Origin of the sequence: Streptococcus sp. S784/96/1, from assembly GCF_902729355.1 — a bacterium.
GTDB classification, from domain to species: domain Bacteria; phylum Bacillota; class Bacilli; order Lactobacillales; family Streptococcaceae; genus Streptococcus; species Streptococcus caledonicus.
Window position 1 is genome coordinate 1 of sequence record NZ_CACVCC010000004.1, and the last position, 57,671, is coordinate 57,671.

Sequence of the window (57,671 nt, forward strand, 5' to 3'; positions counted from 1 at the left end):
TTATCGGAATAATCTTTAATAGCTTGAAATTCTTTTAAGTAACGTCCGAGTCTTACCGTCGGTTTCTGCGTCTGATTTCTTCTAACTTTTTGGCGCTAGCCGTTCGAAGCAAAGCGAGTTACGGATACCCCTGCAAGGCTTGTCCAAGCGTTAGGCACAGGGTGACGACACGATTGGCAACAAGCAACTGCAAGCAGTCCTACCTCCATCTCTAAATAGCGGTTGCGCTCTTCTAGTTGCTTGTTTTTGAGCTGTAACTCTTCTTCTGGGGTAAGGTTTGGTTTACTGTCTAACCCTTTACTTTTGCAATCTAGGGGTCCTTGACTACCATCCTTCTCAAACTTTCTCCCCCAGGAATAAACTTATTGGTAGGAAATACCATATTTCTCAATCGCTGCCTGATAGTCCTTATCATGAATAATGGTGAAGTTAACAATCTCCACACGTTCTTCAAAAGTGGTTTTACGTCCCTGTTTCATACGACTTATTTATTCCTTTACTAGTTGCTTTGATTTCTTTACCACTAGTATACCGTTTTAGCCACTTTTCGAGAACACTTCCAGATGATATGTGATAAGTTTCAATGATTGTCTCCAAACTTCCTCGTCCAGATAGATAATCTTGTACGGCTTGTTCTTTGATTTCTTTTGAGTACCTCATCCAAGTTTTACTTTCTCTTAGTCCTGCTATACCTAGCTGTTTGTATTTACGAACCCAAGTTCTAATGGTGGTATCACTAACGCCATATTCCCTTATTAAGCTTGAAATGGATTTCCCTTTGACATACGAAAACTCCCCTTTTAGTTTCTAGTGAATTTTTGTTTTTTCACTGTCCACTATAAGGGGAGTATATCAGATATCTCAACCTCTTTTATTTATTTGGGAAAGTTATAAAGTTGTGGATATTCGTGACATTCTGGATTTTTGGGATGACAAATGGCACGCCCAAAGTAAATCATTGCTTGGTGCGCAGCCAACCATTTTTCAGGAGGTAAAATAGAGCACACATAATCTTCGACCTCACGAGGCGTCGCTGATTTTTTGACAATATCATGATGTTTGCAAATACGTTCGACGTGAGTATCAACCGCAAAAGCAGGGATACCAAAACCAACCGACATAACCACGTTGGCAGTCTTGCGTCCTACTCCTGCTAGACTTTCCAATTCTTGACGTGTTTGCGGAACCACACCACCAAAATCATTAACAAGTTGCTGAGCACATTTTTTCATAAACTTCGCCTTATTACGATAGAGTCCTAAGCGCGAAATGTACTGAGCAAGATCACTTTCAGAAGCTACTGCCATTTCCTCTGGCGTCGGAAAAGCTTCAAACAGAGCAGGCGTTACCTGATTGACAGCCTTATCTGTCGTCTGAGCTGATAAAAGTACAGCAATGACTAACTCAAAATGATTTTTAAAATCAAGGCTTGGTTCAGCATCAGGGAAAAGGGCAATAATTTCTTCGAGGACATGCCTCGCACGTTTCTTTGATAATACCATGTTTTTATTATATCAAAAAGCTCTACTATTGCTTAACATTATGATTTAATAAGACAAAAATATGATATTTGTGATAAACTCGATCTGTATTATAGCTCACTATTGCCGATTTATAAAGCTTTCTACCATTAGTTTTCTCTTATTTATGTTTAATAAAGTATCAAAACGTCTAGTGTTCTCTTTTCAAATAATGGACTTTTCCCATTACTTTTTACCTGTAAATTCAAAAAGTCGTGTTGGAATCCCCGCGAGCACTTCTGTTAATTGCTGAGAGAGTTCTGTTTCTAAAGCCTTGCGTACCTTATTATCCATCTGGTTGAGTTCTTCCTCGGTCATGCCGATCAGCGTATAGTCTGGTGCCTTTAGGGTGTCAAACACTTTCTTACCGTTCAAGGTCATCGTCACCCCAAAATCAAGGTCAACTGTTGCTACCAATCTGACCTCTTTCCACGGAATTGGCACGGTCACCTTTTTAAACAAGAATTTTTTATCAATACGATACACTTCTTTTTCAGTCAACAAAACCTTGAGGCCTACGGTTCCATTAATCATACCAAAGATATTCTTATCATAAAGGTCTTTATAGTCATCATAGCAGACCCAATACATTTGCGCTGCCTGTAGGCCGGTAAATTCTTTCGGCATCAGAAGGGAATCCTGCTCCCCCTTTTTCAACTTAAAAAGCCACTCCAGACCACTGTCCACAATCGGTTGCCACAAAACAGTTTCGGCCAACTGAGTAAGGTAATCATAACGGTCTAAATCCAAATCGGATGGCATAAAATTCAGTTTTGACATTTTTTCAACGAGTTCCTCTGAAAGCAGCTCAACATGGTCATAGCTGGAAGTATCTACCTGCTGAGCTTGCACCTCTGCACGGTCCTGATGGTAGTCCATACCCAAAAGCTCTGCTAAGAGTAGTCCTAACTTCTCCAATTGATGGTCTGGCCAAAATGTTGACTGCGCAAACACATTCATTGGGGCAATACAGTAACCATAAATCGCCATCACAAATTCTTCCTGAGTTGTCACCGTGAAAGATGGCTGAGCTACTTGGACCAATTTCCCAAGAACACATGACGCCAAATACTGCTCCCAGCTATCGTAGCTTGCCTGAATTCGTTCTGTCTGTTGGTCAAACAGCTCTTGAAATTCCGTCTCTGTAAGCAATTTTCCAGTGTAAGCCTTTGTCAACGTATCAATGATTCGGCAATCGTCAAATCCTTGAACCCCTCTGCCTTTTGTCATGTCAAACAATTTCTGATAAAGAGACTGTATGTGAGTATCTTCCACATTCGCAATAACCGCCTCAACATCAGAGAAATTCTGATACTTTCCTTCCTGCAAGTTTGTGACTTCTCTAAGTAGACTGTCTTTATCTACAATGTCAAAATTATTCCTTAGCCCTAATTTAATCATAGGACGAGTCACTACCGTAACACCTGACATAATCGCACTATAAAGCTCTTTTTCGATACGACGCTGACTAAGCTTCATCAAAAAATTATCCTCAAATCGGTAAGGAGCACACAATAAAACGTATTCCGATAACATATTTACCTCTTTCTCTAAGAAATTCGTTAACGCTTACATCATTCATTATACCAAAAATACAGAAACGGTTAATCATTTCTGTATCCTATTCGTTAATTCTCTTCTGATAATTTGGCTAAAAGCGTTTCTAAACGGGTTGCCGGACGTCCCAAGATACGCTCAATATCAGTTGAGACAACAGATAGCTCATCATTGGCAATGGCTGTATAAGTTGATACCCAGCTGTCGTACTCCCATTGCTCTGCTGGCCAGGCTTTTCGAGAGACGTAGGCTTCGTCAACCGTTTCTTCGATGTAAGTAATCGGTTTTCCCCAGACTTTTCCAATTCGTTCTGCTATGTCGCCTAAAGTCAACGCTTCTGGTCCAGTCATGTCCAAAACCTGATTGTCATAATATTCAGGATTTTGTAAAATAGCTAGCGCAACTCTTGCCACATCGTCTCGAACCACAGCCGATACCTTTCCGCTACCCGCAGGCCCCTTAATCTCCCCGTACTCACGCGCCAACTCCACAAAGAAATCCATGTAGAAATTATCCCGAATAAAGGTATAGGTAAACCCATTTTCTTTGATATAATCTTCCGTTGCGGCATGGTCACGAGCGAGCGTGAACGTGCTGTCTAAAGCAGCGTTAAAAAAGCTAGTATAGATAATATGGCGAACACCTGCTAGCTTAGCAGCATCAATGAAGGCCTTGTGTTCAGCCACGCGATGCTCTGATTCTCGCCCAGAAACCATAAAAAGAATATCGACACCAGTGAGCGCCTCCACCGTCACCTGACTCTGGTCATAATACGCTTCATAAATGCTTGTGTGTGGGAGCTTTTCCACTGCCTCTGGCCGGCGAGCTAGTAATCTAGCCTCTATCCCTGTCTCTGACAAGTCACGCGCCAATTGTCCGCCTAGTTTTCCTGTTACTCCTGTTAATGCAATCATTTGTCACTCCTAATCTGTCAACCCAAGTAAACGTCTCGCATAAAAGACTTGCCCAGAATGCATGGTAATGTCATCCAGTGTTGAAACCAGACGAACCCCACGAGTCACCGCAGGCGTCCAAGACTCATCAACAATATCAGAAAGACTATCTTCAGCCAAGCTATTAATATAAGCAACAGCTTGATCACGCGCAGCAGCAAAGTAATCAAAGAGATTATCAAAGCTATCAACTGTGATGGACTGGGCTTCTTCTAAAGTGTGAAGCCAGCTTGGGTTTTGCGTTTTGTTTTCTGGCAATTTTTCTTGCCAGCCTCGGTGATAAAGCCAGTCAGTTCCTGCTAATTCAGCAATCTGAACATCCAAAACCATAGCTGTGTGCCAAAGTAACCAAGTCATGGATTTTATTTGCGGTGCCATATTCGCTGCTGGAAAGGTGTTTGCCTGCTCGACTGTCACCCCTTCAAAAAGCACGCTCAAAACGCTTGTAAGCACGGATAAGATCATCAATGAGTAAATCTTTATAAGTTGTCATCGTCTTATCTCCTATTCTTTCACAAGTTCTTCGCCGACCAAGTAATCATGTGCGACATCTTTGGCTGACTTACCTTCGACATCAACTTGATAGTTCATGGCTGACATTTCCTCAGCTGTAATTTTTCCTGCCAGTTGATTAAGCATCTTCTCCAATTCTGGGTGTTTGTTGAGAAGTTTTTGGGACAATAGCGGAGCTCCCTGATAAGGTGGGAAAAGCTGTCTATCATCTTCTAAGACCACTAAGTCATATTGTTTGAGTTGACTGTCTGTCGAGTAAGCATCAATGAGATTGACATCTCCAGTCTGAATAGCTTGGTAACGTAGGCTCGGTTCCATCGTATTCACTGTAAAATCAAGCCCATAAAGCTTTTGTATGCCAAGATAACCATCCGCACGGTCCTTAAATTCTAAAGAGAAACCTGCCACTAGCTGATCTTGCACCTTAGTTAAATCTGAGATGGTTTTCAAACCATGTTCATCAGCAAAAGCGCGCGTTACAGCAAGGGCGTAAGTATTTTGATAAGCCATTGGTTTTAACATGACTAAGTTGTCCTGAGCTAAAATACCTTCACGCGCCGCTTCGTAAACCTGTTCAGGATCCGTTGATACCTGAGGTGGATCGGTTAAGAGCGAGCCTGTTACAGTTCCTGTAAACTCAGGGTAAATATCAATTTGACCAGCTTTTAAGGCTTCATAAAGGAAACTCGTTTTTCCAAAGGATGGCTTCAACTCAACCGTCATGTCCGTCTCCTGTTCAATCAGCTCCTGATACATATTGATGAGAATTTCAGGCTCAGCACCGAGCTTTCCTGCAATCACAAGACGTTCACTTGCCATGCCACTCGTTTTAAGAATAGCTGGCGCATAGGAGCCTAAAAGTCCAACTAACATCAGACTGACGGTTACTAAAATAGTTCTCTGCTTTGCCTTTTCCAAAACCTTCAACAACCAGTTAATGAGAACGGCTAAAACAGCAGAAGATAGCGCACCAATCAAAATGAGCGAGCTATTGTTACGGTCAATGCCTAGCATGATAAAACTACCAAGCCCCCCTGCCCCTATGAGAGCTGCTAGAGTTGCGGTCCCGATAATCATCACCGCAGAGGTACGGATACCTGCCATAATGATGGGCATACTAATCGGAATGATAAAGTTTTTCAAGCGTTCCCAGCGGTTCATACCGAAAGCCGTCCCCGCCTCAATTAGGCTAGGGTCAATGCTATCAAGCGCTGTGATGGTACTCTGCATGATGGGAAAAAGAGCGTAAATAACAAGCGCCACGACTGCTGGTAGGGTACCAATCCCCATAAATGGAATAAATAATCCTAGCAATGCCAAAGAGGGGATGGTCTGAAAAATACCCGTGACTTGAAGAGCCAGCTCCGCTAAGCGTTTATTTTTGGAGAAAAAGATGGCTAGCGGTACAGCACAGATAATGGCCAACAAAAGGGACAGAAGAGAAATCTGCAAATGCTCGACGAGTGCCGTTGTCCAATCTCCAAAGCGATTCTGAAAAGTCGTTACCAAATCAGTCATGAGCCACACCTCCAAACAAGTCAACCACAAAATCATCTGTAGGTTCTTCCAAAATCGTTTTTGGACTGGCTAACTGAACGATTTCTCCTTGATTAAGCACCGCGATACGGTCCGCCAAAAGCAGGGCCTCCCTCACATCATGGGTGACAAAAATAGTCGTCATACCAAACTCTTGATGAAGTTCCTTGGTCAAACCCTGAAGTTGCTCACGACTAATTGGATCGAGAGCAGAAAAAGGTTCATCCATTAACAAATATTTGGGTTCGTGGATAATCGCACGTAAAATGCCAATCCGCTGTTGCTCTCCTCCAGATAGAGCATTTGGATAACGATGAAGGTACTGCTCAGCAGGTAATCCCACCTTGTCCAGTAACTCAGCAGTTCGTTTAGCAATCTTCTCTTTGGACCAGCCTTTCATCTTGGGAATGACCGCAATATTCTCAGCCACGGTTAAATTGGGAAATAGGGCAATTTGTTGCAAGACATATCCCATTGAAAGCCGCAAGGCACGCAAATCTAACTGATTCTGAGCTTGCCCATCAATCATGATGCGACCTTCTGTCAGGTCAACTAAGCGATTCAGCAATTTTAATAAGGTTGTCTTTCCAGAACCCGATGGTCCTACCAAGACTAAAAATTCACCATCCGAAATCTCAAACGATTGTTTGTTGAGAACCGTCTTGGTTTCAAAGATTTTTGTCACCTCTTCAAAGGTTATCATATACCGTCTCCATTTCTCGTTTAAAAGCTGCATTATATTTGAGGGTTAAGCGCGCTAGCAGGTCCTGCTCATCAGTCGTCAAGGTCGCTGTCGCTTGTGTTTCCATCTGCGTTAACTTTTGGTAAATGGTTGTCGCAAAAACCTCACCTTCCTCCGTCAGACGAATCCATTTGTGTCGCTTATCATCTGGATTTTCCACCAATTCAACAAATCCTTTAGTCTTCCAAGATTTAATGGTAGCATTCACCACCTGCTTAGAAGAGTATGTTTTTTGTGTCAAGACTTTTTGTGTCACATACCGTCCGGTCATAGCAGGGTAGTTTTTCACCCAAAACAAAATCTGCATTGACTTCCACTGCAAGCCATACTGCCTCGCAAACCACTCATACAAGCTGTATTGTTCATCCATAGAACGCACATAAGCATTCAAAACTAGGTCATCCTTCATTTACAATCACCACTTTCCCAAAAGCCTGCGAACTCTCCAAGTAGTCGTGGGCTTTTCTAATCTCCTCAATCCTATAACATTTTTCTGGGATAACATCAACCTGATAGGTCTCAAGAAAGTCAAATAAGCTCTGCCATTGCTCCCTCGACACATTCCCAGAATAAAAGGTGGTTAAATACCCATTATTTGCCAAATCAAACGTCGGGTCAAAGGATTCTAAAAACCACTGTCCTCCTAGAAGCCCTGTGCAACAAATAATCCCTGAATTGGCTAGGTGGCTAATGGAATCCTTAATCACGCTAGGACCGACCAATTCCAGAATCTTAGTAAAGGTTTTCTCAGTCTCTAATGTCCCATCGGTCTCCAAAATAACCCCATCATAGCCTACGGCTAAAAGCTGCGCTTCTTTGACGAGATGTCGTACCGAGCCATAGACGTTAAGATTAGGGTAAGCTGCTTTAACCAACTTGGTAAAACTGATTCCTACTCCGGAAGCTGCACCACGAACCAGCACAGTGTCATTTGAGGTCAACTGTAACTGTAACATAGAACCATAGGCTGTGTAAAAGGTCTCAGGAACCGCAGCAAATGAGGTCCAATCCAAGGCCGTTTCAATCGGAAAAATCTGTTCATTCGGTAAAAGCACATATTCCGCATAACTCCCATCAAAAGCACGTCCCATCTCGCCCATCGTGGACAGCACTTTCTGTCCCAAAGGCAATCGGTCCTCATCAGTCGTCTCTACAATTACACCGACACATTCAATACCAAGCACTCTCGGAAAAGTTACCCGAGGTGAATGCCCTTGCCGCGTAAAAATCTCAGAACGATTGACCCCAAACCCTTTGACTTTAATCAAAGACCACCCTTCTCTCACCTGAGGGATCGGTCTCTCCACAACTTCTAACACCTCGGAACCTCCGGGGCAATTAACCACAACTGCTTTCATCCTTATCTCCTAAATAGTCAAATCATTTTACTATTTGATAATCAGTATAGCACTCCTAAATGATTTGGTCAAATGTTTTGACTAAAATCAGAATAAAAAAACTAGTCATTTTTAAAATAACTAGTTTTCCTTGTTCAATTAATCAAAATCGACATACTCTTTAGCAAGTTCAAGAACTTCTTCTGCTGTTGAACATTCAGTAAGGGCACGATTTGCGTACTCTTGCATCTTAGCAGTGTCAAGTTTCTTCATCAAGCTACGTGTACGAAGAACTGATGTTGCTGACATAGAGAACTCATCAAGTCCCATTCCGACAAGAAGCGGAACAGCCTGTTGGTCACCAGCCATCTCACCACACATCCCAGCCCATTTACCTTCAGCGTGTGCTGCTTTGATCACATTGTTAATCAAACGAAGTATTGATGGGTTATATGGTTGATAGAGGTATGATACTTGTTCGTTCATACGGTCAGCAGCCATTGTGTACTGGATAAGGTCGTTTGTACCAATTGAGAAGAAGTCAACCTCTTTTGCAAATTGGTCAGCAAGCATCGCTGCTGCTGGGATTTCAATCATGATACCTACTTGGATATCATCCGCAACAGCTACACCTTCCGCCAACAAGTTTGCTTTTTCTTCATCAAAGACTTTCTTCGCTGCACGGAACTCAGTGAGTAATGCAACCATTGGGAACATGATACGAAGTTGACCATGAACTGAGGCACGAAGAAGAGCACGAATCTGTGTACGGAACATCGCATCACCAGTCTCAGAGATAGAAATACGAAGCGCACGGAAACCAAGGAATGGATTCATTTCGTGTGGCATGTCAAAGTATGGAAGTTCTTTATCACCACCGATATCCATTGTACGGACAACGACAGGTTTACCATTCATACCTTCAAGAACAGCCTTATATGCTTCATACTGTTCATCTTCTGTTGGGAAGTCTTGTGAATCCATGTAAAGGAATTCTGTACGGTAAAGACCTACGGCCTCAGCACCGTTATCATTAACTCCCTCAACATCTTTTGGTGTACCAATGTTTGCTGCTAATTCAAAATGCTTACCATCAGCTGTAACTGTTTGAGCATCTTTAAGAAGCGCCCACTCAGCTTTTTGTTTAGCATACGCTTCACCAGCTGCTTTAAATTCTGCGATAATGTCATCCGATGGGTTGATAACAACTTCACCAGTAATACCGTTAACTGCTAGAACATCACCATCTTTTACAATTTCAGTAATATTGTTAGTTCCAAGTACTGCTGCAATTTCAAGCGTACGTGCCATGATTGCAGAGTGACTTGTACGTCCACCAATGTTTGTCACAAAGGCTTTTACAAATTTCTTATCCAATTGAGCAGTATCAGATGGAGTCAAGTCATGTGCAATGACAATTGATTCTTCATCGATAGTTGCTGGATTTGGAAGTTTTACACCAAGAAGGTGTGCAAGAACACGTTTTGCTACATCACGGATATCAGCTGCACGCTCTTGCATGTATGGGTTGTCTTCCATGCCTTCAAAGATCGTGATAAACATATCAGTCACTTCTTTCAAACCAGTTTCTGCATTGGTTTGTTTTGCACGAATTGTTTCTTTAATTTGGCTAATCATCTCTGGGTCAGCCAATACCATGAGGTGAGCATCAAAAACTGCTGCTGCCTCTTCACCGAGCGTACCTACTGCTTTTTCACGGATAACAGAAAGCTCGTCTTGTGACGCTGCTAGAGCAGCATCTAGACGAGCTTCTTCCGCAGTTGTGTCTTCAACTGTGATTGTCTCAAATGACAAGTCTGGTTGAACCAGTAGATATGCTTTAGCAACAGCAACACCATCAGATGCTGCGATTCCTTTAAGCATTTCTGTCATCATCTTAAGCCAATCCTTCTTTAGTCATTGTTTCTTCAATTGCTGCAAGTGCATCCGCTTCGTCCGCACCTTCAGCAGAGATAGTTACGTCTGCACCTTGACCAACACCAAGAGACATAACACCCATGATAGATTTAAGGTTTACTGATTTACCTTTGTAATCCAAAGTGATGTCTGATGCAAATTTGCTAGCTGTTTGAACAAGCAAAGTCGCTGGACGTGCGTGGATACCTGTTTCTGCAACAATGTGGAATTCTTTAGAAGCCATGTGGTTTCTCCTTTGTAGTTTTTGAATTTCTGAGTCATCCGTTGATAACCCTTACAATCGTTAATTATAGCATATTTGTAAGCTCTTTTCAAGTTTTGAGACAGTTATTTTCTATTTTTCTTGTAAATCTCGAAAGTAATAACGTCATTTTTCAAATCTATTTTTTTCGCCTTGACATAAATATTTTGAGAATTCTTGATTTTAGTCACATCAATTGTAATAAGAGAATTCTCAGTATCTACGGTCACTAATTCAGGAAATTTATAGGCTTTTTTCAAATATTTTAGCACTTCCCCTTCTGGCAACGAAAGAGTACCTGCTGAAAAAGAAGTTAATTTGAGTTGCACTGCTCCTTTTTCAGAAACATAAGGCTCGAAATAAATATATAACGGAACTTCATATCCTAAAAACGTATAGGATCCTTCAAAAAGCATAGTTGTTGAACTAGCATAAAATTCAAAGGTAAGGTTTTTAGCCTTTAAATCTGATAAATATGAAGCCAATGTTGTATTTAGTTGTTCTTTAGTTGTCGTGATTGTTCCGATACTAATACTTTTATCTTTAGACTTAGTCGAAACAGACTCCGTTATCGGTTCACGAACTTCAATCAAGCGACTTGCAATGACTGAGAATAGTGCAAACTGTGCTGATAGAAGCAAAATAAATGCCCATTTCCAACCGTTGATGCGTCTCTTATTTCCATTTTTTCTTTGTGTCACGTATTTCCTCCGTCACGGCTTCAGCCATCAGTTGATAACCGGTATTATTGGGATGAAAAAGATCATCAGCAAAAAGTGCATCATTGATAACAGTTGTTTGTTTTCCAGATGTTTGGACAATCCCTTCTTCCCCATTAATCCCCTTATAAAGTAGATCATTAATAGGTACAAAATAAACATTTCGGTATTCATTGGTAACTTTTTGAGTTGCCTTATTCCAATTCTCCACAACAGTTTGCATTTCAGTTACCTCAGGAAAATTGAGATAAAACGGATTATAAATACCTAAAATATAGATTGGAAGATTTTTATTATTTTCTCTAGCTAATTCAATAATCTCTCTCAGACGTTTTTGATAATCTTTAGATGGTTTTTTAAAAGTATCTACATCTAAATCAGCTAAATTTTTTCGAATGACAGCCATGACATCATTACCGCCAACTGTCAAGGTCATTAAGTCAGCTTTTTCCAAACTTTCTTTAATGTCTTTATCGTCTTTCATACGATTTAAAATCTGGTTACTCGTATTTCCTGCAACCCCATAATTATGACTATCAATCTCATAACCATAAGTAGCATTAAGGTTATTTCCAAGCAAGGGAATAAAACCTCCCTGACCTGTTGTATCACCTATCCCTTCAGTAAGTGAATCACCAACTGCAACATAAGAAAAGGTTTGAACTTTTTGAGATAAAAAATCTTTTTTGGTTAACCTACTATCTGATTTTGGAACGATCAGGTTAAAGAGAGCCAAGAAAAAGATATAAGCCATTAGAAATCCTATAACTCCCAACAAAAACCGTCGTTTATTCATAACGCACCATCACTGCAAATGCCCCTTCTCCAGTATGTGTCTGGATAATAGAACCTGTCTCTAATACTGAAATTTTTGACTCTTCAACCACTTCAAGAAGGCTACTTTTTAAAGTATTTGCAAGTTCCATCGTCCCGGAATATGAAATACCAATCTCTGCAATCTTACGATTTCCGATTTGTAATTTCCAACTATCTAACCATTTGCTAAAGGTTTTCGTCCCCCTCCCTTTAGAAATTGGCGTTAGTTCATGGTTTCTAAGTTCCATAACAACTTTTATATTTAATAACGAACTAAGCATGCCCGTAACACGACCAATACGGCCACCTTTAACTAGATTTTCCAACGTTGAAACACCAATAAAGAGCTCTGATTTAGTTCGAATTTCTTCAATTCGAGCTAAAATCGTTTCTAAATCAGCACCTGATTTAGCTAATCTAGCAGCTTCTACAACTTGAAACTTCATCGCTTGATCTGTGAATGTAGAGTCAATAATCGTGACAGGTGCTTCTGAAATAACGGCTCCTTGGCGAGAGGCTTCCATAGTGCCTGATAAGGCATGTGTCAAATGGATGGCAATAATATGCTCTGCTCCGCTTTTCACCAAATTATCATAGGTTTCTGAAAAAAGCCCCACTGAAGGTTGGCTTGTTTTCGGAAGATTTTTACTAATCTGCATCAAACGGCGAAACTTACCAACGTCTTTGAGTTCAGCATCAGAATACAAGATTCCATCAACCATAACTGACAAGGGAACAACCGTAATGCCAAGTTCTTCGACAAGTTCGGGCTCAATGGTTACAGAAGAATCTGTTAAAATTTTAATCATAGTATGTGATACCAAAAACGTGCACCGATTATTCTCATCAATCGTACACGTTATCCTTTTTTAATTTAATGTCCTTATTATAGCAAAATTGCTTTCAAAAATGGTAAGAAAGGTATGGATGCATTTATTCATTCACTCTCTTTTATTGATCATTTTTTAGCAATTCTCTAGCTTGACTTCGAGCGGCATCTGTAACATCGCTACCTGCTAACATTTTAGCGATTTCTTCCACACGTTCCTCGGTGCTAAGAAGTCGTACAGTTGAAACTGTTTTAGTCGTATCGCTCTGCTTTTCAATAAAGAACTGATAATCGGCAATAGCAATAACTTGTGGTAAATGTGAAATAGCCAGAACTTGACCATGTCGGCCAATTTTATGAATTTTTTGGGCAATAGCTTGCGCCACACGACCTGACACTCCGGTATCCACTTCATCAAAAACAATACTAGTCTTATCTTCTCTACGCGAAAAGGCTGATTTAATTGCTAACATGAGGCGAGATAATTCACCACCAGAAGCCACTTTAACCAATGGTTTAAAGCCTTCACCTGGATTTGTTGAAATGTAAAATTCTACCGTCTCATTTCCTTCGCGGTTAAATTTACTTTTGGTAAATTTAACCTGAAATTCTGCCTTGTCCATATAAAGGTCTTTCAGCTCAGATTTGATTTCATCTTGTAAAACGACTGCTATTTGATGACGAGTTTGACTTAATTCAGTCGCTTTTTGCACCAATTTTTTTTCTAACGTTTTAAGGTCACGTTCCATATCATCCGACGACTGCCCTTGTCCTGTTAAATGATTGTACTCCGAACTGATATTGGCAAAATAGTCAAGAACATCATCAACTGAACCACCGTATTTTCTAGTAATACTATAAATAACATCTAAACGTTGCTCTATGACTTGCAGACGATTACCATCAAAATCTAAATCATCAATAATTCCACCTAAGCGCTTAGTCACTTCTTCCATGACATAGTACGCTTCAGAAAGACTGGTAGAAAGTTCTTTGTATTCTAAATCAAATTCTTCCAAACTCATTAAGTCATTCATTGCTGAACGCACATTAGATAGACTTGAAAAATCGTCATTGTCTAGCATAACAAAAGCATTTGTCAAAGTATCTGCAATATTTTTATGGTTAAGTAATTTATCACGTTCTTGATTAAGGGATACCTCTTCACCTGAAACGAGATTTGCAGCCTCTAGCTCAGCTAATTGAAATTCTAACATTTCAATTCGAGCCTTGTGTTCTTGTTCATTTTTTTGTTTGGTAACAACAGCTTTACGAAGTATTCGATAATGGTCAAAGGTTTCCTGATACGATTTTTTCAAAGCAACAAACTCATCTTCTCCAAAAGCATCTAAGAGCCGACCATGAAGGGCAGGTCTCATCAATTCTTCTTGATCGTGTTGACCATGAATATCCACCAAATGTTGCCCAACCGCTTTCAGCGTTGTTAAATTAACCAGTGAACCATTGATACGACTAACGCTCCGACCATTTTGCAAAATCTCACGACGAATAATAAGTTCATCAGTCACTTCAATGCCATTATCTTCCAAAATTTGTGTCAGCACAGCATTTTTTTCAACAGAAAATAATCCTTCAATCTCAGCCTTAGGAGCTCCGTAGCGAATAATATCAGTATTAGCACGCGCACCCAACATCAGATTCATCGCATCAATAATGATAGACTTCCCTGCTCCAGTTTCCCCCGTCAAGACCGTCATTCCTGTGTCAAAATTAAGAGAAATCTCTTCAATAATGGCAAAATTTTTAATGGCAATTTCTAATAGCATAGCCACTCCTGTTTGTTATGTCCAACGATTAATCCGTGATAATAAAGCTTCTGCAGTAGCCTCTGTCGGAGCTACGAGAAGCAAGCTGTCATCATCTGCAATTAAACTAAAAATTTGATCTGAAAACTCACTCACGATATGACGCTTCAAAAAGCGACTGTTCCCTGGAATAACATCGATATGTAACATATTTTTTAAGCGTGAGATTCCTACAATAATCGAAGAAATATTCAACGGTTGTGGTACGATAATTGCCGATTTATTTTTAGATAATCCGTAGATATAGCGACCTGATTTTGAAGGAACCTTAACTATACCAATTTCATTCATGTCACGAGAAATAGTTGCCTGGGTTGGCGTCAATCCTTCTTTTTTCAAATAATCTAACAATTCATTTTGAGTTTCAACTTCATGAGACAAGATAATTTTTTTAATTAATTCTAAACGTTCATTTTTCTTCATTTTTTTCAAATTCCTTATGTGCTTTTTCAATGATTTGAGTAATGGCAGAGCTAACTAAATTATCAGCAACCGCCGCTTTTTCTAAATGTATTAAAAATTCAATATTACCATGGCCACCCTGAATCGGTGAAAAATCTAGCTTCTTAGCTGTAAATCCATAATTCACAGCAAACTGTATCACGGTTTCTAACACTTTTTTATGTATCGCTTGATCTTTGACGATACCATTTTTTCCAATTTGATCACGCCCTGCTTCAAACTGAGGTTTGATAAGAGCAACAACTTGACCACCATCTGCCAATACCTTATGAAGAGCTGGCAAAATCAAATTCAGTGAAATAAAACTAACATCTATTGAAGCAAAACTTGGTTGACCTTCTGTAAAGTCCGCTAGCTCAGCGTAACGAAAATTGTACTGCTCCATTGAACGTACTCTATCATCATTACGCAACTTCCAAGCAAGTTGGTTGGTTCCAACATCAACTGCATAAACCAGCTTAGCACCACTTTGAAGCATGACATCTGTAAATCCTCCAGTTGACGCGCCGATATCAATAGTCGTTAAATTTTCAACTGAAATGTCAAAAACTTCTAAAGCTTTTTCGAGTTTTAAACCACCTCTACTAACGTATTTTAGTTTTTCTCCTTTGAGTTTTAGCTCTATACCATCATCAATTTTTTCACCTGGCTTATCGTAACGTTCGCCATTAATGACATTAATGACAAGGCCTGCCATAACACCTCTTTTAGCCTGTTCTCTCGTTTCAAAAAGACCTTGTTTATACGCCAGTACATCCACACGTTCTTTAGCCATTTAAACGCAACCTTTCTATAACTTCCACGATTTTATGTGACTTGAATCCCTGTTCTTCTTGAAGTTTTTGAAAAATAGCTGTCGCTTTATCCAGAGAATCATTCAACACCTGATGAGATTGTTTCAAACCTAAAAGTGATGGATAAGTTGATTTTTCTGCAATCAAATCTTTTTGAGGCGTTTTACCAAGTTCTTCAAAAGTTGCAGTCACATCTAAAATATCATCACGTACTTGAAAAGCCAAACCAATAAGCTCACCAGCAACTCGTAAGTCAGAAACAGTAGCCTCTGATTGCTCTGCTATAATTCCTGCAGCCACGAAAGGAAAGGTAAGCAGTTTACCAGTCTTATTAGCATGAACCTTTTGGATCTCTTTCAACGTTAGCTCCGCTTCTTCCCCATTAATGTCTAGCATCTGTCCACCAACCATGCCATATGTTCCTGCGCTAAAAGATAGCTCTGAAATGACCTTTATTTTGATATCAGATGATAGATCGGTCTTTGCAACGAGACCAAAAGGATCCAAAAAGAGAGAATCACCTGCCAAGATAGCTGTGGCTTCATTAAACTTTTTATGATTAGTTAGTCTACCTCGACGGTAATCGTCATTATCCATCGCCGGTAAGTCATCATGAATCAACGAGCCTGTGTGAATCATCTCTAGTGCCGCTGCCACATCGAAATGACTATTGGTTAACTCAAGTCCAAATCCCTCTAAAATATCTAGTAGAATCATTGGACGAATACGTTTACCCCCAGCAGTCACCGAATAAAGAATACTCTCTATTAAATCAGCCGAAATTGTCTTTTGACTGTAATAGTAACGACGAATAGCTTGATCGATCTCATGCAACTTATCCATTAGGCATCAAATTCCTTTTCTGAGCCATCAGCCTGCATGACCTTGACCAAGGTTTTTTCAGCCTGAGCAAGCGTCTGTTGTAAATCCTTTGACAAGACCATTCCTTTTTGAAACTCGGCGATAGCCTCTTCCAAGGCGACATCACCATTTTCTAGCTTGGCCACAATAGCTTCTAATTCTTGTAAATTTTCTTCAAATGTTTTTTTCTTGCTTGGCATTATTTACAATCTCAGGTATTGTCAACAAAAATGAAATCCATAACACATCGCATTAAGCACATATGGTATTTCATCATTGAGAAATTTACCCATGTTCAGTTTAGATGACTAAACTGACATTTCCTTTCTAATAATTCTATCGAAATCCTTAATCATTATCTTTTTCCATAATGATTAAGTTTCCAAAACGACCTGGAAAATCTTCCCGCAATCGTTTAAATCCTAACTTCTCATACATCGCTTGAGCTGGTATATTAGCCACATTGACAGCTAAAATAAGACTATCACACACCTTACCTAAAACGTCTTCAATAAAATCAAAAATCAGTAACATGGCTTGACTGCTGTAACCCTTACGACGGTATCTATCATCAATGGACAAGGCTCTTAAAAGCACTCGCTTAGCGCTGTCATATCCGTAAGTTTCCGGACCACCCTCAAAATGCAAGGTAAAATAACCCACAATCTGATTTTCATTAAGCACGATAACAGGTTGACGTGACGACTCCATGAAACAATCCTCAATTGCCTCTCTTGGATGAGCTGTAAAGGTCGTATCACAAAGCTGATAATCCGATAAGTCTCCATGACTATTGATATCATATCTTTCTAAATGAATCTTAGACAATATTAACAACCTCAACTTCCAGCTGCCCATCTTTCATGAGAACATTAAGGGTATCACCTTTACTGACTTCCTTACTACTCGCAACTATCTGATGATTTTTTTGAACCATTGCATAGCCACGCGCAATAATTCTATTGGTATCCAGTGACAAAAGCGCATCTTGTGCCTTTTCAAATCGAGATAACTTGCTATCGTACTGGTTGGTCATGTGAGACTTAAGAAGTCGTTCCTGAACAGCCAAGCGCTCATAATAAGTGGTGAGTCTACCTTTCAAGTCCACCGCCAATAAACGCTGGTTTATCAAAGCTGATTTCTGCTGAGCTTGGCTCAATTGATTTTCAGTTTTTGTGACTAATCTCGTCGTTAATTTATCCAATTTCTGCACATAGCCATCGTAAAGACGTTCTGGCTGTCTAAAAATAACAGAATTTGAAAGTTTAAACACACGCTCTTGATTAAATTGAATACGCCGTAGTGTCGCTTGATAAGCCCTATTTTGTCGTTCTGCAAGCCATGATACAATATCCGATTTTGTTACAGGGGTTGCTAGCTCGGCTGCTGCTGTTGGAGTAGCTGCTCTGCGATCGGCGACGAAGTCTGCCAAAGTCGTATCAGTCTCGTGACCCACAGAAGATATCACTGGCAATCTGGACTCAAAAATCGCTTGAACGACTATCTCTTCATTGAAAGACCAGAGATCTTCAATGGAGCCACCACCACGACCAACAATCAGCAAGTCAAGGTCACTTCGTTCATTTGCCTTAGCAATATTTGTTGCCACTTCATGGGCACTTCCCTCCCCTTGAACCTTGGTTGGAAAAAGTAAAATCTCAACACCTGGGAACCGTCTGCTTACTGTCGTAATGATATCTCGGATTACAGCACCACTTGGACTGGTAATGACACCAATTTTTTTGACAAATTGTGGCAGAGCTTGTTTATGGCGATCATCAAAATAGCCAGCTTCAGATAATTTTTTCTTGAGTTGCTCAAATTGAACAGCTAAAGCACCAACACCATCAGGCTCTGCCTTTTCAATAATAATGGAGTAAGAGCCGCTTGGCGGATAAAGCTCAATGCGACCAATAACATTGACTTTCATGCCTTCTTCAAGGTCAAAGCCAAGTTTTTTGTAAATGCCACCCCACATAGTCGCTTGAATAACTGCTCCCTCATCCTTGAGTGAAAAATACTGATGGTTAGGACGACGGCGAAAGTTTGAGACCTCTCCTGTCAGATAGACACGCTCTAAATAAGGGTCACGGTCAATTTTCATTTTAAGATACTTAGTCAAACTTGTAACCGATAAATAATCCGACAACTTTCTCCCTTTCTAATACATCTTTTTTTGATAATACTGGAGTCATCCATCATGCTATAGTTAACTTGTTACGCCTATTCTTTTCTGAACGTCTCCCCTCTAATTATGGTAGGAAGTCATGTTGATCAGTTATGTTCTAGAATTACTTTTTAAATCATTGGACCTCAACTAGGATTTAAAAAGAGGTCGCTAAAAGACTAGGTAAAGCAAACTAACTAGGGCAACTAATTTAATATCTTAACAATTATACCAAAAATAGTCTAAAATAGTTATCTAGAAGTTGTTTTGTTTTTACGTTTTTTCTAAGAAAAAGAGGATGGAATCTTAACTGCCCAATCCTCAATTAGTTATATCGTGTAAAAAAATCTAAATCTGAGTCAACGGAGTTGCTGTATCTGGAGAGGTCTCTAAAATTTTAACCGTACGTTCAACATCAATATCTGCCTGTGCAAGATTGTTTTTAACAGTCAGGTGAGCTAATTCTTTGATATTATTTTCTTTAGATAAATGTCCCAGATAAATTTTTTGCGTTCTGTTACCCAAACTATCAATCATAGCCTGTGCTCCAGCTTCATTTGATAAATGCCCATAATCTGATAAGATGCGCTGTTTTGTTGACCAAGGATAAGAGCCTGCTCTCAAAATTTCAATATCATGATTGGCTTCAATAAGATAGGCGTCAGCATTTTCAATAATCCCTGACATCCGATCAGAAACATAGCCAGTATCTGTCAACATGACAAAACTCTTATCATCTTTCATGAAACGGTAAAATTGCGGAGCTACAGCATCATGACTAACCGCAAAACTCTCGATATCTATATCGTCAAAAGTGAGCACCTTTCCTGTCTCAAAAATATGTTTTTGACTCACATCAAGTTTACCTAGCATCTTGTCCATAGCTTGCCAAGTCTTACTATTAGCATAAACGTCTAAATTGTATTTACGGGCTAAAACACCGACACCGTGGATATGATCTTTGTGCTCATGAGTAACCAAAATAGCATCTAAATCCTCTGGTTTTCGATCAATTTCATCAAGTAAACTCACAATTTTCTTACCAGATAGACCCGCATCAACTAAAATACGTTTCTTTGGGGTTTCTAAGTAAAAGGAATTCCCGCTAGAGCCTGAAGCAAGGATACTATACTTAAACCCCTTTTCCGTCAGCATTGTCTTCGTAATCCTCCCAATCATCTAATTCTAGAACTTCTTTGTCATAAGGCAAAACAATTGTAAAGGTTGAACCCTTACCTTCCTCACTTTTAGCCCAAATGAAACCTTGGTGCTGTTTCACAATCTCTTTAGCAATTGATAGGCCTAAGCCTGTTCCACCTTGTGCACGACTTCTGGCTTTATCAACTCGATAAAAGCGGTCAAAAATCATCGGCAAATCCTTTTTAGGAATTCCTAATCCTTGGTCTGTAATAGAAACGATTAACTGACTATCCGTGGTTTTCATACTCACCTTAATCTGCCCACCATCAGGTGAATACTTGATTGCATTATTTAAAATATTTTCAATGACCTGTGTCATTTTATCATTATCAATTTCCATCCAAACAGATGTCAAGGGATAGTCACGAACAATCTCAAAATTCTTATCAGATGTTGTGTGTTGACTTTTAACTTTATCAAAGCGATTCAAAATAGACGTCATAAAAGCTGTAAAATTTGTCATTTCTACTTCTAACTGCACCGCTCCATTATCAATACGAGAGAGGTTAAGAAGGTCGGTAATCATACGCATCATGCGATTAGTCTCGTCTAAGGATACTTTGATAAATTGCGGAGCAACATCATCTTTTAGAGCCCCTTCATCAAGAGCCTCTAAATACGATTTTACCGAAGTTAATGGCGTTCGCAACTCGTGACTAACATTTGATACAAAAAGACGACGTTCACGCTCTTCTTTTTCTTGTTCTGTAACGTCATGCAATACCACAACCAATCCTGAAATAAAACCGGACTCACGACGATTAAGGGCAAATCGAAAACGTAAAGTGATGAATTCACCAAACTCATCACGTCGATTCACTAAAATATTAGGTGTTTTTGCAACTAAATCATGGTAAGAATAAGGATTATCACTGCCAAGGATATCCAAAATAGTCATTTTTAATGCTTGGTCCTTGGTCAAATTCAATTGCTTTTGGGCAGTCTCATTGATTGTAATAACGTTCCCACCACGATCTGTCGCTATAACCCCATCTGTCATATAAGCTAAAAGACTGGTCAATCGATCTTTTTCTTGCGATAAATTACCATGTGTTAGGCGTACCACCTCTGACAAATCACTAAGACTATTAGCTAAATCCTCTAAATCTGAATCAGCCTCAACCTCTAAAAGATCTGAGTAGTCTCCGTCAATCAGTGCATAAACGTTCTCAGTCAACTTCCGAATAACTTTGGATTGCCTATAATCACGGTAGGCTCCATAGAGAAGGTAGATGGCAGCAACTGCTAAAAGTAATAAAAGGAAACGTTCAAAAATGCCAAAATTATCTGTTAAATTAGTCATATGCTTTCATATAATAGCCGACACCTCGACGGGTTAGAATGTACTCTGGACGGCTAGGAATATCCTCTATTTTTTCACGAAGACGTCGTACGGTTACGTCAACAGTACGCACATCTCCAAAATAATCGTAGCCCCAAACGGTCTCCAGAAGATGCTCTCGTGTCATAACTTGTCCAATATGAGTTGCCAAGTGAAATAATAATTCGAACTCACGGTGAGTTAACTCCAGTTCTTGACCACGCTTATGTGCCACATAGGCATCTGGTAAAATTTCTAGCTCACCAATTTTCAAGAGACTCGATTTTTCCGAAGCATTTTCATCAGCAATTGCCAATTCAATATTTTCTGTTCGACGTAGGTGAGCTTTTACACGTGCCAAAAGTTCTCGATTTGAAAATGGCTTTGTCACATAATCATCCGCCCCAATTTCAAGACCAATGACTTTATCAAACTCACTATCCTTCGCAGAAAGCATGATAATAGGAATATGACTTGTTTTACGCACTTCTTTGGCCACTTCAAGTCCATCCAGCTCTGGCAACATTAAGTCCAAAATAATTAAATCAGGATCTTCCGTTGCAAATTGTGTAAGGGCCTCTCGTCCATCAAAAGCCGTGACAACTTCATACCCCTCCTTCGATAAATTAAATTTAATGATGTCTGAAATTGGTTTTTCATCATCAACAATAAGAATTTTTTTCATTGGTTACATTGACCTTTCTTTTAGGTTTGTTCTCATATCTGCGACTATTATAGCAAATTTGTCCATAAATAGAAACTTTCCGCTTTGAATCAAAACAAGGAATCAAATGATACTCATTAAAAATCAAAATTTGATAACTTAATTTACAATTTTTGGGGACAATTAGACTTATGTGGCAGGGACACAAGTGGCCTCCTAACGGAGTTCCATTGCTCATTTTCAAGCCTAAAATCTTGAAAATCCCCTCAACGACTGCTATATAGGCCAATCGTCTTTTTACCAAAGCAGCACTGTTTGTAACACATTCCCTAGGCCTACTCTTATCGTTTTACATCACATGAGGCAAGGTACCTATTTTCAGATTTTGAAATGAATTCAGTATTATCATAGTATGGTTATCACTTCATAATCCAAAAAAGCAGATTCCAACGATAGAATCTGCTTCTATAATAAATAATAAATGGATTAAACTGATACTCTTTGTTGGATTTGATGCATTTCGGCATAACGTCCACCTAATGCCAAGAGTTCTGCATGTGTTCCACGTTCAATAATCTGACCTGCATCCAAGACAAGAATTTGGTCTGCATTTTGAATGGTCGAAAGCCGGTGGGCGATAATAAAGGTTGTCCGCCCTTCTTTCACCACATCCATGGCACGCTGAATGATTTCTTCTGTCTCGGTATCAATGTGCGAGGTCGCTTCATCTAAGATTAAAATTTTAGGATCTGTAATCAAAGTTCTAGCAAAAGCAATCAACTGACGCTCTCCTGATGAGAAGGCGGAGCCTTTTTCAACTACTGGTTCATGGATACCTTTATCTAATCGCTCCACCATGTCTTTGGCTCCAACCTTTTCAAGACTGGTTAAAATCGCTTCATCAGATAACCCTTTATTTTCCATAGACACATTACTAGCAATGGTTCCTGTGAAAAGGTACGGGTCCTGCAACACAATCCCCATATAGCTCCTGAGACTTTCACGTGAAAAATGACGAATATCCTGTCCGTCAATCAGAACCTTTCCCTCTTGTGGGTCATAAAAACGATAGAGGAGATTCATGATAGACGATTTTCCTGAGCCTGTGTGTCCAACCAAGGCAACTGTCTCACCCGCCTTAGCATGAATGGTAATATCACGAAGCACCGCTTTTCCTTCCTCATAAGCAAAGGTTACATGGTCAAAGACGACATCACCATCTTCAACAAATAGCTGAGCGTCACCATCTGCTTCTTCTTGTTCTTCCAATAAATCAAGGACACGGCGTCCTGTCTCAAGTGAACGATGGATGTTTGGTAGCTGTCTTACCAACATTCCCAACAAATCAAATAAGGTCGTGATATAGTTGATATAGACAAAGAGACGACCTGGGGTGACTCCTAGATTTCCACCTAAAAATTGATAGCCAACCACTGTTAGAACACCTGAAATCACCATGTACTTGGCAAATTCTGTCAAAGTCCAAGAAGCGGTTGAATTGATTAAATGCATGCGATTATCTGCCGCCAACAATTTCCCAGAAGTCTTGTTAAAATCTTCCAAAACCTTTTCTTCTTGGTGGTAAAGTTGAATGAGACTCGCTCCGTTCATCGTTTCGTTGACTTGAGTATTGACCTCACTTCTGGCATCATAAAAGTCCTTCATCGGTTTATTAGTTGCTCGCCCGTACAACACCTGTAACCCATAAAAAAGAGGAATTAAAATAAGCATGTAAAGACCGATTGTCACATCCAATCGAATTAAAATCACGTAAATGGCAATAATCCGAATGATATTAAGAAAAATCATGGTCAACAGATTGCTATAGAATTGATTGCGTAGCGTCTCGGTATCATTGACAATCCGTGTCGCGATTTTCCCAGCAGGCTTGTCATCAAAATAAGAAATCGGTAGCCGCTGCATTTTATCAAAAGCTTGATTACGCAAGTAAGCCGTCACTAAAAAGGCACAGCGACTAAAAATGTATCGATCAAAATAGTAAAGAAATAACGACAGCACTGTCAGACCAGTATAGAGACTCATATACTTCATAAAAAGCGCTTGGTTGATAACCTTACCTTGGTCAAGAACTGTTAAACTACTATCAATGACTTGTTGCAAAACTAGGGGTGATAATTGACTGACTGCGGTTGCTAGCAAAAGCATAACAACACCAAGTGTAAAAAGACCTTTCACAACAGTTAATTGCTTCATTAAGTTTAATATTGTCTTCATTTTACACCTCCTATTCTGTTCCTTGTGCTTGCTGACGTTGGTATTGTTCAAAGTACCAGCCACCTAATTGAATAAGGTCATCAGGGGGCCCTTCTTCGACAATACGTCCATCATCCAAAACTAGAACCCAATCAGCATGTTGTATCGCAGATAGTCGGTGGGTAACGATAATATTTGTCTTACCAGCACGCTCTTTCTGGATATTTTGAATAATTTTCTTCTCCGTTCTGGCATCAACCGCTGATAACGAATCGTCTAATATCAAGAGTTCTGGGTCCTTGATAAAAGCACGCGCTAGGGAAATCCGTTGTTTCTGACCACCTGATATAGACACCCCACGTTCACCAATAGTTGTGGCTAGACCATTTGACATACGCTCCAAATCCTCTGTAAAGGCTGCGGTTTCAATAGCCTGATGAATAGTCATTTTGCCTGCATTTGTTTTTCCCATAGCAATGTTTTCACCAACAGAACGCGAAAAGAGGATGTGTTCCTGTGGCACATAGCCAATCAGCCCCTCTACACTTTTACGAGCATACTCTGTGATTGCTCTGCCATTTAACCCAAAACCACCAGAACCAACAGGGTATTGACGGAGAAACTGGCGCACCAGAGTCGTCTTACCTGACCCAGTCTTGCCGACAATACCAAGCGTTTGTCCTTTTTTTAGAGAAAAGCTGACGCTGTTAAGGCTAGCATGTGCTGCCTGAGGATAGGTAAAACTGTAATCTTTAAAGTGAGCCACTTCAAAGGCTTGCGCTTCTAACTCACCATCCACTTCCATATCGTCACTGGTCTCAATCAAGCCCTGTAATTTCTCAAAAGAGGTCCGTCCCGTCTGGTAAACCAGAACAAGCTCTGAAAGCATAGAAATCGGTTCTGTCAATGAGACCGTATAAAGCTGCATCGCCAATACTTGACCAACCGTCATACTGCCGTCTGCGACAAATTGTGTTCCCAAAAGCAAGGTAATCAAAGTCGTTGCCCCAAACATGAGGGTATAGATAGGATTGTAAAGTGCCGTCACTCGCACCAAGCGATTTTCTCTGTCAACCAAATCCTGAGTTTTCTGACGAAAACGGGCAGCCTGCAAGTCCTTACGACTGTAAGCACGCATGACACGCACTCCTTCGATTGCCTCCACCACCTCATTACTGAGATTGGCCACAGCCTCACGATTATCATCAAAAAGGCTATCTGTTTTCCGACTGATAAAATAAATGACTGATGATAAGACAATGACTGGTAAGAGGGCAGCTAAAGTAATTTGCCAAGACATGGCAAACATGACTGGAATGATAAAAAGCAACATCCCTCCAGCATACAAGACCGTCATCAAACCATAGCCCACCAAATCCTGCAACATCTCCACATCAGACGAGAAGCGTGTCATCATATCACCTGAGCGAAATTTTTCATAAAATGGCGTCCGCATGGAAACCAATTTTTTAAAGGCATTTTGCTGCAAATCAAACTTAAATCGACTGGCCTGCTGAAAGATTTTCAAACTCCAAAAGAAGGCTGTCACATAACTTACCACTGTGGCTCCAACCAAAATCCCGATATTCAACCAAAGATTACTTTTTGTCAGACTCCCTGTCGTCATCAAATCAATCAATCGTTGAATAATCTGAGTCGGAACCACCAAACTGGCATCGTAAATAATCAAGACAAGACCTACTAAGACATATAGCCATTTGTGGTCTTTAATATATTTTCCAACTAATTTAAACATCCTATCTCCAAAAACATTTTTCTTTTTATAGACTAACTATTTTTCTAACCCAACAATTCTATATACTACATTTTCTCCACCTACATCATTTTTCTTTCTTGGTATTGGTTTCAGGACACACAAAAAAACCTATGGACATACTCCTTCCATAGGCCTTTAGTCTTTTTTACAACAAAAAATAAACTAACGAGACTGACTAGAAAGGAGAGATTTATTAACTTTTTGTGTGAATACGTTGTTCATTGTTAAGTTCTCCTTTCATAAATATGTTATCAGTTTAGCATGAATTTATATTTTTGTAAAGATGGTTTTTATTTTTTTGACAAAATAAGACTAGGCAACTAGACTAAATCGAATAATTACCATTTTTTATCATTCCATTCTGCCCGACCCCAATCAAATTCATTGTGACGAACACCATCATCTTCCCAATCTGCAAATAACTCCTGTATTGTTGTTGGCTTTTGAATTTCAGGAGTTAAACTAATTGATTTATCTTTTACAGATACAGAAAACTTTTGGCTATCATGCGACTAAAATCCATTATTACAGCTTGAAATTTTCAATTCTTGTCAGCGATAGTAGGTTTCCTATTGATTATGTTGTCACACCCGCATCTATTTATGATGGCGATGTTGCTTTGGAGCTACTTGAAAATAGCCTCTTTCCAATCATTTATGGAGATAAAGGCAGAGTTAGCAGACTGCGGTATCCAGTTAATTTCTCAACTCAGAAAAAACATGATGGGTTATTCATGGCTAGAAAATTATAAAATCAGTAGATTGAGGAAACCATCAGAGACCGTATTTTCTAGTTTAGAGCAGTTTGGAATTGAATCTTTACGTTGCCGAAACATTCAAGCGCTCAAATTTAAGACAGAGGCAATATTACTTATCTATTCTCTTTTGCTCAAAAGCAGTCATGCTGATTTTGGGATCAGTCTAACTATTCCCTTATTAACTAGAACAACGGATATTAATAAGTTTTAGTGACTTCCAAAAGTGAGCTAGCTGAATTTCTAATTCAAAAAGAGAGTGACTTCCCACTCTCTTTTGGATTTATGTTATGTTTTATTGCGCTTGACCAATGTGAATCGCCCAAGCGTGATCAATATCAAGGATTTCTTGAGTGGTGTATTGACGACGGTAGTTGTTCCATACTAAGCCACCAGCAACCACACTACTTTCACCATTTGACGCTTGCATAGTATCATATTGTGTCAGATTGTGCAGTTCAATAATAGCATTCAACTTGTTTGCATAACTTGTATCAGTCGCATAAGTTCCTGTTAGGGCTTGCGTTGCGTCAGCATAGCTCAATGTATTTGAACGCCACGCTCCACTAAAGTAATCTTGTTTGACAACACCAACATAATCCTGCAAGGATTCATGATAGCTTGGATAGCTACGGAAATGAGATAAAATCGTATAAGCATTTCCTGCACCATCATCTTCCCAAGTCTCCATTTGGACAGCTTGACCTTGGTAACTTCCTTTTATTCCAAAAAGATTGTGATGCGGAGAAGCACCTAACCCTGATAACCCATAGTTACTTTCATGAATCGCTTGCGCAATCATAACAGATGGGTATAAATCATTAGCATTTGCTAGTACTTGAGCTGAACCTGCGATAGAATCAATAAATTGTTGTCTATAGTCAACGACACCATATTCATTTGCCTCTGAGTTTTGAGTAAGACTCTTACCAAAAGCGAAAAGACACACGGCTAAAATACCTAATGTCAACGCCATGATTACTGGTACAGGGTCTTTCTTACTCGCCTTACGGGCTTTATTTTTTAAATACATTTTTTTCTCCTTATCGTCCATATTGGTATTATAAAACACCTTTCTCAAACAAACAAGACACTTAATGTTACAAATTAGAGACAAATGTTGACTAAATCAAGACAACTCAAATATAAAGGGTCAAAAATTAGTGATTTTCCGACACCAAAAATAGGTTCCTAACATGATGCCTTCATACAGCGCAAAAAAGAGGATGAAGCAATGCAAAAAGAACGTTTCTGGTAGAACCCAAATGATAGGGTCAGTTGCTGGATTGAAAAGCCATGAGCTATCTCCTGGGAACAGAACCTGATGAAACAGTGTAAAGAAATTCTCAAACCCAATCATCACTCCCATCAGACCAACAACTACTGGCACAAGTGCTGCTCCTAAAAAGACTTTTTGATGGAAAACTTTGTCTTTACCTTTGAAAAATAGTAGAGCAGGGACGATTGTCAATACCGCAATGATTTGAGCCAGATGAAAAAGCAGTTTCACATCTGCAAAGTGCTTGAGCCCACTCGCTGATGACGGAAAATCTGGCATAGCTAGCACCTGTGAAAAGGGACTAGTCAGATAAACCATAAGGACATTAAAATTATGCAACAGCTCTGCTTTGGTGATGATGACTTGATTCGTCAGTTTCATCCAATCAACTTCCAAGGGATAAAGGAGCCAGGCTCCGTAAATCGTCCCCAGCACTGCCATTGCCAAAAGCCAAATAACAGTAAGATAAGCGTAGAATCTAGTTTTCATCAAATGACCACTCCGCTAGGCTTTCTAAGACATGGGTCGGTGCAGTCGGTAAGGTCGGCACGTCTTCTTTTGCCGTAAACCCTGTCAAGACAAGGAGGGTATCAATGCCGTTTTGGATGCCAGCCATGATGTCTGTTAGGTAATTGTCACCAACCATAACGGCTTCTGCTTTTTCAACACCAAGACGAGCTAATGCTTTGTCCATAATGATGGCGTCTGGTTTTCCAATAATAGCTGGTTTGACACGGGTCGCTGCTTCGAGAAGGGCAATCAAGGAGCCTGCTCCCGGTAAAAGACCACGCTCTGTTGGAATATTGAGGTCAGGATTGGTACCAATAAAATGCGCCCCTTTTTGTATAGCGAGGGTCGCCGTTACAAATTTTTCATAATCAACTGCCCAATCCAAGCCAACCACAACAAAGGCTGGATTTTCAGTATCTTCTACAAAACCAGCTTCATAAATGGCTGATTTGAGCCCTTCTTCCCCGATAATATAAACGGTATTGCCAAGATTAGCATCTTTCATGTAATCAACCGTCGCCAGCGTCGCCGTATAAACCGTTTCAAGTGGTGTCTCAATCTCAAACTTGTCACGGAGCATGGCTTGTACCTGCTCTGGCGTGCGCGTAGTGTTATTGGTCACCAGCATATAGGGAATCTCACGCGCCTGCAAGTCTCGGAGAAACTGCTCCCCAGCAGGAATGCGGTCGCTCCCTTTATAAATCGTTCCGTCTAAATCAATTAAATATCCTTTGTATGTCATCTTAGCTCCTTTATAAATTTTTCCATTCCCAGTTGTCATCTTCTAAATAATAGTAATTCTCAGAAAGCGCCTCATCTTCAAAAATTGACAGCATCACATCGAAACCATCTGCCAACTGATACTGCTCCAATTCAGAACGTTTTACCCAGAAAACGTCACCTTCCTCAGAGGACTTAAGTTGTCCAGAAAAAGTATCCGTTTTGTACAAGAAAACAATATAACGATAACCTTCCGGCATGGTGAACTGCTGATGTCCACACAGTTTAAGATCAGAAACGACTAAACCCGTCTCTTCATAAACTTCACGGACTGTTGAAGCAACAAAAGACTCATTTGGTTCAATATGGCCTCCAGGAAAACAAATCCCTGGCCAATCATCCGATTTTCTAGCCATTACCAATATCTTATCATCATCGCTAACCATACACATATTAGCCAGAATCACACGTTCCTCTCTGGACATTCTTGATCCTTTTTATCAATTACATAGATTTCTGTAGAACCATCCGCCCAACCAATAATGGTTGCTCTGGCTATTTTTCGCTTGTTCTTTTTAATGCGTTTTGTCATCTTAGTCAAATACCGTTTCCAAACATGTTGATTCTACTACTGTACAGCTTCTATTTTGTAGTCATAACCGTTTGGCGTAGCAGTTTCTTAAAATGGTTACGAGTCAATTATACCATAAGAGCTAGAAACAACAAAGGTAGCTTGCTCTAACATCTAGGATACACAACACATGAAGAAAAGGCATGTACTCATTTTCTGACTACATACCTTTTTAAAATATTTTTACACTTTCGACATTTCAAGATGAATAATTCCCCGTTTTCATCATTAATTATAGCAAATATCGCTATAAAAGTTCCAGCCTAAGCTTAGAAAAAGGAGAGTTATGGGAAATCAATACTTCTAAATTTCAACTTCTGTCCAATCTCAGATAATATTTTCCTTTGCTCCGACAATCAACTAAAAAACGAATAAATGATTAAAAGTTTTCAATATCTAGGTATCATCACTCGTTTTTTTACTATTATTTTTATCATTCATACCTTCTAAATAACTTTTCCAAAAAAAGCTTGTTAGAATATTATTTTCTCCAAATATGCGTGTCAATCAAGCCACAATAAGCATCAACTGGTGATACACCTGTAAAGTCGGATTCTCCCGATAATTTCTTAACTAAGGCTTCCATTGTACTTGGCATACCATCGTAAGCATTGATATAAGTTCCAACTTGTGGCATATCTGCAAGGGCAAATGGATGTTGCACTGAAACAACAATGGTTGGGACTTCGTGAACATAGAATGGCTGATCTGGCGTTCCTTTAGCAGCTGGCCAAATGATACGTTGTGTTGTTCCACCAGAATTGACATCCACAAGGTTGATAATCAAATCATAATTATCGGTGATTTGTGAAATAGGACGTTTAGATGCATAAACATTTTGAATGGCTGCTGGATGTTCTTCTTCTGGCAATTTTTTGATGCGTTCTTCAGTATTTTCCCAGATAGAAACCTCATGTCCACGCGCTTCAAGAAGCTCTTTAAGCGTATCTGATGCCCGTTTTTTACCTGAGTTAATTAGGGCTCCAAAGCCACCTTTATAACCGTCCACTTCTACTAACAAGATACGTTTGTAGCGTTCTGGGGTCACTGGGAAAATACCTTCTTGTTTTGCTTTAACAAGCGTAATTGCTTTATCAGAAACCTCTGAAGCAATCGTCTTAGCTTCATCAGTACCAATCAATGCCAACGCTTCTTCCCTTGGAAGCATGATATCTTCACGACGACCTTCAAAGGTATGAAGCCCCAATTTTGCCTTGAGACCTAGTGTACGACGAAGAGCATCATGAAGGCGTTCATCTGTCAACAAACCATTTTCATAGCCTTCTTTCATCCACTGCAAATCTTCATCTGGATCATTAAAGAATAAGAAGAGGTCACAACCTGCTTCAATAGCTGTAGGTAATAGTTCGCGACGTGGTAAGGACGCCGTCATCCCAACCATGTGCGAGGCATCCGTAACGATTGCTCCATTGTAGCCTAACTCTCCACGCAAAAGTTCATCAAGAAGCGTTTTATTAAGCGAAGCAGGAAGCATATCATCCAAGTCACGTTCTGGGTGCATTTCCTTTTCAACATTAGGCAAGTGAATATGCCCAGCCATGATTCCTGGAAGTCCCGCTTCTGCCATTTCACCATAAATACGACCAAAGGTTTCCATCCATTCTGCTTTGGTCATCGGATTTGCCGCATAAGAAAGGTGATGATCACGCTCATCAATACCGTCACCTGGGAAATGTTTGGCAAACGGCATAATACCATGTTCCATGATACCACGCATGTATTCCTTAGAAAGTGTCAACACTTGTTCAACATCTGCCCCCCAAGTACGGTTAGCAATAATAGGATTACGCCAGTTTCGACTTAAATCCATAATCGGTGCAAACGACGCATTGCAGCCAACCGCTGAGGCTTCAAGCCCTGCAATACGACCAAGTTCGTAAGCGTACTTTGGATCGTTAGTAGCAGCAATTTTCACTTCATCACCAATTTTTGTACCATCTGTTATAGCACCATTACCACCAGACTCCGTGTTCGCTGCAATAAGCAATGGAATTTTTGACTTGGTTTGTAAAATGTAGTTTTGGTCCCAAATGTCTGCTGCAGGTCCAGGTGCATAACGTACTGCGCCAATCTTATAGTCATTAAGCACACCTGTCAAATATTCTTCGGTACGTAATCCCCCCATATTGACAAAGAGCTGACCAATTTTTTCATCCAAGGTCATATTAGCAATGGTTTCTTCCACCCATGCAATAGCTTTTTCATCTAAGTTATAAGGTTTTTTTGTTAAATCTACTAAATGTGTCATAATATTCTCCTATGCTAAATTATTCCAAAAATTAGAATGATACATTTCTTGGTCTACAGATGTCAATTTCCCTTCAGCAAAAGCATCTGCTACTTCATCAGCTAAAAGTTTCCAAGACTCAGCTTCTTTTCCAACAAGAATCGGATAAAACGCAACGCCATTTTGTTCAGCAGCCGCCAAATCTCCCGGAGAATCACCAATCATCATCATGCGATTCGGATCATACCCTTGATTGATGAGTTCAGCAATCACATCCTCTTTCTTACCTCGATCCTGACAATACAAATCATCTATATGGGGCATTAGGCCCTGTTCAACCCACTCTTCTTCAACTGCTTCCTTATTAGCTGAGCTAACCACAAAAACACGACCTAATGCGTGTAATTTTTGTAAGCCTGCAAGAGTTCCTTCAAATGCCAAAGCATCACCATCATAGGATTTGATTTGACGATTGACTTCATTAGACCATTCTAAAGCTTTTTTTAAATCATCTGATGGATTCTGAGAAAGCGCTGCTTCTAAGCTAGCATTTGAGAGCGAACTCGTCGTCTCTACCCATTGTTTCAAGTGTTCAATATTGCCAACACCTGCAAATTCAAGTCCCATAACAAGTCCAACAAAACGGTTGACACCTCTCGTTTTAGAAAAAAGGTTAACACGGTCCCACTCTGCCAAAAAGGCATCTCTGTCTTTCACCTCAAAAACATCCGCTGCAATCGGACCAAAGAAAAGCTGGTGCTTATAAGTCATGGTATCCATTGCACAACCATCAGAATCTACACAAAAAACAACAGTCTCTAATTTGCTTGACATCAAATCCCTCCTAAACTCTAAATCATCTGATGATTTAATTATATCAAAACAAGAAAAAGCTGTCAATATAAAACATTAGATAAAAAAGGTTAAAAGTCGTATGACCTTTAACCCGATATTTATACTTAACAAAAATCAAAAATTACTTTTTTGATTCTTTATAAAAAGGTGCGGACGCAAGCAACCTCCTACGGAGTTTCATTGCTACTTTTTGAGCCTAGGTCTCAAAAAGTCCGTTCTTATCAAGAGTAAACTCTTGATAAGAATACCACCATGGCGAAAGAAGCTCAGGAAAATCAAGCCATTTATTGATGCTTTATTTTACTTAAACTGCTAATTTTGATTTTGGATGAGTATTAAAGTATGATAAATGCACAAGAGGTTTTGGGGATAACAATTTCTCCAGCTTCCACTTTATTAGCTACAATTTCTGGTAATTGATTTTCTGATGTTAATTCTAAAACCTTACCATTTAAAGTCATTTGCCTTGCACGTTTGTCCTTGTTCTCACCTTCTAGTAAATAAAGCTCTGCTTCTTTGTCCAGCTTAATAACCGTATCATTGACTTCTGAATTATTGATAATAAGGTAAGCTTTACCTTGTCTACCATCTTTTCTAGAATGCACAAAAATATGTGCCCCTTCTTGAATCTCAAAACCACTATCAAAAACTTCTGTCCCCATCAATCGGTTCCAAAGAAGAACAGCAAAATAGTTTGGACGAGGGTCAAACACCTCACGAGCAAGGTAACCATAATCAGACGAAGCTAAAGTATTGTGGAAAATAACGCCATTTGCAAGAGTAGCAAAGCTACCTAATTCATTAAGAGTACGGAAAACATCTAAGAAAGTCGAAGCCCAAGTATTGCCACCACCACCAGCATCTCCAGATTCAGTGACCCACATTTCTGCATTAGGGACATATCTATCTCTTAAAGGAAGGTAGGTCCTACAAAAATCAGAAGCAACTTCTAAATAATCTTCAGTGAGTGCCTCCTCAGGTGACCAATGCCCACTAGGTATAACAGAAGCCAAACGTTCAGAAACACCATTGTAATAGTGGTATGAAAAGATATCGAGTGGTACTTGAGTCCCTTCCATCAAATCAGAGCAATTAACGATTTGTCGCGCAACTTGTTCAATACCACCTGCTCCTTGTTCATCTTTTTTACCAAAAACAACATTGTCTCCACCAGTAGTGCTTGGACCGACCTTTAAACAATCTGGGTAATTAACCTCCAACCAACTAAAGAAAATATCTTGATCACGACGATAATGCTGCGCAGTGTAGCCTTCTGGAAAACCTGTATCTTCTAACATATTAGGTTCATTAGTAAATTCAACAGCTTCGATAGGTACACCATAAGATTGACTGAGTGAAAAGATTTTCTCAGCCTCTCCAGGATGCCAAGGTTCTTCGGCTGAATGTAATCCTGGACAATTTGCCATTGAAATCATAAGTTTGCCGTTGATGGATTTCACAAAATCAAGAACGCCAATCCACTGCTCTTTGGTTAAAACATTGAGATAGCCTTTCGGAACTTCCCCCTGATACTGCCCTTCAAAATCATAATAGGTTTTAGTAGACCAGGTACCAGAAACACGAACCCAAGCTTGTCCCAACTCCTTAGACAAATAGCGAAGCTTTTCATCATACAGATTAATTGGTGAATAAACCTGCATCAAATCCTTGTACATAGCTGCAATACCATCTTCTGATGGCTCTACGTAAAATTCTTCTTCGCCAGAAATCTGTTTATCAGAATAAGCTTTCCAAAATGTTCCACCTGTTACCTCTGCAAACTCAACATTATAAGAGACCAAGAGTGGGTTGATATCTCGAAGTTTTTTTAAACTGTCTGGCTTAAGTGCAATTATTTCCATTATGTAACCCCTTTTATTCTGTGTGATCATTTCGATTTTATTTAGTGATTTTTTTCCTAATGTGGTGTGGGAGCCCTTTGGAGGCGGGAAATTAAGTTAACAAAGTCAGTGTCAAGGCCTCCTACCGAGTTCCATTTCTTCTTGGCAATCCTAATTCTCCTCGCGCTCTCATTTTAAGCTCCGACTGAAAACTGTCCACTGGACATTTTCACTCTCTCGAACAATTAAAACTTAACCATTTTAGTGTTTTCACCATTACGGAAAGTGCTAGTTGTTGCGACTTCATCGCTCGTAAGGATTGCAGAAAATATAGTATATGATACATGATGAAGCAATCATATGTAAATGAGAAATAAAATGTAACTAATCTTAGGGTTGCTGACTATTTTTAAACTAAATGACTATATTGTAAAAAGAGCGAGAAAAACGACTGAACCTGTTCATTGTTATCTCCCGCTCTAACAGCGGATGAGTTACCCTAAATTACACCCCTGAATAAGCTGAGAAGCCTCCATCAATTGGCAGAACAACTCCATTCACGAAACTAGCAAGATTTTCATCAGCTAAGAAGAAGATTCCCCCAACCAATTCTTCTGCTTCTCCGAAACGTCCCATTGGTGTATTGCGCAAAATTTTCTCCGCACGGGCTGATGGTGTGCCATCTTCATTAAATAGCAGAGCGCGATTTTGATTACTTACTAAGAAACCTGGTGCAATGGCATTGCAACGAATACCAACTTGCGAGAAGTGAACCGCTAACCATTGGGTAAAGTTAGAAATTGCAGCTTTCGCTCCTGAATAAGCTGGAATTTTTGTCAATGGTGTGTAAGCATTCATACTTGAAATATTGATGATGTTTGCGCCAGGGCGGCCAACCATATCTTGCGCAAATACTTGTGTTGGTAAAAGCGTTCCAAGGTAATTGAGATTGAAAACAAATTCAATTCCAGACTTATCTAAATCAAAGAAAGTTTTGGTTCCTTCTGGCAAGTCTGTAGCATGAAATTCATTATCCGTTGTTGCTTTTGGATTATTTCCGCCAGCACCGTTGATCAGAATATCTGTAGGTCCGAGGTCTGCAAGCACAGCTTTACGCACTTCTTCCAAGTTTTCTTTCTCAAGAACGTTAGCTTTATAGGCTTTAGCTATACCTCCTTCAGCATTAATCTCATCTGCAAATTTTTGAGCTGCTTCTTGATTAAGGTCAAGCAGAGCAACTTTAGCGCCAGCTTTGGCAAATTCTTTAGCAAAGAAGCCACAAAGTACACCACCAGCTCCTGTTACAACAACGACCTTATCTTTAAATTCAATCACTTTAGACATAACATTCCCTTTCTTATTACTTATCACCTACAGTTTTGACACGGGTACCAAAATCTGGTGTCTTTCCAGCTGCACGCATATTTGCTTCATAAAGACCGTTGAAATACGTCGCTCCTAAGGCCCGGTCAAATAGACCATAACCTGGTGTCTTCGTTTGGTCCCCCCAGATACGACGACCATGGTCAGGTCTCAAGCTACCTTGCCAATCATAATCCACAAGTAACTTCACAATGGCATTCATGTCAATGTCACCTGCTTCAGACAAGTGCGCTGTTTCTTGGAATCCCCAATCTCCTGCAGTCACATTACGTGTGTGCATGAAGTTAATGCGGTTACGCTTCAATGCGTATTCTGTCATCGCAATCACATCATTTTTAGGATCAGAAGCATAAGAACCAACACACATGGTAATTCCGTTATTTTCAGAATCATAGATATCAAGGAAGCGTTCAACTGCCTCTTGACCAGTGATAATGCGTGGCAATCCAAAGATACCATACGGTGGATCATCTGGGTGAATCGCCATTTTAACACCTGCCGCCTCTGCAGTTGGCATAATCGCTTTAATGAAATAGTCTAAGTTTGACCAAAGATCTTCCTCAGAAATATTTTCGCGATAGTTTTCAATGATAGCTTTCATTTCTTCTTTTGAATAAGAAGAATCCCAACCTGGTAAATTCAAATCATCCGCAACAGGATCAACACCTTCTAAATCAGATTTTAAGAAAGCAAGTGACGTCGATCCATCTGGTAGGGGATGATTTAGGTCAGAACGTGTCCAGTCAAAAACTGGCATAAAGTTATAACAAACCACTGGAATCCCAGCTGCTCCAACATTTTTAATGGAGGTCTTGTAGTTTTCAATTAATTCGTCACGGTTAGGTTTACCTTGTTTTATATCCTCATGAACAGGGATAGATTCAATCACTGTAATTTCAAGACCGGCATCTTCTACCATCTTTTTAAGTTCGAGAATATTTTCCAATGGCCAAGCTTGACCAACTGGCACATCATAAACAGCTGTTACAATTCCTTGCATGCCAGGGATTGCTTTGATTTCCTCTAGGGTAACAGGATCTTTTTTCCCGTACCAACGAAATGACATTTTCATTTTTTAATCTCCAATTCTTTTTTCTCATTGATGTTCTATCATGAACATTATGCAAAATAAGCTACTGCATTGTGATATGAAATGTTCTTAGCTACTTGACCAAGCGCTTCATAGTCTTCTGGTACTTCCCCATCAACAATCCATTCACCTAGACAATTAGATAAAATGCGTCTGAAATAATCATGACGTTGATAAGATAAGAAGCTACGCGAATCCGTCAACATACCTACAAAATTAGCAAGCATACCTTGCTCAGCTAATGCATTCATCTGACTGATCATACCAAGTTTGGTATCAGCAAACCACCAACCAGCACCAAATTGTAGGTAGCCAGGTACACCATCTTCATTAGCTTGGAAATTTTGAAGGGTGTTGGCAACCGCAATATTATAGGCTGGATTCAGGTTATACCAAATCATTCTTGGTAAAGCATCTTTCTGTACCAAGTCATCCAAAAGGCGGTTCATGCTGCTAGCAAGTGCCGTCTGATCACCAAGAGAATCTACACCAACATCTGCTCCAAGCTTATTGAAAATACCTGAGTGGTTATTGCGTAGCGCCCCAAAATGAACCTGAGTCACAAAACCGTATTTCTTATAAAGACGGCATAATTCTGCAAAAACAGCTGTTTGCCACTGTTTGATTTCGAAAAGATTAGGTCTGTCACCCGCTTTAACTTTTCCAAAAAGTTGATCCAATTCAGCTTTCGTCGCTAGCTCAAAAACAATTTCTGTAAAGCTGATATCACTTGCCTTACAACCATGTTCTGCAAAATAAGCGATTCGTTTTTCAAGCGCTCTGACAAAGGAGCTAAAATCAGTAATTTCAAGAGCTGTCTTATCACTGAGACGGTTAACAAAATTGACGAAATTACGATGTTCAATAAACGCTTCATCAGGTCGGAAGGTCGGAGCAACCACAGTTTCAAAACTACTATCTGCTGCCAATTTTTGGTGCCACTCCAAATCATCTAAGGGATGATCTGTCGTACCGATAAATGTAACTTTACTATCAGCGATAAGCTTACGTGGGCTAATGTGATGCTCCACCAGATATGCATTCAACTGATGATAAAGTCTTTCAGCATTGCTTTCTGTCAAAGTCTCTTCAACGCCAAAAACATTTTTTAGCTCCATCGCTGACCAGTGATAAACAGGGTTCCCATAGGCTTTTTCAAGAGTACGGGCAAAGGCTTTGAATTTATCTAGCTTTGATGCAGAACCAGTAATTTCCTCTTCTGAAACACCATTAGCACGCATCAAGCGCCATTTATAATGATCCCCCCCCAACCAAAGGTCAACGATATTGTCATAAAGCTTGTCTTCAAAAATCTCTTTTGGATCAAGGTGACAGTGGTAGTCAAAAATTGGTTGATCCTTAATTTGTTCATAAATTTTTTGTGCTGGCTCATTTTTGAGCATAAAATTACGATCATTAAAAGTCATACGATTATTCTCCTGCTGCTTCAATAAATGCTTTTGCTATCTCTGTGACACTTTCATAACCATCAGTAGCGACTTTGCTTGCAAGAGCAGATCCGATACCAACTGCACAAGCACCAGCTTTTTTCCAAGCAGCAATATTATCAATAGATACACCGCCAGAAGGCATCAAATCCACTTGTGGAATTGGACCATGAACATCCTTGATAAAACCAGGACCAAGTACCCCACCAGGGAATAGTTTGATAATCTGACATCCAGCTTCCATTGCTGAAACAATTTCAGTTACTGTCGCACAGCCAGGGAAATAAAGGTTATCAGCTTTCTTTGCAACCTCTTGAATCGCTGATGAAAAATGAGGACTGACTAAAAATTTCGCCCCTGCTGCTATCGCTTCTTGAGCTAACTCTGTCGTCATAACTGTACCAGCCCCCACAACAACATCATCCCTATCTGAAAATTCATCTGATAATTCACGGATGACTTTGGCAGCATTTGGAGTGGAGAATGTAATTTCAATGTTTCGAATACCACCTTTTATGGCATAACGAGAAATTTCTTTAGCGTCTTCCTCTGTCTTTCCGCGCACTACTGCAAAAAAGTAATTTTGTTTCAACGTTTCTAACATAACAACCTCCATTTGTAATCGTTATCATAGTTATATTATACAATTCATCAGATGATTTGTCAATAATAAAGCACTGCGTCAATCTGTTATTACTATAAAAAAAAGAAGGTTGAGATATTTATATTGTCCCAACCTTTTCAATTTATTATCGACGCATGCCATGCAATGGAATATCCTTATTAAACCACTCAGCTAAGACTGTCTGTCGCACTTCTAAAATATGTCCCAGCATACTATCATATGCAGCGATAGGATGTCTCGTTTTAATAGCGTAAAGAATATTACGATGTGCTTTTAAACTAGAGTCCTTCATCTGACGACTTGTATAATCTTCATTGATTAAATGAATGGACTCATTAATGACAGGCGATAAACTAGTCATCGCAATATTCCCACTCATTTCAGCTAACATAGTGTGGAATTTGACATCTAAGTCTAAATGAACTGGGTCACCCTTTTCAACAGCTTCTTCAATGGAAATAACCACTTTTTCAAGGTTTTCAATATCTTCATCAGTGGCAAATTGCGCTGCTCGCTCTGCAATTCTTGGCTCTAACAAATAGCGCAATTCAAATAAATCTGTCGTTAATTTGACACGGTCTTTGACTAGCGAAAATCCTAGTGGATCTTCAGCAATCCCTTTTTTGCTACTAATATATGTCCCAGAACCTTGACGAACTTCTAAGATATTACGCCCAGCAAGCGCTCTAACTGCTTCACGAACGGTTGAGCGTCCTACTTCTAAAACTGTTGCTAGCTCGTATTCATTTGGAAGCTTTGTCCCAACTTCCAATTCATTGTCCACAATATATTTCCAAAGTCGTTCTGCTGCTTGTTCCACACGTGGTTTCGCCATGGCCTTTACTCCTCTATTAATTTCTTAATATTAGTATATCATTTTTTCTTTTTATCATGGTAATGTGGAATGCTAGTCCAGCGTTTCTTAATGTCATAGACAATCATCTTAGGTTCACGATTACGTGAGAAAAGCCCTTTGTGATTCCCTTTGACACGGATTAACATCACATTAGTCTCAAAATCTGCAAAATTCCATACTTGCTCACCAATAAGATTAGGAATTGTATCAAAGACCTTATGATTCATTTCGTAGTAGTCTCGTTGATATTCCTCTGTGTAAGGAATATCCCACATACTGTGCAATCCAGGAAGTGTGTCAGCACCGTATTCTGTGATGAGAATCGGTTTGTCTGGGTAAAGATTTTGCCACGTTTCCAACTCTTTACGAAGTCCTAGCTCTGCTTTTTTCAAATCGCCATGAGCTACATACCAACCATAATAGCGATTTAAACAAACCACATCAACCAAATCTAGCACTTGGTCTTTATCAGGTGTAGCATTCATAATGTTGACCAAGGTAACAGGACGTTTTTGAGGGTCATTGTCACGATAGCGTTCAATTAATGGTTTGAAATAGTCACGCGCACCATCCTCATGGCTTGCAGGTTCATTTGCCACAACCCACATGACAACACAAGCGTGGTTTTTATCACGTGCCACCAGTTCATCAATCACTCGTTCGTGAGCTGCTTTAGTCTTCATCACTTCCCAAGTATTTTTTGGTTTTTCGCCATCTCCTAAGAGATCCAATGCTGCGCTAAAGTTTTGGAACAGTCCAACTGCAGGCACTTCATCAATCACCAAGACACCCATTCGGTCTGCCAAACGCATCATTTCTTCAGAGTATGGATAATGAGAGGTACGGAAAGAATTGGCTCCCATTTCTTTGAGAAGGTTCAAGTCCATAAGGTTAGCTGCTTCGTTCAACCCACGGCCATTGATAAAAGTATCTTCATGTTTGCCAAAGCCTTTGAAATAAACTGGTTTTTCGTTGACCAAAAATTGTCCTTCAGCGACACGGACACTTCTAACCCCAAACGGTTCTGAATAGGTATCAACAAGCTCGCCACCTTTATAAACTTCTACCTGCGCCGTATAAAGATAGGCATCTAGAACTTCCCAAAGGCGGACATTTGGAATCACCGCTCTGCCATTTTCAGCAGTCGCAACAACATTTCTCTCTTCATCCAAAATCGTCACACGAACCTCATCAACTGCTTCGGATGTTGCCACAGTTACAGCTACGTCAGCTGTTTGCAAATCGTTTGACAAAGTCGACACAATCACGATGTCTGAGATATGTGTTTTAGGACGTACCACTAATTTCACTGGTCGATGAATCCCAGCATAGTTGAAGAAGTCAAAATTCTCTTTCACAACTTTTTTGACTGAACCATCTTCTTGTACTTCTTCAAAATAATTTCCTACTGGCAAGGTGGTATAGTTGAGCTCATTATTGGCACATACTGAGATTTTTAGCGTCTGCTCTTGATAATAATTTTCTGGAACAATGATTTCAAACGGTGTAAAACCACCTTCATGCTCTCCAAGAAATTCTCCATTGACATACACTTTGGCACGGTGAGTTACAGAACCAAAGCGTATCACTAATTCTTCGTCACGACTAACTTTTGGAATCTCAACTTCACGCTCATACCAAAAGTCTCCGATGTAGTTACGAATGTCCTTATCAACTGAAACATCATTAAATGAAGTCGGAACAACCATAACAGTTTCAGAACTGAGCTTTTCTTGAGGATTGTGGTCACCCAATTTAAAGTTCCAAACGCCGTTCAAATCATAAAGGTTGCGTGTTTTTGTTAATTGTGGGTATAGCATATATTTCTCCTAACGTTTAATATCCTGAGCCCCTTTTTTCATCAGTTGCTCAATATCCTTCTTGGTTACAATATTAATATCACCTTCAATAGTGTGTTTAAACTTAAAGCTTGCCATCGCAATATCCAAAACATCCTGCATTGGTACCTTTTCAATCAAGCCGTAGATAATGCCTGCGGTATAAGCATCTCCCGTCCCAACACGATCCAGAACTTGAATGGATTCACGATCTGTTTCATACAACGTTTCCATCTCGCCATCGTAAAGATAGGCTTTTAGCACATATTCATTCGTCGCACCAATTTCACGCTCAGTAAAGGCAATTGTTTTTAATTCATAGCGCTTCGCCATTTCTTTTAGGATTAATAGCAAAGCTTCTCGATCACGATAAGGTCTTGTAAACCCTGTCTCATCCTTTAAGTCTGTCCCTTTGTCAGTCAAGAGAGAAATCGGCTCAAGTCCAATACAGACATCTGCAAGTGATACTAACTTAGATAGCTCAACCCTAGCCTGTTCAAAAGACTCCCAAAGACTTTCGCGATAGTTTAAATCAAAAGAAATTGGAATCCCCTTTGCCTTCGCACGTTCCATCAAAGCTAATGAAATTTTATAGATTTCAGGATTAAGAGCAACCGTTATCCCACTGACATGGAGCCACTCCATATCATCACAGATAGCATCTAAGTCATAATCTGATAATGTTGATTCATAAAATGAAGAGTATTTTCTATCGTAAAGAACACGACTAGAACGCAGTGAGAAACCTTTTTGATAGTAATATATCCCCAACCTCTCACCGGATTTGACCAGATGTTCTTGTCCAATCTGATGGGCAAAAAGAAAAGATTCTGCCATATGGCCAATGTCATTATCTGGAATTGCTGATATCATTGACACCTGATGACCTAGTTGTCCAAGAGTAGATAACACATTTAATTCTGACCCTCCAAATTGACAGTCAAAAGTCGTTGCCTGCGTCATCGTCTGATGTTGTGGAGGGGATAAACGAAGCATGATTTCCCCAAATGCCTTAATTTTCATGAACTCACTTCCTTTTTGTGAAAACGTTTTACAAGTACATTCTACAATTCATCGGATGATTTGTCAATTATTTGCTCATAAATTATACCAAAAAACACCTTCAAACGTTTATCGTCAAAAGGTGTAGTTATTCTGTTAGAATGAAACTAAGTTATTTTTTTATCTTTTTCAGACCTTCATTAATTTTCTGAACATCTTCTTCTGAATAAGCTTCTCTCATATAAAAGATGACACGGTGCAAAGGCATATTTCCACCTCGTTCAATCATACTAGCAATATGTTTAGGCATTAATTTTTCTAATACTGACAGCGTTTCTGCATTGGATAATAAGACTGCTGTAGAGTCCATAATGGAATAAACATCTTCTGGGAAAAGCTTCTCCTTCTCCTCATCTGTTTCAAACCAATTTTGAACATTAACACCTGGATGAGCATCTTTATACGTGTATTCTTCAGGTAATTCTGTCACTTTTGTAAATACTGACCAGTCAGATACTGTACCAGCCGTTACCCTCACTGTAAGTTCTTGTTCAGTAAATGGAATTTCAATTGTAAAGACTCCAGTCTTGGAAGCGACAGAATAATGTTGTCCCATGACTTCAAAAATAATTTGCTTCTGATTTGAGTATGCTTTCAGTACCAGAACATCTCCTATACGTTTTGAAAAATCTTTTCCTGCTAGATGTACAAATGGCTGCTTAACCCATTTGGCCTTGTAGTAATAAAATGCATCTTTCTTGTTCTGACGATCATAAGTCACTAGACCTTTCAAATTACGGTACTTAATACCACATGACTGTAGAAAATAAGTATTCCTACAGCTGCACCTACAATCACAAGAAAATAGTTCTTAACATTTGGTTACAATCTACATCCCAAACCATCATATTGATAATTGGCATGAAAAGGACACCAACTACGATACCACCCAAGCTACGGGCACATGATAACTTCACGCGTTCCTCTAGTTTATCAGTGATAACTGAAGCCATCGCACCATAAGGCATAGAAGTACCTGTATAAGACAAATCATAGAAAAGATAAGCAAAAGCTACCCAAATTTGCTTATCTAAAATAGAACTAATTATCTTTTTTCCTGTGATTTAATCAAAAGCTATCGCAATACCTCTAACTATTCACTAATCATTCAAAATGCCCTACTCTATATATTGACCAACATTACCAAAGCAATATAAAGCTTAATCAATTAGCGGAGCATTGCCACATTTCTAAAAATTATCTCAGCAGTCTCTTTCATAAAGAAGTCAACATGTCACTGTCTGACTATCTCCAGCACTTCCGAATCGAAAAGGCCTGTGAATTGCTCTCTAACAAGGCCTTATCTATATTGGAAATTTCTGAACGTTGTGGCTTCCAATCCAGCGATTATTTCTCAAAAGTCTTTAAAGAACTTAAGCAAATGACACCAAGTCAATATCGTAAAACCAATCACCATCTTCCCTAACAGACACAAAAAAACATGGACAATTCGCCATGTTTTTCTGTCTATCTTATTTTTCGTCGTATTGATCAACTTTATATTTTGTAACGTCAACGTAATCCATATCAGTTAGAGGAACATTTTTCGCAATCGCACGAACACGTTCTTCATCATCTGCCGCTTTCATGACATGAATTTTTTCTTGAATACGTGCCATTTCTTCACGGTCAAGTTTATAGAATTTCATCAAGAATAGTGACACTAAAAGAACAACAATTGGAATAATAGCAAATAAAGTAATCAATGCCATCTTCAAATCATTTGAAAAAGGTGTCTCAACTGTTGGAAATTCTTTTCCAAAACCAATAGCTGCGAGTACGAAACCAACTACCATAGGAGCCAATGATGAAGCAATCGAGTCAGTCAAAGAGAAGATTGTTCCAATCATACCAGAAAGGTAACGACCTGACACAGAAGTTTCGTAGTCTGTAATATCAGCTCCCATGGTCAATACAAGACTAGATGGTGCTGTTGAAGCATAACGTGCAATGATGAAGGTGATAAAGAAAGCTATTGTATAAAGATTCCATGCTTTCAAGTCAAGCATACCAGGTTTTGCAATTGTTAAAAGACCAGAAAAAGCAATTAAACCAATAATCCCAATTTGTAGAGCCGTTACATAGGCAAAACGAAGGCCTTTACGACGAGCTATTTGTGCAGCACCTACTGTTACAATAATTCCTGGAATGATAACAAGAAATGACATCTGTCCTGATAGAGCATAGTTACCAAAAATAATACCATAAAGCATTACACCTACAACTGAGTCACCAAATAATTGTGCGACGAACTTAACAAGAGCTGCTGAGATTGAAAGAACTTGAAGTGGTTTGTTTCCCTTAATAACTTTCCAGTAATCACGCAATTTTGTTTCTTGTGTTTTTTCTCCAAGACCAAAATATTTTTTATTATCTTTTTCCCAAATACCAATAATAGCAAGAACACCAAGGACAGCAGATATAGTAATCACCGTTAAGAAAAGCTCTTGGAAGAAACTTGGTGTAAAGCCGCCGTGTTTAGGAACCAAGGTACCAGATACATACATTTGGCTACCAGAGAACATCACTGTCGTTGCAATACCATCAACAATGTTAAAAATCGGACGTTGTTTCGGATCGTTAGTCAACGCAACTTGTCCTGCTTTAGTAATCGTCTGTTGCAGTGAGTAACCAATTTTATGAATAATTAAAACAAGGATAAACAATGAAAAACGTAATCCCTCACTAACTTGACTCAACCCAAGCATCATTAAGAGTGAACTAGCAGTTATGAGATTACCAATGACCAAAATTGGACGATATTTACCAAATGCAGTTTCTGTTTTATCAATGATAACACCAATTGTTGGATCAATAAAACCATCAAAAATACGAATATAGCCCATTAATTGACTAACAAATATCGCTGCCAAACCAAGAACACCTGTTGATAGATACGTTACAAACGTAAAAGCAACTAAATAAATATTTGTTGAAGTATTGTTCATAGCAAAAAGAATAATTTGCCATACTTTAGCACGGTTATACGTTACATCTTCGGTACGTTTTTCCAATGATTTTTCCATTTTGGAAACCTCCATAAAAATTAGTATCTGAACGCTTTTTGTGTAAGCGTTTTATTTACGTGTTTTATTCTACAATACATCAGATGAATTGTCAACATATTTTTCTATTTTGAACTATTTTTTCAAAATTAGTCTGATGATTTAAAAATCATAGATACAATTTACTGATTCTACATTTATTTTCTCTAAAGATTTGGTGAATACAAAAAGCCCTAGAATCATCAAATTACTAAATTGTTGATTCTAAGACTATTTATAACAGATATCTATCCATCTCCAGCATAGTCAATTAATCTTAAGCATCACCAATCAATCATAAAGACTATTACCAGATAAAAATTTAGTATCAAACTTGTTGCACTTGACTTTACAATACGTCGCTAAAAATAAGTCAATATTTCTCTACTTCTTACTGGTATCAAAGTAGCACTTCACAGCTATCATTAGCCTTTCTTTGTGATAGGCGCCACACTAGCTAGCAGTTTTTTTAGACCGACTTCTGAGAATTTTATTTTCAATTCTTGTGTTGTTCCGCTACCAGATACTTCTAGAACAATGCCTTCTCCCCACTTACGGTGGACAGCGATGTCACCAACTTGCCAGTCTGCACTTGCGTTATCATTGGTTTTACCAAACGGCGTGCCTCCTTTAATAAAAGGCTGTGCGGTACTTGTTTGTCGTGGTTGCGCTTGCGCTTTACGGGCTTGAATGGCTTGTGAGAGGCTCATTCCTTGACCAAATTGAGTTGCACTGCTATTTGACGACATCGCCATAAATGACGTATTGGCTGGTCGTGCCAAACCTTGATAAGCTAATAAGTCATCTGAAATTTCACGAAGGAAGCGAGTTGGACGGTTATAGCTAGTCTTACCAAAGAGGGTACGGGTATTGGCGTTAGTCATAAAGAGAATTTCTTCGGCACGGGTAATACCAACATAGGCTAGACGGCGCTCCTCTTCCAATTCATCTGGTTCCTCGGCAGTACGCGATAAGGGAAAGACCCCTTCTTCCATACCGATTAAGAAAACAACCGGGAACTCCAACCCTTTAGCAGCATGGAGAGTCATTAGGGTCACCTCTGCCGACTCCACATTGCCATCGTCTGTGTCTGCAATCAGTGCCAAATCATTCAAGAAACGGCTAAGACGGTCTAAGCCTGTTTCATCAGGAATACCGTCGTCATTATTCTCATCAAAGTTTTTCGTTACCGAAAGAAACTCTTCAATATTTTCCACACGCGCTTGACTTTCTAATGTGTTTTGTAGACGTAAGGCTTCTAGGTAACCTGATTTAGCCAGAACCGTTTCAACTAGTTCTGTCACTGAAAATTTATCCAAGTCTGCTCGCAAATTGAGAATAAGGTTTGCCAAATCCCAGACCGCCTGTGCAGCTTTTCCCTTAATTGAAGACAACATGATATTAGCCGACGCATCTAGTAGGCTCAGCTCACGCTCATAGGCAAAGGTACGGATTTTTTCAAGAGTTCCTGGTCCCACACCACGTTTTGGTTCATTGACAATCCGTTCAAAACTAATGTTGTCTGCCGTGTTGGCAATGATATTGAGGTAAGAAATGACATCACGAATTTCCTTACGGCTATAGAACTTAGTTCCCCCAACCATGGTATATGGAATGTTGGATTTCAAGAGAGCTTCCTCAATGGTACGAGATTGTGCGTTGGTACGATAAAGAACCGCAAAATCTTTGAAATTTTTAGCTGTTTCGCTCACCATATTGCTGATGGTTGAGGCTACAAATACTGCCTCATCGCGCTCATCATTAGCACGATAGTAAACCAATTGTTCACCGTCGTCATTTTGGGTCCATAATTTTTTAGGACGGCGATTTTTATTATTGCTAATCACCTCATTTGCCGCTTGCAAGATTTTTTTCGTTGAGCGATAGTTTTCCTCCAAGAGAACCACTTTAGCCTCTGGATAGTCCTTTTCAAAATCAAGGATGTTTTGCATATCAGCCCCGCGCCAGCCGTAGATAGATTGGTCCGCATCACCCACGACACAGATATTTTTGAAACGAGAAGCTAATAATTTCACCAACTGGTACTGGGCATGGTTGGTATCCTGGTATTCATCCACATGAATATACTGGTAACGTTGTTGGTAGTAAGCCAAAACATCTGGATTTTTATCGAAAAGGCGAAGCGTCATCATGATTAAATCATCAAAGTCCATAGCCTCACTACGACGCAATTCTTCTTGATAAGCCTTGTAACACTTGGCTACAATCTGAGTGTACATCTCCCCAGCCATATGCTCATAGGCCACTTCATCCAGCAAATCATTTTTGGCATTGGAAATGGTCCCCAAAATTGACCGTTCACTCCATTTTTTCGGATCCAAATTCATATTTTTCAAAATCCGTTTCATCAGCGTGCGCTGTTCTCCAGGATCAACAATAGTGAAATTACGATTATAACCGATGTGGTCAGCTTCACGGCGCAAAATACGGACACACATGCTGTGGAAAGTCGCAATTAAAGTGTCCGCAGTAGCTGGATTTAAAGCCATAGCACGCTCACGCATTTCACGCGCAGCCTTATTGGTAAAGGTAATGGCCAAAATATTCCAAGGATTAACCATCTTCTCATCAATGAGGTAGGCAATTCGGTGCGTCAACACACGCGTCTTACCAGACCCCGCTCCTGCCATAATCAGCAAGGGGCCTTCTGTCGTCTCTATCGCCTCCGCCTGACGATCATTCATTCCATTTAAAAGGGGATTTCCCATTTTAATCTCTCCATTCACAAAAATAAGCCCTACTATTTTACCATTTTTTAGGGAAAATAGCAGAGCTAAACCTTAATCTTTCTTTTTTAGTTTTTGAGCTTTCACAACCAAGAAATCGGGCTTATGTAGTAAATCCCTATACTCAGGATATTCTTCTAGTATCTTATTCTCTGGGAGAGGTTCAATCATTTTCTCAATAGTAAATCCAGCAGATATTAAGATATTTATAATCTCTGAAAATGTTCGATGATACTTTTTAACATTGTCCACAAACCAAACTGACTCACGTTCTCCTGAGACGCTGTAATGAGCCAAATTCAAATGCAGACGATTTCCATCAGCATCTCTAGTCCACCGATCACCACCTGCATGGCAGGTATTGATTGGATGTTCCTGTGAAAATACTAGGGAGCCATTATCATTTAGTCTATCATAGATTTTAGTAATCAAATCCGAAAAATCTTTCACATAGTGAAAAGCCAGAGAACTGATAACTAAGTCAAAGTTCCCCTCCAGTTGATCAATATCCTCCATTGGTAGGTTGAGATAAGTGATATTTGTATGGCTATTTTCAGTTTCAGCTACTGCTAACATTTTCTCTGAAATATCAATCCCCAATACATGATTGGCCCCTGCCTCAGCAAATTTTCGACAATGGACACCGAATCCACAACCTAAATCAAGAATAGTTTTACCTTTCAAATCAGGTAACAGGGAAAACAATGCAGGAATTTCAAAAAGATTGTTGGCATTGCGTTCATTTTTTCTAATGGCTTGATATCCTTCAAAAAAAGTATCATTATCATAGATATTTTGCTTAGACATTAACTACCTCCAAACCCATTTTTCATCTTAAAGTCATACCCATTATAGCATTTTTTAGTCATAGACTTAAAAGCGGCAGAAACACCTTGGTTTCTACCACCTGCAAAATGAGAAACTAAAAATTAAAAACATCATTCAAATTCTCTGCCATTGTTGGATGAGTGAAGATTTGATTTTTGAGATAAGTATATGGAATTTTGTTATCCATAGCCATTTTGATGAGGTTAATGATTTCATGACTTCCTGATCCAAAGAGGGTTGCTCCTAGAATTTCATTTGTTTCAGTATTGACAATCACTTTATAAACACCTCGAAGGTCATTATTGACATGGGCTCTTGGCATATTGGCTACCAACAATTCATTGGCTTTGTATGGTAGTCCTGCTTCTTGCGCAGCTTTTTCCGTCAAACCAACTTGAGATAGAGCTGGTTCAATAAAGAGGGAATTTGGCACATTTTGACGACTTTGAAGATTATAATGACCATAGTCAGTCAATTTCCCAAAAACGATTCGGAAGTCATCAAGAGAAGTGTAAGTGAACTGAAGTCCACCATTAACATCACCAACAGCATAGACCCCTGGAACAGTTGTCTCACAGTAGTCATCAACCTGTACTGCACCACGGTCAGTCACCACGATATCAGTATTTTCAAGACCTAACCCTTCAGTAGCTGGTTTACGTCCCATAGCATACATGACAGTATCAAAAACATACTCTTTACCACTTTCAGTAACAACCACTTCTTCACCACGGTTGGCAACTGCTTCAACTTGACTTCCAAGAACAAAGCTGACGCCATCTTCTTCAAGGTACTGTTGAGCTAGTTTTGCAGCAACTTCTTCATAACGCCCCAAAATGACTGGCGAATTTTCAAAGACAGTAACTTGGCTACCTAGACGAGCATAAAGTGACGCAAACTCAAGACCAATATTACCGCCACCAATGATACCAAGCCGTTTTGGTTGCTCGGGCAAGTTTTGAATCCCTGTACTATCAACCACATTTTTACTCTCCAAGAGACCTGGAATTGGAAAGACATTTGATACAGCACCAGTATTGATAATAATGGTTTCAGCTGTTAAATGCTCTGTCTCATCACCAGCTGAAACTTCAATCACTTTGTTAGAAATAAATTTAGCATGAGCATTGATGAGATCAGTTCCGCTATTTTCCAAAACCATCTGATTTTTATTGCGAAGACGAGTCGTCACAGTCTCTTTGAGCGTCATTGCCTGTTCAAAAGTTAAATTGTTTTCTGCTGCCTGTATCAAAGTTTTAGTTGGAATACATCCAATATTGATACAAGTTCCACCGTAATTAGCCGCATTTTGCTCAACCAATGCTACTTTTTTACCTATTGCAGCCATTTTCCCAGCAAGCGTTTTTCCCGCCTTACCAAAACCAATCACGATAATATCATATGATTTCATAAACGATTCTCCATATCTTTTTTCTTTAGTTTAACAAACTTTAACCGTACTGTCACAAATTTGCTACGGAAAAACCACTAAGCTATTTCCGAACGTTATGGTCATTTTTAGAGAAATTTATAGTTTTTACCAATAAATCACTTGACATTTGCTTCATTATACCTTAAAATAAGCACAATTAAATAAAACACCTACCGATTGACGTCATTCTGGAGAAGATTTGATCTACCGAAGGAATTATACTCTCAGGTGCCTTAGGGCAAGGACAGGATGACTGACGGACTTCTGGAGAGATTCTGCAAGACAGAACACCGAAGGGGCAAGGCGATTTTTCGCTCAATCTCTCAGGTAAAAGGACAGAAGGAAAATGATGCACTTGTTAAAAAGGGAATATTGCCATTTTAACAGGATTTTTTGCGACATTCTCCACCTCCAGGACTGTGATTTTTCTCAGTCCTTTTTGTGTTCCGTGTGGGTGTTTGGCATTTATTATTGTTATCAAATAAATGCCCCTACTCAAAAGAAATTCAAAAGAATCATGAAAAACGTAATCTATTCAATAGGTGTTTTAACTAATATTAACACCGAAAATAAATAAAAAACAGTCTATCAGATATCATTTTGATTTTTCAAAGAGTATCACATCATATTTTAAGGAGTTTGATATGTCTACTTTTTTCACACGTCTTGAAAACATTCTTTCAACTGTTAATAATTTGGTTTGGGGAGCACCACTTCTTATTCTCTTAGTAGGAACTGGAATCTACCTTACAATACGTCTTGGTCTTTTACAAATTTTAAAATTACCAAAAGCCTTTCGTCTAATTTTTGTTCACGATGAAGAACACCACGGTGATATTTCAAGTTTTGCGGCTCTTGCAACAGCCCTTGCTGCAACTGTCGGTACAGGAAATATCGTTGGAGTGGCCACAGCCATCCAATCAGGCGGACCAGGTTCCCTCTTCTGGATGTGGGTTGCAGCCTTCTTTGGAATGGCTACTAAATATGCCGAAGGTCTTTTAGCTATCAAATACCGTACAAAGGATGATAACGATGAAATCTCTGGTGGACCTATGTACTATATCTTGAATGGTATGGGAAAAAAATGGCGACCGCTCGCTGTATTTTTCGCCTTAGCAGGTATTTTAGTCGCGTGGCTTGGAATAGGGACCTTCTCACAAGTAAATTCAATTACAGGCTCCCTAAAATCTAGTTTTGGTCTTGCTCCACAGATGGTCAGCGTCTTTATTGCAATCATCGTTGCTTTCATTATCTTCGGAGGCATTAAATCCATTTCAAAAGTGGCTGAAAAAGTTGTTCCATTTATGGCAGTTTTATATATTCTTGCAGCCATTACTGTCATCCTCTTAAATCTAAATCTCATTTTACCTACTATCGGATTGGTTCTTGAATCGGCCTTTACCGAATCTGCTGCAATTGGCGGTTTTTTAGGTGCTAGTGTTCAAAAAGCTATGCAAATGGGGATTGCCCGTGGAGTTTTCTCAAATGAATCTGGTCTTGGTTCTGCACCGATTGCAGCGGCCGCTGCTAAAACGAATGAACCTGTAGAACAAGGGCTTATTTCTATGACCGGAACATTTATTGATACGATTATTATCTGTACCTTGACAGGTTTAATAATTCTTATTACAGGGGTTTGGACAAGCGATAACCTTAAGGGAGCTGATGTCACACAAGCTGCTTTTAATGGAACATTCGGCTCTATCGGAAGTTTTGTATTAACTATTTCACTTGTTCTCTTCGCTTTCACTACTATTCTTGGCTGGTCTTATTATGGTGAGCGATGTTTTGAGTTTTTATTTGGAACAAAACATATCCGTATTTACCGTATTATTTTCGTTCTTATGGTTGCACTGGGTGGTTTTCTCAGCCTTCACATCGTTTGGACGATTGCTGATATCGTAAATGGGCTAATGGCTATTCCTAACTTGATCGCACTCTTAGCCCTGTCACCGGTCATTATCAAAGAAAGCAGAGCCTATTTTGATAAACTATAAACTAAACTCAGTCAAATTCAAAAATTTCTTTTAGTGCTTCCTTCTAAAAAAATTGGATCTAAACATCTAATTTTGATTTTAAAAGAATATCAAATAGATACTTAAAACAGTTTGAACAACAAAATATAAAAAAGAAAAGATATTATCTCTTTAAATGTCTAATACTAGTGACTTTTTCAAAACGTTTGAGATAAAATAGCTCAGTTTTTGTGTTAAATAAATCTTCTCTCAAGAAGAAAACGGTTTAGACTAGAAACAGAGTAAATCTATCAAATACGAGATATCCAGACTCAACTAAGTAACCATGATTTTCTACGACACACTCTTTTACACCTAACAAATCATGTGCTATAATACTTAGACATTATGATTTGGGAGGGATTATGACAACTGCACTTGAAAAACTTCAACTGGCTAAGCGTGGCCCCATTGTTTCTATTACAGCCTATCTGATATTAACCACTACGAAGCTCGTATCAGGTTATTTGCTCAATTCAAGTTCTCTTATCGCGGATGGTTTTAACAATCTTTCTGATATTGTTGGAAACCTTGCTTTACTTATCGGACTTCACTTAGCAAGCCGTCCGGCAGATAACGATCATAAATTTGGACACTGGAAAATTGAAGATCTCTCTAGTCTAATGACTTCATTCATCATGTTCACTGTTGGATTTCAAGTATTGCTTCAAACGATTAGAAAAATTCTTTCTGGACAAAGCTCTGCTATTAACTTAGAAGGTGCTATTATTGGAATCTTATCGGGGATAGTCATGTACGGTGTGTACCTTTACAATAAAAGATTATCAAAAAAAGTCCAATCATCTGCACTAGCAGCTTCTGCTAAAGATAACCTTTCAGATGCCGTAACGTCCATCGGTACCTCTTTTGCTATCGTAGCAAGTTCTTTTCATCTCGTTTGGCTTGACAATCTCTTCGCCTTACTCATTGCTTATTTTATCTTGAAAACAGCCTACGATATCTTTATTGAGGCCACCTTTAGCCTATCTGACGGTTTTGATGACAAACATCTAAAAGCTTACGAGAAAGCTATCTTAGAAATTCCTAAAATTTATGCGGTCAAATCACAACGAGGTCGAACCTATGGTAGTAATATTTACCTAGATATCATCCTTGAAATGAACCCAGATCTCTCCGTTTATGAAAGTCATGAAATCACCGAACAAGTAGAAAATCTTTTACGTGAACGTTTTGAAGTCTACGACATTGATATTCACGTTGAACCCGCACCAATTCCAGAGGATGAAATTTTTGAAAATGTTTATCATAAACTCTACAAAAACGAAAAAATTATCCTATCAAAAATCCCAGATTATGAAGAATACCTCTCCGACAATTTTAGCATGATTGACAGCGATGGAAACCATTTAACAAAAGAAGACGTCATCAAACAAGATAAACATTATCTCAACAACTTCCAATATTTCAAAGTAACTTCTATTAGTCAAAAAACAAAGCTAATCACTTATCAATTAGAAAATCATCAACACACTAGCCTCTGGAGACGGCATGAAAAATGGTTCTTAATCTATCACCAAATCACAAAAATAATGTAAAAAAGACCGAGACAAACCATCACGATGGCAGAGCCCATACCCACAAAACAATGAAAACCAATAGGCAAAGCCCTCGCTAAGTGCTATACTCTTAGTGAGGGCTTTTTGAAGTTTTCGTATAAATAAAACCGAAAACGAACAAAGATTATCTCCTATACATTGAAAGAGCATCTTTGTTCGTTTTTATGGCTCTATAATTTCTGTAATGGATAACTCCACTATGGAGATTATGGGGCTTTTTGAGTACCAAAAAAAGCTACATACATTTTTCGATCTATGCTCCCTTATTTAGAGGGGTGTACAAATCTTTATATTATAAATGAACCCCTTTTTCAACTAAGGCTTCAAGTTCAGTCAAGCGTTCTTCAAAGACTTTGAAAGCTGCGTTGAGGTAGTCAACTTGTGTCATATCAACACCTGCTTTTGCAATCACATTAAGGGCATAGTCTGAATTACCTGCTTTGAGGTAGTCAAGGTATTTATCCTTATCTTCTTGCGTACCGTGAACAATTTTATCTGCTAAGAAGTTGGCAGCCGCAAATCCTGTTGCATACTGATAAACATAATAATTATAGTAGAAGTGTGGAATACGAGCCCACTCATATTGAATTTCTGGATTATCTTCCGCTGATATGCCATAATATTTCTCATTAAGAGTCGCATAAAGATTATTGAGGTAATCACTTGTTAATACGTCACCGTTTTGATCAGCCACATGAATAGCGTGTTCAAATTCAGCAAATTGTGTTTGACGGAAGATTGTTCCTCTGAAACCATCAAGGTAGTGATTTAAAATGGCAAAGCGTTGTTTATCATCCTCAACTTCTGCCAATAAAGCTTCTGTCATGATGTTTTCGTTAGTTGTTGAAGCAATCTCCGCTAAGAAAATACTGTAATCACCGTAAACGTATGGTTGGTTTTCACGAGTATAAGCCGAATGCATACTGTGTCCTGTTTCATGGACAAGTGTATAGAGATTATCAAGTGTATCTTGCCAGTTCAATAGCATAAAGGCATTGGTATCATATGAACCACCTGAATAAGCACCTGAACGTTTTCCTTTATTAACATGAACATCAATCCAACGCTCTGTAAAGGCACGTTTCACACGCGCAGCATAATCTTCTCCCAAAACTGATAGAACCTGCTCTGCTTTTACCAAAGCCTCATCATAAGTAATAGCCATATCCACTTCTGAAAGCGCTGTGTACATGTCATACATTTTCAAATCGTCTAAACCAAGAACTTTTTGACGTAATTTAACGTAACGATGTAAGAGTGGCAAATGAGCATTTACTGCCTCAAGAAGAGTATCATAAACTGCTTCTGGAATAAAATTGTTAGACATCGCTGCTTCACGCGCAGATTTGAAACGGCGCACTTTGGCTTTAAAGTTATGAACTTTAACATTTGTTTGAAGTGTTTTCGCATAAGTGTGCTGGAATTGCTCGTAAGTTCCATACATTGCTTCATAAGCACCTTGGCGAACGTCACGATTTTTTGATTCCATCAAACTGATGTAATTACCGTGCGTCAATTCTTCAACCTCACCCTTATCATTTGTTACCCAAGGAAAGGCAATATCCGCATTATCAAGAACAGAGAAAGTTTCGCTAGCACCTGAGAAAATTTCTTGAGCTCCAGCTAATAATTCTTCCGCTTCTTGTGACAACACATGCTCTCTTGTTTTGAAAAGGCGCTCAAAGTGATGGTTGTAAAGTTCGAGTTCTGGCGTTTCTTTTAAAAATTCAGCATAGGCTTCTTCAGATAAAGCCATAAATTCAGGTTCGTAGAAAGCAAAGGTTTCACTGAGTTTCGCATAGAGAGCGCCTGCTTTAGCCTGAAGCTCTTGGTAATAGGCTACAGTAGTATCCTCGTCATTTTTCATAGAGGCATAAACATAGAGCTTCTCTAAACGACGCAAAAGCCCCATATAAGTTTCTGTTGTATTAAAAAGACTAGCACTGCTGTCCAAAAGATGACCAGCCAATCCTTTAGCAGCTTCTACTTCGCCAGTTAAGGAAGTTAGTTCCTCTTCCCAAGCACTATCTGTTGGGAAAATAGTGGATAAATCCCAAGTATACTTTTCGTCTAAATGACTACGATTTTCTGACATGTCATTCCTCCTAAATATGTAATAAGATTATTTTATCATAAAACCTTGTCTTTCAACATTCAAAACTGGATTATCAATATATTTTCAAATTTTTCAAAAAAAAATTCAACTATTTTCAATAACTTCAACAACTTTTTTCTTAAAATAAGCTAAAACCGTTGACATCTCTTGCTAAAGTGCTATACTAGAAAACAAGAATTCGTTGGTTTAACTCAAACCTGTTATGAGTTAAGTTAATGAGTCGCCATAACCAGGTTATCTGCCGAGACTAAACTCCGGGTAACCTGGTATTTTTTGTACTTGGAGAAAATTATGACTAATCACATCGTTCTTTTTCAACCACAAATTCCACAAAATACTGGTAACATTGCCCGTACCTGTGCTGCAACTAATGCTCCTTTACATATTATCCGTCCAATGGGATTTCCTATCGACGATAAAAAGATGAAGCGAGCTGGACTTGATTACTGGGATAAGCTTGACGTCCATTACTACGATTCATTAGAGGAGTTTTTAGAAAAAATGGCTAACGCTTCTAAACTTCATTTAGTCACCAAATTTGCAAATAAAACCTACTCAGATGAGAGTTATAACGATGGACTAACGCATTATTTCATGTTTGGTCGTGAAGATACAGGACTTCCAGAAGAATTCATGAGAAAAAATCCTGAAAAAGCTATCCGTATTCCTATGAATGATGAACACGTCAGAAGCCTCAACGTTTCTAATACTGTTTGTATGATTGTCTACGAAGCTCTTCGCCAACAACAATTTTCAGGACTTGAATTGACCCATACCTATGCGAA

The 57,671-nt window shown here is 39.2% G+C and carries 50 protein-coding genes, 3 pseudogenes and 1 riboswitch (1 of these 54 running past the window's edge); of the genes and pseudogenes, 5 read left to right on the plus strand and 48 right to left on the minus strand.

Going from position 1 to position 57,671, the window contains the following annotated elements; translation table 11 throughout:
* The 26 genes and pseudogenes from GZ996_RS11810 to GZ996_RS02110 all read right to left on the minus strand — a co-directional run.
* Positions 1–780: pseudogene (locus GZ996_RS11810) on the minus strand (transposase); the annotation flags it as partial.
* Positions 781–875: 95 nt separating this feature from the next.
* The gene (gene nth / locus GZ996_RS01990) at positions 876–1,502 is read right to left on the minus strand and encodes an endonuclease III (protein ID WP_156805377.1); all 627 of its coding nucleotides are present in this window, start codon (positions 1,500–1,502) and stop codon (positions 876–878) included.
* A 204-nt stretch (positions 1,503–1,706) separates the two neighbouring features.
* Positions 1,707–3,056: a DUF1266 domain-containing protein gene (locus GZ996_RS01995; RefSeq protein WP_162011216.1), complete on the minus strand. Its 1,350-nt coding sequence runs from the start codon at positions 3,054–3,056 to the stop codon at positions 1,707–1,709.
* A 92-nt stretch (positions 3,057–3,148) separates the two neighbouring features.
* A complete protein-coding gene (locus GZ996_RS02000; protein ID WP_162011217.1) occupies positions 3,149–3,991 on the minus strand; it encodes an SDR family oxidoreductase in 843 nt (280 codons plus the stop codon).
* 9 nt (positions 3,992–4,000) lie between these two features.
* Positions 4,001–4,523: pseudogene (locus tag GZ996_RS02005) on the minus strand (DinB family protein).
* An 11-nt stretch (positions 4,524–4,534) separates the two neighbouring features.
* On the minus strand, positions 4,535–6,061 hold the full coding sequence (locus tag GZ996_RS02010; RefSeq protein ID WP_162011218.1) for an ABC transporter permease/substrate-binding protein: 1,527 nt from the start codon (positions 6,059–6,061) through the stop codon (positions 4,535–4,537).
* Positions 6,054–6,782: an ATP-binding cassette domain-containing protein gene (locus tag GZ996_RS02015; RefSeq protein ID WP_156805382.1), complete on the minus strand. Its 729-nt coding sequence runs from the start codon at positions 6,780–6,782 to the stop codon at positions 6,054–6,056. The genes GZ996_RS02010 and GZ996_RS02015 overlap by 8 nt, the downstream gene beginning before the upstream one ends.
* Positions 6,769–7,230, minus strand: coding sequence for a MarR family winged helix-turn-helix transcriptional regulator (locus GZ996_RS02020; RefSeq protein ID WP_156805383.1), 462 nt, complete (start codon positions 7,228–7,230; stop codon positions 6,769–6,771). Before GZ996_RS02020 ends, GZ996_RS02015 begins: the two co-directional genes overlap by 14 nt.
* Positions 7,220–8,179, minus strand: a complete 960-nt coding sequence (locus GZ996_RS02025) for an alcohol dehydrogenase catalytic domain-containing protein (RefSeq protein ID WP_162011219.1) — start codon at positions 8,177–8,179, stop codon at positions 7,220–7,222. The genes GZ996_RS02020 and GZ996_RS02025 overlap by 11 nt, the downstream gene beginning before the upstream one ends.
* Before the next feature lie 138 nt (positions 8,180–8,317).
* Positions 8,318–10,051, minus strand: coding sequence for a phosphoenolpyruvate--protein phosphotransferase (gene ptsP / locus GZ996_RS02030; RefSeq protein WP_156805521.1), 1,734 nt, complete (start codon positions 10,049–10,051; stop codon positions 8,318–8,320).
* Positions 10,052–10,055: 4 nt separating this feature from the next.
* On the minus strand, positions 10,056–10,319 hold the full coding sequence (locus GZ996_RS02035) for a phosphocarrier protein HPr (RefSeq protein ID WP_156805384.1): 264 nt from the start codon (positions 10,317–10,319) through the stop codon (positions 10,056–10,058).
* A 104-nt stretch (positions 10,320–10,423) separates the two neighbouring features.
* The gene (locus GZ996_RS02040; protein ID WP_156805385.1) at positions 10,424–11,038 is read right to left on the minus strand and encodes a YpmS family protein; all 615 of its coding nucleotides are present in this window, start codon (positions 11,036–11,038) and stop codon (positions 10,424–10,426) included.
* Positions 11,013–11,852, minus strand: coding sequence for an SGNH/GDSL hydrolase family protein (locus GZ996_RS02045; RefSeq protein WP_156805386.1), 840 nt, complete (start codon positions 11,850–11,852; stop codon positions 11,013–11,015). The genes GZ996_RS02040 and GZ996_RS02045 overlap by 26 nt, the downstream gene beginning before the upstream one ends.
* Positions 11,845–12,681 carry a DegV family protein gene (locus GZ996_RS02050; protein ID WP_156805387.1) on the minus strand — a complete coding sequence of 279 codons (837 nt, stop codon included), beginning with the start codon at positions 12,679–12,681 and terminating at the stop codon, positions 11,845–11,847. The genes GZ996_RS02045 and GZ996_RS02050 overlap by 8 nt, the downstream gene beginning before the upstream one ends.
* Positions 12,682–12,823: 142 nt before the next feature.
* Entirely contained in the window at positions 12,824–14,488 is a 1,665-nt protein-coding gene (gene recN / locus GZ996_RS02055) for a DNA repair protein RecN (protein ID WP_162011220.1), read from the minus strand.
* A gap of 15 nt (positions 14,489–14,503) precedes the next feature.
* Positions 14,504–14,950 carry an arginine repressor gene (locus tag GZ996_RS02060; RefSeq protein ID WP_156805389.1) on the minus strand — a complete coding sequence of 149 codons (447 nt, stop codon included), beginning with the start codon at positions 14,948–14,950 and terminating at the stop codon, positions 14,504–14,506.
* The gene (locus GZ996_RS02065) at positions 14,937–15,764 is read right to left on the minus strand and encodes a TlyA family RNA methyltransferase (RefSeq protein ID WP_162011221.1); all 828 of its coding nucleotides are present in this window, start codon (positions 15,762–15,764) and stop codon (positions 14,937–14,939) included. The genes GZ996_RS02060 and GZ996_RS02065 overlap by 14 nt, the downstream gene beginning before the upstream one ends.
* Positions 15,757–16,626 carry a polyprenyl synthetase family protein gene (locus tag GZ996_RS02070; RefSeq protein WP_156805391.1) on the minus strand — a complete coding sequence of 290 codons (870 nt, stop codon included), beginning with the start codon at positions 16,624–16,626 and terminating at the stop codon, positions 15,757–15,759. The genes GZ996_RS02065 and GZ996_RS02070 overlap by 8 nt, the downstream gene beginning before the upstream one ends.
* Positions 16,626–16,844: an exodeoxyribonuclease VII small subunit gene (locus tag GZ996_RS02075; protein ID WP_121834413.1), complete on the minus strand. Its 219-nt coding sequence runs from the start codon at positions 16,842–16,844 to the stop codon at positions 16,626–16,628. The genes GZ996_RS02070 and GZ996_RS02075 overlap by 1 nt, the downstream gene beginning before the upstream one ends.
* A gap of 148 nt (positions 16,845–16,992) precedes the next feature.
* Entirely contained in the window at positions 16,993–17,472 is a 480-nt protein-coding gene (locus GZ996_RS02080) for a GNAT family N-acetyltransferase (RefSeq protein ID WP_156805392.1), read from the minus strand.
* A complete protein-coding gene (gene xseA, locus GZ996_RS02085) occupies positions 17,465–18,793 on the minus strand; it encodes an exodeoxyribonuclease VII large subunit (protein ID WP_162011222.1) in 1,329 nt (442 codons plus the stop codon). Before xseA ends, GZ996_RS02080 begins: the two co-directional genes overlap by 8 nt.
* A gap of 366 nt (positions 18,794–19,159) precedes the next feature.
* Entirely contained in the window at positions 19,160–19,963 is an 804-nt protein-coding gene (locus tag GZ996_RS02090; protein WP_156805522.1) for an MBL fold metallo-hydrolase, read from the minus strand.
* Positions 19,944–21,314, minus strand: coding sequence for a cell wall metabolism sensor histidine kinase VicK (vicK, locus tag GZ996_RS02095; RefSeq protein WP_156805394.1), 1,371 nt, complete (start codon positions 21,312–21,314; stop codon positions 19,944–19,946). The genes GZ996_RS02090 and vicK overlap by 20 nt, the downstream gene beginning before the upstream one ends.
* Positions 21,307–22,017 carry a response regulator YycF gene (gene yycF / locus GZ996_RS02100; RefSeq protein WP_156805395.1) on the minus strand — a complete coding sequence of 237 codons (711 nt, stop codon included), beginning with the start codon at positions 22,015–22,017 and terminating at the stop codon, positions 21,307–21,309. Before yycF ends, vicK begins: the two co-directional genes overlap by 8 nt.
* Positions 22,018–22,482: 465 nt before the next feature.
* Entirely contained in the window at positions 22,483–24,231 is a 1,749-nt protein-coding gene (locus GZ996_RS02105) for an ABC transporter ATP-binding protein (protein WP_162011223.1), read from the minus strand.
* 10 nt (positions 24,232–24,241) lie between these two features.
* The gene (locus tag GZ996_RS02110; RefSeq protein WP_162011224.1) at positions 24,242–25,966 is read right to left on the minus strand and encodes an ABC transporter ATP-binding protein; all 1,725 of its coding nucleotides are present in this window, start codon (positions 25,964–25,966) and stop codon (positions 24,242–24,244) included.
* A gap of 520 nt (positions 25,967–26,486) precedes the next feature.
* Here GZ996_RS02110 and GZ996_RS12175 point away from each other — a divergent pair.
* Positions 26,487–26,955, plus strand: a pseudogene (locus GZ996_RS12175) (transposase); the annotation flags it as partial.
* Positions 26,956–27,036: 81 nt separating this feature from the next.
* Here the strand turns inward: GZ996_RS12175 and GZ996_RS02120 are convergent.
* The 17 genes from GZ996_RS02120 to GZ996_RS02195 all read right to left on the minus strand — a co-directional run bounded on the left by GZ996_RS02120 (position 27,037) and on the right by GZ996_RS02195 (position 44,191).
* Entirely contained in the window at positions 27,037–27,774 is a 738-nt protein-coding gene (locus GZ996_RS02120) for a glucosaminidase domain-containing protein (protein WP_238386376.1), read from the minus strand.
* A gap of 120 nt (positions 27,775–27,894) precedes the next feature.
* Positions 27,895–28,509, minus strand: coding sequence for a TIGR01906 family membrane protein (locus GZ996_RS02125; RefSeq protein WP_156805398.1), 615 nt, complete (start codon positions 28,507–28,509; stop codon positions 27,895–27,897).
* Positions 28,499–29,272: a TIGR01457 family HAD-type hydrolase gene (locus GZ996_RS02130; RefSeq protein ID WP_162011226.1), complete on the minus strand. Its 774-nt coding sequence runs from the start codon at positions 29,270–29,272 to the stop codon at positions 28,499–28,501. Before GZ996_RS02130 ends, GZ996_RS02125 begins: the two co-directional genes overlap by 11 nt.
* A 10-nt stretch (positions 29,273–29,282) precedes the next feature.
* Positions 29,283–29,735, minus strand: a complete 453-nt coding sequence (locus GZ996_RS02135) for an 8-oxo-dGTP diphosphatase (protein ID WP_162011227.1) — start codon at positions 29,733–29,735, stop codon at positions 29,283–29,285.
* Positions 29,714–29,842: a hypothetical protein gene (locus GZ996_RS12060; RefSeq protein WP_274378774.1), complete on the minus strand. Its 129-nt coding sequence runs from the start codon at positions 29,840–29,842 to the stop codon at positions 29,714–29,716. Before GZ996_RS12060 ends, GZ996_RS02135 begins: the two co-directional genes overlap by 22 nt.
* Before the next feature lie 520 nt (positions 29,843–30,362).
* A complete protein-coding gene (locus GZ996_RS02140; protein ID WP_162011228.1) occupies positions 30,363–32,150 on the minus strand; it encodes a glycoside hydrolase family 3 protein in 1,788 nt (595 codons plus the stop codon).
* A gap of 9 nt (positions 32,151–32,159) precedes the next feature.
* Positions 32,160–32,963: an HAD family hydrolase gene (locus GZ996_RS02145; RefSeq protein WP_162011229.1), complete on the minus strand. Its 804-nt coding sequence runs from the start codon at positions 32,961–32,963 to the stop codon at positions 32,160–32,162.
* 356 nt (positions 32,964–33,319) lie between these two features.
* A complete protein-coding gene (locus tag GZ996_RS02150; protein ID WP_443255847.1) occupies positions 33,320–34,846 on the minus strand; it encodes a beta-glucuronidase in 1,527 nt (508 codons plus the stop codon).
* A gap of 483 nt (positions 34,847–35,329) precedes the next feature.
* Positions 35,330–36,169: an SDR family oxidoreductase gene (locus GZ996_RS02155; protein WP_156805403.1), complete on the minus strand. Its 840-nt coding sequence runs from the start codon at positions 36,167–36,169 to the stop codon at positions 35,330–35,332.
* A 16-nt stretch (positions 36,170–36,185) separates the two neighbouring features.
* A complete protein-coding gene (locus GZ996_RS02160; protein WP_156805404.1) occupies positions 36,186–37,280 on the minus strand; it encodes a mannonate dehydratase in 1,095 nt (364 codons plus the stop codon).
* Between the two features lie 47 nt (positions 37,281–37,327).
* Positions 37,328–38,725 carry a glucuronate isomerase gene (uxaC, locus tag GZ996_RS02165; protein WP_162011230.1) on the minus strand — a complete coding sequence of 466 codons (1,398 nt, stop codon included), beginning with the start codon at positions 38,723–38,725 and terminating at the stop codon, positions 37,328–37,330.
* A gap of 4 nt (positions 38,726–38,729) precedes the next feature.
* The gene (locus GZ996_RS02170) at positions 38,730–39,350 is read right to left on the minus strand and encodes a bifunctional 4-hydroxy-2-oxoglutarate aldolase/2-dehydro-3-deoxy-phosphogluconate aldolase (protein ID WP_162011231.1); all 621 of its coding nucleotides are present in this window, start codon (positions 39,348–39,350) and stop codon (positions 38,730–38,732) included.
* Between the two features lie 145 nt (positions 39,351–39,495).
* Positions 39,496–40,206 carry a FadR/GntR family transcriptional regulator gene (locus GZ996_RS02175; protein ID WP_162011232.1) on the minus strand — a complete coding sequence of 237 codons (711 nt, stop codon included), beginning with the start codon at positions 40,204–40,206 and terminating at the stop codon, positions 39,496–39,498.
* A 38-nt stretch (positions 40,207–40,244) separates the two neighbouring features.
* Positions 40,245–42,047, minus strand: a complete 1,803-nt coding sequence (gene uidA, locus GZ996_RS02180) for a beta-glucuronidase (RefSeq protein ID WP_162011233.1) — start codon at positions 42,045–42,047, stop codon at positions 40,245–40,247.
* A 9-nt stretch (positions 42,048–42,056) separates the two neighbouring features.
* On the minus strand, positions 42,057–43,088 hold the full coding sequence (locus tag GZ996_RS02185; protein WP_162011234.1) for a sugar kinase: 1,032 nt from the start codon (positions 43,086–43,088) through the stop codon (positions 42,057–42,059).
* Positions 43,089–43,239: 151 nt separating this feature from the next.
* Positions 43,240–43,848: a hypothetical protein gene (locus tag GZ996_RS02190; protein WP_162011235.1), complete on the minus strand. Its 609-nt coding sequence runs from the start codon at positions 43,846–43,848 to the stop codon at positions 43,240–43,242.
* Between the two features lie 73 nt (positions 43,849–43,921).
* Positions 43,922–44,191: an MFS transporter gene (locus GZ996_RS02195; RefSeq protein ID WP_338014791.1), complete on the minus strand. Its 270-nt coding sequence runs from the start codon at positions 44,189–44,191 to the stop codon at positions 43,922–43,924.
* Between the two features lie 65 nt (positions 44,192–44,256).
* Here GZ996_RS02195 and GZ996_RS02200 point away from each other — a divergent pair, with 65 nt between their 5' ends.
* Positions 44,257–44,553, plus strand: a complete 297-nt coding sequence (locus tag GZ996_RS02200; protein WP_162011264.1) for a helix-turn-helix transcriptional regulator — start codon at positions 44,257–44,259, stop codon at positions 44,551–44,553.
* Between the two features lie 46 nt (positions 44,554–44,599).
* Here the strand turns inward: GZ996_RS02200 and GZ996_RS02205 are convergent, their stop codons facing one another.
* The 4 genes from GZ996_RS02205 to GZ996_RS02220 form a co-directional block, all read right to left on the minus strand.
* Positions 44,600–46,153 (minus strand): MFS transporter, encoded by a 1,554-nt coding sequence (locus tag GZ996_RS02205; RefSeq protein ID WP_156805413.1) that lies wholly within the window; start codon positions 46,151–46,153, stop codon positions 44,600–44,602.
* 443 nt (positions 46,154–46,596) lie between these two features.
* Complete coding sequence (gene pcrA / locus GZ996_RS02210; RefSeq protein ID WP_162011237.1) at positions 46,597–48,900, minus strand: DNA helicase PcrA; 2,304 nt, start codon at positions 48,898–48,900, stop codon at positions 46,597–46,599.
* Positions 48,901–48,972: 72 nt separating this feature from the next.
* Positions 48,973–49,725, minus strand: coding sequence for a class I SAM-dependent methyltransferase (locus GZ996_RS02215; RefSeq protein ID WP_161980271.1), 753 nt, complete (start codon positions 49,723–49,725; stop codon positions 48,973–48,975).
* Positions 49,726–49,840: 115 nt separating this feature from the next.
* Entirely contained in the window at positions 49,841–51,157 is a 1,317-nt protein-coding gene (locus GZ996_RS02220) for an FAD-containing oxidoreductase (RefSeq protein WP_162011238.1), read from the minus strand.
* A gap of 275 nt (positions 51,158–51,432) precedes the next feature.
* Positions 51,433–51,527: riboswitch (glycine riboswitch) on the plus strand.
* 295 nt (positions 51,528–51,822) lie between these two features.
* On the opposite strand from GZ996_RS02220, the gene GZ996_RS02225 reads away from it, so the two are divergent.
* Both GZ996_RS02225 and GZ996_RS02230 read left to right on the plus strand, forming a co-directional pair.
* Complete coding sequence (locus tag GZ996_RS02225; protein WP_161980272.1) at positions 51,823–53,175, plus strand: alanine/glycine:cation symporter family protein; 1,353 nt, start codon at positions 51,823–51,825, stop codon at positions 53,173–53,175.
* 383 nt (positions 53,176–53,558) lie between these two features.
* Complete coding sequence (locus GZ996_RS02230; protein ID WP_156805418.1) at positions 53,559–54,749, plus strand: cation diffusion facilitator family transporter; 1,191 nt, start codon at positions 53,559–53,561, stop codon at positions 54,747–54,749.
* A 313-nt stretch (positions 54,750–55,062) separates the two neighbouring features.
* Here GZ996_RS02230 and pepF read toward each other — a convergent pair whose 3' ends face one another.
* Complete coding sequence (pepF, locus tag GZ996_RS02235) at positions 55,063–56,865, minus strand: oligoendopeptidase F (protein ID WP_161978560.1); 1,803 nt, start codon at positions 56,863–56,865, stop codon at positions 55,063–55,065.
* A 312-nt stretch (positions 56,866–57,177) separates the two neighbouring features.
* Between pepF and trmL the strand changes: the two genes are divergently transcribed.
* Positions 57,178–57,671, plus strand: the 5' portion of a protein-coding gene (gene trmL, locus GZ996_RS02240; RefSeq protein WP_156805420.1) for a tRNA (uridine(34)/cytosine(34)/5-carboxymethylaminomethyluridine(34)-2'-O)-methyltransferase TrmL. The gene runs 16 nt beyond the window's last position; the window shows 494 of its 510 coding nt (coding positions 1–494); it begins with the start codon at positions 57,178–57,180; its stop codon lies off the right edge, out of view.

What these genes read in the sequence shown, in the direction of transcription:
- nth (WP_156805377.1), bottom strand. Translation starts at nt 1,502, where the DNA reads ATGGTATTATCAAAGAAACGTGCGAGGCATGTCCTCGAAGAAATTATT.
- GZ996_RS01995 (WP_162011216.1), bottom strand. Translation starts at nt 3,056, where the DNA reads ATGTTATCGGAATACGTTTTATTGTGTGCTCCTTACCGATTTGAGGAT.
- GZ996_RS02000 (WP_162011217.1), bottom strand. Translation starts at nt 3,991, where the DNA reads ATGATTGCATTAACAGGAGTAACAGGAAAACTAGGCGGACAATTGGCG.
- GZ996_RS02010 (WP_162011218.1), bottom strand. Translation starts at nt 6,061, where the DNA reads ATGACTGATTTGGTAACGACTTTTCAGAATCGCTTTGGAGATTGGACA.
- GZ996_RS02015 (WP_156805382.1), bottom strand. Translation starts at nt 6,782, where the DNA reads ATGATAACCTTTGAAGAGGTGACAAAAATCTTTGAAACCAAGACGGTT.
- GZ996_RS02020 (WP_156805383.1), bottom strand. Translation starts at nt 7,230, where the DNA reads ATGAAGGATGACCTAGTTTTGAATGCTTATGTGCGTTCTATGGATGAA.
- GZ996_RS02025 (WP_162011219.1), bottom strand. Translation starts at nt 8,179, where the DNA reads ATGAAAGCAGTTGTGGTTAATTGCCCCGGAGGTTCCGAGGTGTTAGAA.
- ptsP (WP_156805521.1), bottom strand. Translation starts at nt 10,051, where the DNA reads ATGACAGAAATGCTTAAAGGAATCGCAGCATCTGATGGTGTTGCTGTT.
- GZ996_RS02035 (WP_156805384.1), bottom strand. Translation starts at nt 10,319, where the DNA reads ATGGCTTCTAAAGAATTCCACATTGTTGCAGAAACAGGTATCCACGCA.
- GZ996_RS02045 (WP_156805386.1), bottom strand. Translation starts at nt 11,852, where the DNA reads ATGAATAAACGACGGTTTTTGTTGGGAGTTATAGGATTTCTAATGGCT.
- GZ996_RS02050 (WP_156805387.1), bottom strand. Translation starts at nt 12,681, where the DNA reads ATGATTAAAATTTTAACAGATTCTTCTGTAACCATTGAGCCCGAACTT.
- recN (WP_162011220.1), bottom strand. Translation starts at nt 14,488, where the DNA reads ATGCTATTAGAAATTGCCATTAAAAATTTTGCCATTATTGAAGAGATT.
- GZ996_RS02060 (WP_156805389.1), bottom strand. Translation starts at nt 14,950, where the DNA reads ATGAAGAAAAATGAACGTTTAGAATTAATTAAAAAAATTATCTTGTCT.
- GZ996_RS02065 (WP_162011221.1), bottom strand. Translation starts at nt 15,764, where the DNA reads ATGGCTAAAGAACGTGTGGATGTACTGGCGTATAAACAAGGTCTTTTT.
- GZ996_RS02070 (WP_156805391.1), bottom strand. Translation starts at nt 16,626, where the DNA reads ATGGATAAGTTGCATGAGATCGATCAAGCTATTCGTCGTTACTATTAC.
- GZ996_RS02075 (WP_121834413.1), bottom strand. Translation starts at nt 16,844, where the DNA reads ATGCCAAGCAAGAAAAAAACATTTGAAGAAAATTTACAAGAATTAGAA.
- vicK (WP_156805394.1), bottom strand. Translation starts at nt 21,314, where the DNA reads ATGACTAATTTAACAGATAATTTTGGCATTTTTGAACGTTTCCTTTTA.
- yycF (WP_156805395.1), bottom strand. Translation starts at nt 22,017, where the DNA reads ATGAAAAAAATTCTTATTGTTGATGATGAAAAACCAATTTCAGACATC.
- GZ996_RS02105 (WP_162011223.1), bottom strand. Translation starts at nt 24,231, where the DNA reads ATGAAGACAATATTAAACTTAATGAAGCAATTAACTGTTGTGAAAGGT.
- GZ996_RS02110 (WP_162011224.1), bottom strand. Translation starts at nt 25,966, where the DNA reads ATGTTTAAATTAGTTGGAAAATATATTAAAGACCACAAATGGCTATAT.
- GZ996_RS02120 (WP_238386376.1), bottom strand. Translation starts at nt 27,774, where the DNA reads ATGTATTTAAAAAATAAAGCCCGTAAGGCGAGTAAGAAAGACCCTGTA.
- GZ996_RS02125 (WP_156805398.1), bottom strand. Translation starts at nt 28,509, where the DNA reads ATGAAAACTAGATTCTACGCTTATCTTACTGTTATTTGGCTTTTGGCA.
- GZ996_RS02130 (WP_162011226.1), bottom strand. Translation starts at nt 29,272, where the DNA reads ATGACATACAAAGGATATTTAATTGATTTAGACGGAACGATTTATAAA.
- GZ996_RS02135 (WP_162011227.1), bottom strand. Translation starts at nt 29,735, where the DNA reads ATGTCCAGAGAGGAACGTGTGATTCTGGCTAATATGTGTATGGTTAGC.
- GZ996_RS12060 (WP_274378774.1), bottom strand. Translation starts at nt 29,842, where the DNA reads ATGACAAAACGCATTAAAAAGAACAAGCGAAAAATAGCCAGAGCAACC.
- GZ996_RS02140 (WP_162011228.1), bottom strand. Translation starts at nt 32,150, where the DNA reads ATGACACATTTAGTAGATTTAACAAAAAAACCTTATAACTTAGATGAA.
- GZ996_RS02145 (WP_162011229.1), bottom strand. Translation starts at nt 32,963, where the DNA reads ATGTCAAGCAAATTAGAGACTGTTGTTTTTTGTGTAGATTCTGATGGT.
- GZ996_RS02150 (WP_443255847.1), bottom strand. Translation starts at nt 34,846, where the DNA reads ATGGAAATAATTGCACTTAAGCCAGACAGTTTAAAAAAACTTCGAGAT.
- GZ996_RS02155 (WP_156805403.1), bottom strand. Translation starts at nt 36,169, where the DNA reads ATGTCTAAAGTGATTGAATTTAAAGATAAGGTCGTTGTTGTAACAGGA.
- GZ996_RS02160 (WP_156805404.1), bottom strand. Translation starts at nt 37,280, where the DNA reads ATGAAAATGTCATTTCGTTGGTACGGGAAAAAAGATCCTGTTACCCTA.
- uxaC (WP_162011230.1), bottom strand. Translation starts at nt 38,725, where the DNA reads ATGACTTTTAATGATCGTAATTTTATGCTCAAAAATGAGCCAGCACAA.
- GZ996_RS02170 (WP_162011231.1), bottom strand. Translation starts at nt 39,350, where the DNA reads ATGTTAGAAACGTTGAAACAAAATTACTTTTTTGCAGTAGTGCGCGGA.
- GZ996_RS02175 (WP_162011232.1), bottom strand. Translation starts at nt 40,206, where the DNA reads ATGGCGAAACCACGTGTGGAACAAGCAGCAGAACGACTTTGGAAATAT.
- uidA (WP_162011233.1), bottom strand. Translation starts at nt 42,047, where the DNA reads ATGCTATACCCACAATTAACAAAAACACGCAACCTTTATGATTTGAAC.
- GZ996_RS02185 (WP_162011234.1), bottom strand. Translation starts at nt 43,088, where the DNA reads ATGAAAATTAAGGCATTTGGGGAAATCATGCTTCGTTTATCCCCTCCA.
- GZ996_RS02205 (WP_156805413.1), bottom strand. Translation starts at nt 46,153, where the DNA reads ATGGAAAAATCATTGGAAAAACGTACCGAAGATGTAACGTATAACCGT.
- pcrA (WP_162011237.1), bottom strand. Translation starts at nt 48,900, where the DNA reads ATGGGAAATCCCCTTTTAAATGGAATGAATGATCGTCAGGCGGAGGCG.
- GZ996_RS02215 (WP_161980271.1), bottom strand. Translation starts at nt 49,725, where the DNA reads ATGTCTAAGCAAAATATCTATGATAATGATACTTTTTTTGAAGGATAT.
- GZ996_RS02220 (WP_162011238.1), bottom strand. Translation starts at nt 51,157, where the DNA reads ATGAAATCATATGATATTATCGTGATTGGTTTTGGTAAGGCGGGAAAA.
- GZ996_RS02225 (WP_161980272.1), top strand. Translation starts at nt 51,823, where the DNA reads ATGTCTACTTTTTTCACACGTCTTGAAAACATTCTTTCAACTGTTAAT.
- GZ996_RS02230 (WP_156805418.1), top strand. Translation starts at nt 53,559, where the DNA reads ATGACAACTGCACTTGAAAAACTTCAACTGGCTAAGCGTGGCCCCATT.
- pepF (WP_161978560.1), bottom strand. Translation starts at nt 56,865, where the DNA reads ATGTCAGAAAATCGTAGTCATTTAGACGAAAAGTATACTTGGGATTTA.